The following is a 41,211-nucleotide window of genomic DNA, read 5'->3' as shown; positions in this document are numbered from 1 at the left end:
TACTGCAATGAGCGTTCACTGTATTTACCCATAGGAGGTCTAAAATATTTAGGCATATTTTTGTTGGTTAAAGCTTCAAAAGCTTCCTCTACATCAGATAATTCTTTATTAAATTTATCTTGATCTGTTATGGATGCCATAGAAGGGTGATGGTTGCTGTGATTGCAGACTAAATGCCCTTCATCTACCATCCTTTTGACAAGGTCTGGATTAGAATCAATATAAGGTTTTACAACAAAGAATGCTGCCTTTACATTGTGTTTTTTTAAAACATCTAAAATAGGAGCAGTATAGCCATTTTCATAACCTTCATCAAAGGTTAAATATAATTCTTTCTTTGATGTATCACCTAAATAATAAGTATCATACTTTGAAATAAAGTGTGCAGTTTCTGGTGGAGCCTGAGGCGGTTCACCATTTTTAATGTGCTTAAAATACCAGTTGTATTCTTTAGTACTTAATTCAGAGGTTGAGACAGGCGCAGTATTATTTGAATAATAAGGCCTGCTGCCACCTATAACAGTAGTCCATACATTGCTTATGATAAGCAAACAAACTAGGGTATTTCTTAAAATTTTCACCATAACTTAGGGTCACCTCTCTTTTGTACAATTTTAAAATATTAAGAAATAATCATAATTATTATGTGCAAGCTAGATAAATAAATAAGCGAAAAATAAGATTTATACTTATGTTTTTCACACTAATGAAAATACTAATAAAAATCCAAAGATTACATTGGACATAGACAAAAAAATGTATTATATTATTTTATAGCTAATTATATTGTGAAGAAAAAATAAAAAAATATATTGGAAAAGGGGAGTAAAGTTGGCAGAAGTTGGTGGAAAGAAAATGAAATTATATGGTTTTAATAATCTTACAAAATCCTTGAGTTTTAATATTTATGACATCTGTTATACTAAAACGGAAGAAGATAGGAAAAAATATATAGAATATATAGATGAGCAATATAATTCCGAAAGACTTACAAAAATTTTAACAGATGTTACCAATATAATAGGGGCTAATGTGCTGAATATAGCTAAGCAAGATTACGATCCCCAAGGTGCTAGCGTAACTTTATTGATTTCTGAAGAAGAAGTTCCTTTATATGTTCTTGATCCATCTTGCAATAGAGGAATTTTAACTCCAACTCGTGAAAATATAGTAGGGCATCTGGATAAAAGTCATGTTACGGTCCATACTTATCCAGAAAGTCATCCGCAAAATAATATAGCTACTTTTAGAGTGGACATAGATGTTGCAACTTGTGGAGAAATTTCTCCTATAAAGGCTTTAAATTATTTAATTGGAAGTTTCGACTCTGATATAATAACTATAGATTATAGGGTTAGAGGCTTTACAAGGGATGTAGATGGATATAAGCATTTTATAGATCATAAGATTAGTTCTATACAAGACTTCATAGATAATGAAACTTTAAAAAAGTATAATTTAATAGATATGAACATTATACAGAGCAATCTATTTCACACTAAGATGAAAGTAAAGGATTTAGACTTAAATAACTATTTATTTGAAATTAAAGAAGAGAATCTAACAAAAGAAGAAAAAGAAGATATCATTAAACAATTAGAACAAGAAATGACAGAGATATTTTATGGAATTAATATATAAGTGTAAAGCAAATTAAAGCCTGTAAGAACAAAATGTAGTTTTTTACAGGCTTTAATAATTATACTTTACAATAATATAAAAATAAGGTAGAATACTAATATTCTGTAGTGGTTTATATAATAGTCCATTTTAAGCAATTAGTGTAGCATATTCATTTGACGCATTTTAGTAAAAAGTATATAATCTTTAACAGAGAGATATATAATTAGTTAAAAATTATAAGGAGGAGAATTATATGGGTAAATATAAAGTAGGAGACGAATTAATCATAATAGAAAATGAAGACGACGATATAAGAAAACTTAAAGAAATGACAGAATTAAAGTTGAATAAGGATAATTATTCAAAATTAAGCTTAGGAGTAAAAGTGCTTGGAGTAGAGTACGACAAACCTAATGTAACATTAACTTATAGAAACATAAAAGGAGATACAAAGAAAGTTTTTGCGGTTTGTAGAGATATACAAAATTTTGACGAAGAAAAGGTTTTAGAAAAAGCTTTATTAAAGGCTTTCCAAGAAGAAATAATAAATTTGAATGTTACTAAAAATCAAGGTATAGAATTAAAATATTAATGTAATTTTTAAATGGCTATTAGCAAAATGCTGATAGCCATTTAAATTGGAATAAAACATGCTAGATTTTTAATGATTATTGAGAGAAGGGTTAATACCATTTTTAATATCAAATTTAACTTCTTTCACTATGTTTATAAGATTCTGGTAAGTTTTTAAAGTTCCATATGTTACAATAGGACGGCCGAACTTAACTAAATGGAGTCTTCGTGAGCTAAGCCCGCCTATTTTCATCCAAATATTCACTGCAGGCTGTGTGCTGACTAAGTATAAATCATTGCTGTTACCAATAATTTCACTATACATATCTCTAAGAGCAGGCACAACTAAATTTGCCTTATATTGAACGCTGATAGTATAAACCTTAGAACCAAACTCATCATCTCCAATGTATATAAGATGTCCTACATCTTTCTTTGTTATTTTATCGAAGGTAGGCAAGGAAAGCAATTCACTTTTATCAGGTATTCTATCTATAGGCAATTTATTTACATGAATATTAGCAGCAGTAGCACTAGAATGAGAGCCTCCCACATCATGATAAATCACCATCATAAAGATCACCTTCTTATAAAATTTTTACATATCCCTATTTGTATTTAGTCTTTCATTATTTTCTATGAAATATCCCAATTGAAAAAAGAAATCGCTAGCTCTAAAATCCTAGCCATTAAGATATGATTCAAACAAATAGATAATGACTATGGATCAGATACTAGCGATTAATGTTTTTAAAGGGTGATTATTGAGTTATTGAGCAAACACCATTTTGTCATAACGAGCTAAAATAGGTTTAGACCAGAGCCACTTATTTGTAGCGCTGTCATCAAAGTAGAATAATGCACCATTTGATGGGTCACTTCCATTAAGGGCTTCTAATGCAGCTTTTTTATCTTCTTCTCTTGCAGGTTTATTAATAGAGCCATTTTTAACTGGAGTGAATTGATAATAACCGTTAATTTTTTGATAAATTACTGACTTTATATCGTTAGGAAATTCTTTGCTCTGAACTCTGTTTACCACTACAGCAGCAACTGCAACTTTTGCTTTATAAGGTTGGTTCTCAGCTTCAGATCTTACCAATCTTGCTAAAAGATCTAAATCAGCAGAAGTATAAGGAATTACGCTCTTTTTAGCAGAAGTAGTTTGTGCAGTTGTTGTTTTGCCTCCAGGTATCATAAGCTTTTGTCCTGGATAAATAGTGCTTGTCCATTTATGATTTGCTCTTCTTAAAGAATAAAGAGATATTCCGTGTTTTTTTGCGATTGTACTTAAACAATCTCCAGACTTTACTGTATAGTAAGGCGCTGGAACATTCAATGTTTGTCCAGAATATATTGTGTCACTCTTTAAATTATTATCTTTCTTTAATTGATTAACAGATGTGTTAAATAGCAAACTAAGTTTAAATAAAGAGTCGTTAGGTATAACCTTGTAAGTAGCAGCTTGTACTGGATTAACTAATAATAAGGACATTGAAAACGTTAGCAAAAGCGTTTTTATCTTTTTTGATTTTAACATATTACATACCTCCTAGTGCCTCCGAGGTTAGTTGACGGGTTCGGGTTGAGGTCACCCTACTCAAAAATGAGATTCACCCCTAAAAAAGGTCCCCCGTACTCATAATAGAGATTCGGCATATTTTTATCAATTTCATGTTTTATTCTAACAAAAAGTTATACAGTGTATCTATATAAAATTGACGGAAATTGTACCAAATTAATCCGAAAATAAAGTTTTCATTATGAATAATTGAGAAATAAACAGCTTCATTAAAAAGTCTTTGCCATGCTCTGTCTACTTAGGGAAAAAGTTTTTATTGATTTATTCGAAGAAATAACTTATATTAATTATATCCTAACAAGTTAATTATTTTATTGCTGTTAAATTTATCCCTGTGTATTTCTAATTTAAGAATATGCATAGGGATTATTTTTTGTCGAAGACTATATTTATACAAGCGAGGAGGATAAATTATGAGAAAGATAATTGCTGTTGCTGTTAGCAGTACTGTTATTGCAGTTATTTGGACATTCGGAAGTTATTTACTAGGATTAAGCACTGTTGCAGGATTCCTAGCATGGTCTAGTTTTTTTGCAGCAGGTGGAGAAATAGAAGGAGTAAAGAAAGCACTCATAGCCAATTTATCTGGCATATTTTGGGGAATGTTATCTGGAAATCTATCTATCATGTTAAAACCATATATAGGAGAAATAAATGCATTTACTTTAGGAAATGGATTAGGTACAGCAGCTATATGCCTTCAATCAAAAATAGGATTAATATCTTTTATACTAGCAGGATTTATAGGATGGTCTGCACTAATTGCTTCAGGTATGAATTTTAAAATAACTGCTATTTCTATGATATGCGGTTCTTTTTTAGGTCTTGCTTCAGAAAAGCTTACTGATTTAATTTTAATTTTTATGAATAATAAAAATTCAGAAATTCATGAAAATTAAATAAAATAGCCTTAAATAACAATTCTACTTATATAAAGTTTAAAATAAAGTTATAAATAACTATTGAAAATTTTTTGGTAATAATATATAGTAAAAATGAAACCGATAACACAGGCGTTGTAAATTCAATACATATACAATTAGATAATGGCAATAAATTGAAATTATAAATAGTCTAGACAATATGGCTTAATATATAGAATATAGAAATTTCCTCGGAAATTTCGTTAAAATTATAAAGTTATTAATTTACATATATATGAAAGCGGTTACTTAACTGGTTAGGAGGAATTAAAGTGGCTGTTACTATAAGTGATATTGCTAGGGAAGCTGGGGTATCTCAAGCTACAGTATCTAGAGTGCTGAACAACTCAGGATATGTGAAAGAAGAAACTAGAAAAAAAGTTTTGAAGGTAATTGAACGCTTAGATTATACTCCAAGCGCTATAGCAAGAAGTTTATCAACTAATAGGACAAATACTATAGGGGTAGTAGTTCCTGATATAAACAATCCTTTCTTTGGAGAAGTTATAAAAGGAATAAGTGAGGTTGCAGATAAACATGAATTAAATATAATTCTATGTGATACAGACGAAAGCATACAAAAGGAATCAAAAGCCCTTAAGGCTCTAAAAGAGCAAAGGATTCAAGGAGTTATAATAACTCCAAGCTTAGCAGAAGGTAAAGCTAATAGTGAATATTTAAACGCGCTTAAAAACATAGGTATACCTGTAGTACTTGTAGATGGTCACGTTAGGTATTCTAATTTTAGTGGAGTATTTGCTGATAATATTAAAGGTGCTTTTGATGGTACAGAGGCACTTATAAAAAATGGACATAGAAAGATAGCAATAATAACTGGACACATGAACAGTAGACCATCACAAGATAGACTTTTAGGATATAAGAAAGCTTTAGCTGCAAATAATATACCTGTAGAAGATAAATACATTTTTATTGGGGATTATAAGCAAAGTGGAGGATATAATATCACAAAAAAGATATTGAAAATGAAAGACAGGCCAACGGCTATTTTTGTTAGCAGCAATATGATGACTTTAGGATGTGTTCAAGCTCTTATGGAGGAAAATGTTAGAATTCCTGAAGATATGGCTGTCATTGGATTCGATAATGTTGAAATATTAAATATTGCAGGGCTGAATATTAGCTATATTAATGGTCCTAATAAAGAAATGGGTAAAAGAGGCATGGAACTACTTTTAAGCATTTTAAACAATGAAGATAATGGTGAGACAAAAACCATAATTCTTTCAACAGAGCTTATATTGAATGGCTCAGAGAAAAAACCATCTTCCACTAATAAAAGTTAATGAAGTTGTAGAAAATAAATTTATTATAAATAAGGAGAAGATAAACATGACATTAGCAAAATATATTGATCACACATTATTAAAACCAGAGGCAACAGAAAGCCAAATCATAAAGGTTTGTGAAGAAGCTAAGGAATACAACTTTGCTTCAGTATGTGTAAATGCATATTATGCTAAGCTAGTAAGTGAGCAGTTAAGAGGGACAGATATAAAAACTTGTGTAGTTGTAGGATTTCCACTAGGAGCTACAACAAAGGAAGTAAAGGCTTTTGAGGCAAAGCAAGCTGTTGAAAATGGTGCACAAGAAGTAGATATGGTTATAAATGTTGGTGCATTAAAAGATAAAAAATATGATGTTGTCAAAGATGATATAAAGGCAGTAGTTGAAGCTGCAAAAGGAAAGGCTTTAGTAAAGGTTATTATTGAAACTTGTTTATTAACTAAAGAGGAAAAAGTAAAGGCTTGTGAATTATCAAAGGAAGCAGGAGCAGATTTTGTTAAAACATCAACTGGGTTCTCAACTGGTGGAGCAAATGCAGAAGATGTAAAACTAATGAGAGAAACAGTAGGCACTGATATGGGAGTTAAGGCATCAGGTGGAATAAGAACTACAGAAGATGCAGAAGCAGTTATAAAGGCTGGAGCAAGCAGAATTGGTGCCAGTGCATCTATTGCAATAGTTAAAGGTGAAAAGGCATAGAAAAAGGATATTAAAATAGCAAGTGAAAGGACTAAGTTATTAGTTAAAAAGCTTGATTAATTATAAATTAGGAGGTGTTGCATAAAATGATAGATAGAGTCATATGGATAGTGCTTGACAGCGTAGGCATGGGAGCATTACCCGATGCAGAAAAGTACGGTGATGTTGGAGCTAATACTATTGGAAATATTTCAAAGGCTTTAGGAGGATTAAATATTCCTAATATGGAGAGATTAGGCCTTGGAAACATAGATGGTATAGTTGGAGTTAACAAGACAGATAGACCAACTGGATGTTATGGACGTTTTGGAGAAATGTCTAATGGAAAAGATACTACTACCGGTCATTGGGAAATGGTAGGTATATATTCTGAGCAGGCATTCCCAACATATCCTAATGGATTTCCAAAAGAAATAATTGATACTTTTGAAAAGGCAGTTGGAAGAAAGGTAATAGGAAATAAGCCAGCTTCAGGAACAGTTATAATAGAGGAACTTGGAGAAGAACATATAAAAACAGGAGATCTTATTGTATATACTTCAGCTGATAGTGTATTCCAAATTGCTGCTCATGAAGATGTTGTTCCATTAAAAGAACTTTATAGCATATGTGAAAAGGCTAGAAATATTCTAGTGGGAGAACATGCTGTAGCACGTGTTATTGCAAGACCATTTATAGGAGAAAAGGGAAACTTCACAAGAACTCCAAATAGAAGAGATTTTTCTTTAGTTCCACCATATAATACAGTTCTAGATAATTTAAAGAGCAGCAATTTAAATGTTATGGCTGTAGGAAAGATAGAAGATATATTCTCTGGAAAAGGAATTACAGAAGCTGTTCATACCAAAGATAACATGGATGGAGTAGATAAAACATTAGATTATATGAAAGAAGATAAAAAAGGACTTATCTTTACTAACCTTGTAGATTTTGATATGAAATGGGGACATCGTAATGATGTTAAAGCATATGGAAAAGGTTTAGAAGATTTTGATGCAAGACTTCCAGAAATACTATCTGCAATGAAAGATACAGATATATTGTTTATCACTGCAGATCACGGCTGTGACCCTACAACCCCAGGAACAGATCATACAAGAGAGTATGTTCCATTCCTAGCTTATGGAAAGCCACTTAAAGAAAATGTAAACTTAGGAACAAGAAATAGTTTTGCAGATATGGGTCAGACTGTAGCAGAAATATTCAATGTTGAAAAGATAAGCTATGGAGAAAGCTTCCTTAAGGAAATCCTTAATGACTAGTATCTAATGAAGGGGGATTACAAAATGGAGTTACAAGATAAGATAAAAGAAGCAGCTGATTATATATTAAACAAGACTGAAACGAGACCAGAAATAGCTCTAATATTAGGTTCAGGACTTGGAGATTTGGCAGATGAAATAGAAAATGCGGAATACTTTGATTATAGTGATATTCCTCATTTTCCAGTTTCAACTGTTCAAGGACACGCAGGAAGGTTAGTTATAGGTACTTTAGAAGGTAAAAAAGTTGTAGCAATGCAGGGACGTTTCCATTACTATGAAGGATACAAAATGGAAGAGGTAACTTTCCCAGTAAGGGTTATGAAGCTTCTAGGAGTAGAAAAACTTATAGTTACAAATGCAGCAGGAGCTGTAAATACAAGCTATAATCCTGGAGATTTAATGCTTATAAAAGATCACTTGAATTTGATAGGGAATAACCCTTTAATAGGTAGAAATTTAGATGAGTTTGGTACCCGTTTTCCAGATATGTCAAATGCATATGACAAAGAGCTAAGAGATAGAGTAAAGGAAATAGCAAAATCTATAAATGTAGAACTTAAAGAAGGAGTTTATGCTGCTATGAGCGGTCCAACTTATGAAACACCTGCTGAGATTAGAATGGTGCGTGTTTTAGGAGGAGATGCAGTAGGTATGTCAACAGTACCTGAAGTAATAATAGCAGTTCATAGCGGAATAAAAGTAGTAGGAGTTTCATGTATGACAAATATGGCTGCAGGAATTTTAGAGCAACCTTTAAATCACAGAGAAGTTATGGAGACTTCAGCAAGAGTTAAAGAAAAATTTACCAAGCTCATGAAAAAAGTTATAAAAGAAATTTAAAATATAGGGGGTAAGCCGCTGTGAGAATGTATGACATAATTATGAAAAAAAGAAATGGTGGGGAGCTTACAACAGAAGAAATAAACTTCTTTATAGAAGGATATACAAAAGGTACAATACCAGACTATCAAGTGTCAGCTCTTATGATGGCTATATATTTTCAAAAGATGAATAAAAGAGAAACTGCTGACTTAACAAAAGCTATGGTAAACAGTGGTGAGACTGTAGACTTATCAACAATTAAAGGAATAAAGGTTGATAAACACAGTACAGGTGGAGTTGGTGATACAACAACTTTAATACTTGGACCTATGGTTGCAGCAGCTGGTGTTCCCGTAGCTAAGATGTCAGGAAGAGGACTTGGTCATACTGGCGGAACCATTGATAAACTTGAATCATTTGAAGGCTTTTCTGTAGAAATGCCAATTGAGAAGTTTGTAAAAAATGTAAATGAGAGGAATATTGCTATAGGAGGACAGACAGCAAACCTTGCTCCAGCTGATAAAAAGCTTTATGCTCTACGTGATGTTACAGCAACAGTAGATAATATGTCATTGATTGCTGGAAGTATTATGAGCAAGAAAATAGCCTCTGGTGCAGATGCTATTGTGCTTGATGTAAAGACTGGAAGCGGTGCCTTTATGAAAACTGAGGATGATTCTTTTGAACTTGCAAAAGAAATGGTTGATATAGGAACACATGTAGGTAGAAATACAATTGGTGTAGTAACTGATATGGATCAGCCGCTTGGGTTTGCTGTAGGTAATGCTTTAGAAGTCAAAGAAGCTATTGATACATTAAAAGGAGAAGGTCCAGAAGATCTTACTGAGCTTTGCCTAACTTTGGGATCTTATATGCTTGTTTTAGGCGAAAAAGCAAAAAATCCTGATGAGGCAAGAGAAATTCTTAAGGACATTATAAAATCAGGAAAAGGTCTTGCAAAATTAAAAGAATTAGTTGAAGCTCAAGGAGGAAATGCAGCAGCTGTGGATGATCCATCCTTATTACCAGGTGCAAGCATAATAAAGACAGTTGCTGCTCCTAAAGATGGATATGTAAAGAGCATAAAAGCAGATGATGTAGGAATAGCTGCTCTTGTGCTAGGTGCTGGCCGCGAAACTAAGGAAAGTAAAATAGATTTAGGTGTAGGAGTTGTCATCCATAAAAAGATTGGAGATTTTGTGAAGAAGGGTGAAGCTATAGCAACTATATATGCTAATGACGATAAAAAAAGAAAATTATCTGAAGAGATATTATTAAAAGCTTACACTATAGTAGATGAGAAGGTAGAACCTAAAAAATTAATAAAGGGCATTGTAACAAAGGACGGAATAACAAAATTTTAATGAAAAATAATTAAATTATAAGCAGTGGATTTTTATTTTTTAAATATATCCACTGCTTAAATTATTTTTGATATTTTATTCTAAATTTGTTATTATCTAAGGCTTATAAATTTAATGTTTGCAAGTTGTAAGAGCCTCATCTATAGCATTCTTGTCAAAACCAAGGACTACATTTCCGCAGATATCAAGGACTGGTACTCCAGACTGACCAGAGAGTTTAAACATTTCTTCTCTTCCTTTTAAATCACTGGCAACATTTATATCTTCAAAAGGTATATTTTTAGATTCTAGATAAGATTTTGCCTTCTTACACCATGGACATGTTGGAGTTGAATATATCTTTATCATAATTAATCCTCCTTTTTTGTAATAAATCTTTCAGCCATTAGAGCTGCAATTGTACCATCTGCTGTGGCTGTAGTTATTTGCCTAAACATCTTATCTCTTACATCTCCAGCAGCATATACACCTTTTATATTAGTTCTCATTTTTTCATCAGTTAATATATATCCCCACTCATTCAAAGATATAGCATCTTTAAACAAATCAGTTGCAGGTATCCTGCCTATAAACACAAAGACCCCATCTGTTTTTATTTCAGACATTTCCTTGGTTTGTATATTTTCTATAGATACAGATTCTAATTTATTTTCTCCTATAGCATGGCGAACTTCGCTGTTCCATATAATCTTTACTTTTGGATTGTTTAATACTGCATCTTGATTGGTTTTGTTTCCTTGAAAATAATCAAATTGATGAACCACTGTAATACTTTTAGCATATTTAGCTAAAAATATTATTCCTTCGAGAGCTGAATTTCCACCTCCAACAGCTACAACATCTTTTCCTTCATACATTGCTGCATCGCATAGTTCACAATAGTGAATTCCATTGCCGTGAAACTTTTCTTCTTCTGGAATAGGAAGTTTTCTAGGCTCAGAACCTGTGGCAATTATAACTGCTTTAGGCTTATATATCTTATTTTCGGTTTCTATTACTTTTTCATCATCAGAAAGCTTAACAGATATAATAGGATCAAATTCTTCTATTTTTCCTCCAAGCTTTACTGCATGGTCACGCATTTTTTCAGCTAGTTCTGCTCCTCCTATTGTGGTAAATCCTGGAAAATTTTCTATAGTATAAGTTCCAATAATTTGACCGCCGATAACTTCATTTTCTAATACTATGCTGTTTAACTTTGCTCTTGTTGCATATATGGAAGCAGTCAATCCAGCTGGACCAGAACCTATAATAACCAAGTCCAATTCTTCTATTTGTTTGCTCATATTTAACACCAACTTCCCTTTTCAGTCCTTAGGTTCAAACATGTAAACAAAATTTCAATTACTATTCAATTTTATAATAACTCAAATATAACTTAATAATACTCTGATATTAAAGTATTGAAAGGTAAAAATTGCAGAACAGGGACAGGATACAAATTTTTATAATTAAAAACTGTGTGTTGTCCTATTCTGCTTGTTCATAAAAAAATCAAATCAACAAATACTATAAAAAGTAAAAAACAAAAAATAAAATGGTAAACAAAACCAATGGCAAAAAATAATAAGGAAAAGAGGAATTTTGATGATAAAGATTGAAGATGTAAGAGCTGTTATAAATGAAATAGATTGTCCAGAAGATAAGCTGAAAGAAAAATTAATTGCAGCTTATGATGGTTACCAATATAATGGAGAGACAGAAGTAATAGTATCTAGAGATGAGTCCTTAGATAGTGATGAATTGCAGGCATATAGAACATATATAAATAAAGAAGGTTCCCCTGCTATTGTAGCTATGGTAAGACAAGGACTAGACCACTACGTTACAACAGTAGAAGAAGCTTACATTTTAAAATAAACCAGCAAAATATCTTGCTGGTTTTCTAATATTATTGTAAAGTAATATTAGTTAAGTTTATCACGAATATGAATAAACTAGTATAAGGGATTATTAAACTTTGTATATATAGTGCTTAAGCAATAATTAGAAAGGCGGATGATAATTTAATGTCCAACTTTAATAAAGAAGAAACTCAAGAGATAAAAAGGACAGAAACTGAAGCTTTTAAGATAAGTGAAGAACTAATGGAGACGCTGCATAATGAATCAACAGGGTGTTATCTTCCGTGGCAATTTGCAAATCATAAAGTCCATTCAGATACGTTAAAGACAACCTATGATGAAGTAATTTTATGGGGAAAACAAGAGGCAATGATAAGGCCTGGATGGCAAGCAAAGGGAAGAGATGTAGTTATACCTAATATATTTGCAAAGGTAAGTGGAGTTCATCGTGATATAAAATTATATAGAGAGCAAATATCTGCTTTAATAAACGAAGAAAATACATTATTTTTTAAAAAGTTTCCTTTGTATAAACAAAGACTTCCTAAAGACGTTAATAAGATTTATTCAAAGATGCTAAAAGAAAATGGAGAAATTGATAAAGAAAAGTTATTAACATCAGAGTATTGGAGATACAAAAGGCTTAATTCAGCTCTTCAAGAATCTATGGCAGATAAAATCATAGAGTTTTGCAAAATATCTTCTTTTTGGAAGTATAAAACTTATAAGGTGAACTTAAGACTCTCTTTAATTAATAGAATAATTGAGTTCTTTTTTAATTTAATAGACAATAAAGGATCAAGAGATGAAAAGTTGATGAAAATATCTATCTTTGCAGTACTGACCAATCTAGACGAGGAGCTTTTAAATCTTCTGCAAAATTTTGATTATCCATTAAAGGTCCCTAAAATTATCATTTATAATAGTAATAAAAGAAGAAATCTTACCTTTGCTGATGCCGTTACGCTTATGTTCATGAATTCCATGGGAGTAGATATTATAATATTTAATCCAGGCGGCACTAGTGACATTGAAAATTATGTTAAGGAAGATTTTTATGATATTCATAGATTAGAAGAAATTCATCCTAATTTGCCTTACAGAAGGAATATCATTTATAGATTAGGCTGGAAATAGATTACAAGAAGTACATTTTACACGAAAGATTAGTTATAGCAATATAGGACCAGTGACTTGCTGGTCTTTTAAATTTTACTGAGAATGGGTATATTAGAAATTGATTGTATTAGAAAAATAGTATTATAATAGATTAGTAACTTATAAATAAGAATAAAGTTAAATAAGAATAAAGTTTGCGTAAGAAAGGCTGTTGATATACATGATCAAAGAACCAAAGGATATAAAAGTAATTGTTGGAATGTCAGGTGGAGTAGATTCATCAGTAACTGCACTCTTACTTAAAGAGCAGGGTTACAATGTTATAGGAGTATTCATGAAGAATTGGGACGAAGAAGATGAAGATGGAAATTGCACAGCTACAGAGGACTATGAAGACGTGGTTATGGTATGTAACCAAATAGGAATTCCTTATTACAGTGTAAACTTTACAAAAGAATACTGGGACAGAGTTTTCACCTACTTTTTAGATGAATATAAGAGAGGAAGAACTCCAAACCCAGATGTAATGTGCAACAAGGAAATAAAGTTCAAGGCATTTTTAGATTATGCACTAAAAGCTGGAGCAGATTATATAGCCACAGGTCACTATGCACAAGTGGACTATAAAGATGGAGAATATAAATTGATAAAAGGAGTTGACAAAGGAAAGGACCAAACTTACTTTTTGTGTATGCTCGGACAAAAAGAGCTTTCTAAAACTATGTTTCCAATAGGTAACATAAACAAAAAGGAAGTAAGACAAATAGCTGAAAGAGCTGGACTTGAAACCGCTAAAAAGAAGGATAGTACAGGTATTTGCTTTATAGGAGAGAGAAATTTTAATGAATTTTTGAGTCATTATTTACCGGCTAAACAAGGTGAAATAAGAACTTTGGATGGAAAAGTTATAGGAAAACATGATGGACTTATGTACTATACTTTGGGACAGCGAAGAGGACTAGGAATTGGAGGTATAGGTACAGGAGAGCCTTGGTTTGTTGCGGATAAGGATTTGGAGAAAAATATTCTTTATGTAGTACAAGGCGAAAAACATCCAGCACTTTATTCTTACGGCTTGGAGGCTTCACAAGTTCATTGGGTAAGCGAAAAAGATAAACCTAGGACTTTCAAATGCAGTGCAAAGTTTAGATATAGACAAAAGGATCAAGGAGTAACAGTTATAGTAAATGATAAGGATAAATGTACAGTAGTTTTCGATGAACCTCAAAAAGCTGTAACTCCAGGGCAGGCTGTGGTCTTTTATGATGGAGAAGAATGCTTAGGTGGAGGTATTATTGATTATATATTTAAAGATGAAAACACGTTAAAAAATAAATTAAGTTAAATTAAGATTCATTAAAATTAGTGGACTTAAATTGTTCAAAAACCCCATGCATTTGCATGAGGTTTTTGAATAACTTAGGTTTTCTAATGGGGAGTGAAACAGAGAATCATGAAAAGTAAAATATTAATAATATTAGGTGCTTTATGTATGTTGATTGCTGTAGTTATTTTTGTTAGCAAAAATAACCATATCATAGGAAATAACAAAACAACCTATGGAAAAATATATTATGACAATAATAAGGTGAACTATGAGGGAGAAATGAAAAACGGAAAGCCTAATGGAAAAGGTAAGATATACTTAGAAAATGGGAAGCTCTACTATGATGGTGAAGTTAAGGATGGAAAGCCTAATGGAAAGGGTAAATCTTATTATGAAAATGGAAAATTAAATTATGATGGTGAATGGAAAGACGGATTATATCATGGAAAAGGTATCATATACTATGAGGACGGAAAGATAAATTATGAGGGCGAACTTGAAAACGGAAATGCAAATGGAAAAGGAAAGTATTATAATGCTAGTGGAGAGTTAGAGCTTGAAGGAACATTTAAACATAATGAACTTATAGAATAATAGAACAAGTTTAAAGTTTAATATAAGGATAAAAGCTGTATTTAGTGAAAAAATAAGTATATGTTACGGTATGAATAGACTTATAATAATTTTCAACAGGAGGATTAATACATGAAGACTATTTTTACTAAAGATGTAAATAGAGATGCAGTTTTAGAAACAAGTTTTATGATAATGAAAAAGGTTGGTACAGACGGAGATAATCTTATAGCATTTATAGGAGATAAGACTGGAGATTTAAAAGCATCCATATTAGATAGAGAAAGAATACTAGAAGTAGGAGATGTAATTTGGGTTAAAGGAGTATTTGAAAACCTACTGATAGTAAAAGAATTTAGAAAAGAAGAAAAATATGATATAGAAGATTATCTTCCATGTGTAAAAAGACCTATAGATGATATTATGAATGAATTAGAAACAATATCTAAGGAAGAATTTAAAAGTAAAGAAACAATAGCTTTAAATGATTACTTCTTTAAAAATAAGGATTTTGTTGAGGAGTTTAAAAAGGGCATAGGAGGCCTAAGGCAGCATCACAATTATAGAGGAGGACTTGCAGAACATACATTAAATGTAACTTATATGGCAAAAGTAATGGCATATAGATATGACTGCAGATATAAAGAAATCGCAATTCTTGCAGCAAAGCTTCATGATATTGGAAAGATAGAAGAGTACTATTCTGATGGTCCTTTTTCAGTAAAAATGCGCGGTGAGATGGAAGGTCATATAGTCATAGGAATGAGTATGATAGAAGAAGCCTTCAAAGCAGGAGGAGATATATACAGCGATGATTTCAAACATAGACTTAGAGGATGTATAGTTCAGCATCATGGAAAACCAGAGTTTGGTTCTCCAAAAGCACCTAACACAGAGGAAGCCTTTATAGTTCATTATGCTGACTATGTAGATGCAACCATGAATAAGGTAGCTTCAGTTAAAGAAATTACAGCACCAGATACTTGGTCTGAATATGATAGAAGAATTGGAACTAGATTGTATATATAGAAATTAAAAAGTATATATAGAAATTAAAAAGTATATATAGAAATTAAAAAAACCATCTATACTAATAAAAAAACTCTCCATGTTAGAATTAATATTTTTCAATAATGGAGAGTTTTATTTATAAATACTACCAGTATAAATATGATTTCTTCATTAAGTTCTATTCATTTCTTTCTTTAGCAGGGTCGCATTTAGGCTGAGTAACATCGGAAACTTGGGAAAGCTTAGTTAAATAGTAACACTCTTCTCTATACATATGATCTATTAAAAGAGGAGCAATAGTTCCAAGAACTTCTTTGCTTCTAATCAATGCTTCTAACTCTTTCAAAAAGCCATTAAATAAGGTCATTTCTTTTTCTACATCCATATTCAGCTTATTAAGAGCAGGAAAATCCATAACACCAGTTCTCATATATCCATATAGTTCAGCAGCACGTATATGCATACTGTCAAAAGTTTCAGCAAATCTATTACTTATTTCTTTTAGAGATTTTTCAATCTTATCTAAATTATCATTGATAGCTCCAGCATGGCCAGCTGCATCAGGAAGCCACAGAAGATGATGATAAATAGGGTTTACAGAATATATCTGTTCCTGTGTTATAAAGCTGAGAACACGTAAATATTCCTCAACTTCATTAACTATGATTTATAAAGGTAGGCGGAAGTTCTATTTTTATGTTTCCTGTTATAAGCTCTTTAATTATTTGAAGTTTAAAGGATCTGATATTCTGTGCAGCTTCAAGAGATTTTTCTGTAAGCTCTATTATAGATTGACTGGACAGATTTTTTCTAGCCTCATTAAGAAGATCATCAAATAAAACAATAAAGCCCTTAGCTGTTTCTATTTTTTCTTTTTCCTCTGGAGATAGAGCATTTAAAATAAAACGAGAATGGTCTCCAAGAACTTGAAGCCAAAACCTGTGTTCAAGGAGCAGGGCATTTTCGGGAATCAAAAACTTCAAATTTAATCCTCCTTTAATATAAATACAGTTTATTATATTAATAAATGGATAAAATATGATAAAGAATGTGGTTACTAAAAGGCACTGGAGGTGTATTATATTTTGAATTCAAATACTCTAATGAAATTAGTGGTCTTAATAATTCTTATAGCTTTATCGGCTTTTTTTTCAGCTTCAGAAACCGCTTTAACATCTTTGAGTAAGATAAGAATAAGACAAATGGTAGATGAAAATGTTAGTAGAGCAAAAATTATAGAAAAGCTAATAGAAGATCCAGGAAGAATGCTAAGTTCTATACTTGTAGGAAACAATGTAGTAAATATAGGTTCCTCTGCTTTAGCTACATCTATTGCTATAAGTCAATTTGGACAGAAAGGTGTAGGAATTGCTACAGGAATAATGACCATATTGGTATTGATCTTTGGAGAAATAACTCCTAAGTCTTTAGCAACAAGAAATCCAGAAAAAGTATCTTTAGGAGTAGCAAAGTATATACACTTTCTTACAATAATATTGAGTCCAATTGCCATAGTGTTCACTAACATAACAAATATGATTTTAAAATTATTCGGCATTAAAATTGATAAAGTGAAACATTTTATAACTGAAGAAGAGTTAAAAACTATGCTTGACGTAAGCCATGAAGAAGGAGTACTGGAAAGTGAAGAGAGGAATATGATCAATAATGTATTTGAATTTGGAGACTCTCAAGTGAAAGATGTGATGGTTCCTAGAACAGATATGGTTGCAATAGAAGTAACTTCAACTTATGATGAAATAATAAATACATTTAAAGAAGAACAATTTTCAAGAATACCAGTATACAAAGAAAGCATTGATGACATTATAGGCATATTACATGTAAAAAATTTAGCTTTTGTAGATAGAGATGGTTTTGACATATACAAAGTTATGAGGGAACCATATTTTACATATGAATTCAAAAAAACCGCAGAATTATTTGATGAAATGAGAAAGAACAGAGAATCTTTAACTATAGTGTTAGATGAATACGGCGGAACTGCAGGTATAGTTACTATGGAAGATTTAGTTGAAGAAATAGTAGGTGAGATTGAAGACGAATATGATGAAGATGATATTGGAATACAGGTAATAAAAGAAGATGAATACATAATTGATGGAAACATTAAAATAGATTTAGTAAATGAGATGATAGGAACACACATAGAATCAGAAGACTTTGATTCTATTGGCGGCTTTGTTATAGGAGAAATGGGAAGATTTCCAGAGAAAGGGGAAGTTCTAGAACGGGATAATATAAAATTTATAATAGAAGATATAGATAAAAATAGAATAAAAAAGATGAAAGTATTGACATGAAAAAGGAATTTCTATGAAAAGAGTTCCTTTTTTAATTGCAATGAAAAACTATTTAAGAAAGAATATAGCAACAAGCTGCTAAACTACATAATTATAAACTATGGAGAAGAACAATTATGAATATATATTAATTTAATCTTAGTTTATAATTATTAGGATTTTATGATATAATTAATCTAAAATAAAAAATATAGGAGTGTGTTTTCATTGGATTCAGACAGTACGTGGCAGTTAATTACATTGGTTATCCTTTTATGTTCATCTGCTTTCTTTTCGGCATCAGAAACTGCATTGATGTCATTGAGTAAAATAAGGATAAGACATATGGTAGATGAAAAAGTTAAAGGAGCTCAAGTAGTAAGCAAATTAGTAGAAAATCCAGGTAAACTACTAAGTGCTATTCTTATAGGAAATAACGTAGTAAATATTGGAGCATCAGCTCTAGCAACTTCAATTGCAATAAAGCATTTTGGAGAAAAAGGAGTAGGTATTGCTACAGCAATGATGACTATTCTAGTATTAATTTTTGGAGAAATAACTCCAAAGTCTATTGCGGCTAGAAATTCTGAAAATATTTCTCTAAAGGTTGCAGGATTAATCAATATAATTACAATCATATTAAATCCTATCACCATTATATTTAACTACTTGACCAATGGAATTGTTAAATTGCTTGGCGGCAAGGTAGAAATGGGCAAGCCATATATAACAGAAGAAGAACTAAAAACCATAGTTGATGTGAGTCATGAAGAAGGAGTACTAGAAGTTGAAGAAAAGCAAATGATATACAATGTCTTTGAGTTTGGAGACTCTCAAGTTAAAGATGTTATGGTTCCAAGGACCGATATGATAGCAATTGAGGTAAGCTCAACTTATGAAGAAATTATAGATGTATTCAAAAGAGAACAGTTTTCAAGATTACCTGTTTATAAAGAAACTACAGACAATATTATTGGTATTTTACACGTTAAAAGTTTAGCTTTCTTTGATATCTCGAAGGAAAAGTTTGATATAAATAAATATATGATAGAGCCTTACTTTACTTATGAATATAAGCCAACTACAGAGTTATTTGATGAAATGAGAAAAAATAGAGTTGCTATGACTGTGGTCTTAGATGAATATGGTGGTACTGCAGGAATTGTCACCATGGAAGACTTAGTTGAAGAAATAGTTGGAGATATAGAAGATGAGTACGATAAGGATGAGCATAACGAAATCGAAGTTATAAAAGAGGATGAGTATATAGTTGATGGAAGTACTAAAATAGAACTTGTTAATGAAATGATTGGAACAAGCATAGAATCAGAAGACTTTGACTCTATAGGAGGCTATGTAATAGGAGAAATAGGGGGATTCCCTAAAAAAGGTGAAACAATAGAGTGTGGCAATATCAAGTTTATAATAGAAGATATAGATAAGAATAGAATTAAAAAATTAAAAATTTTAACTTTAAATGGAGTGTAAAAAGGGCGAAAGCCCTTTTTATTTTAACTAAAATTTTGTCCTGCAAAATTCTTATAGATGGTAACCTATGTTACATATATTTTCCTATCATAGTAGTATTATGTACACATAGATAAATTGAGAATTTATCAGATTGGAGGACAAGAGATGGGAAATATATTAAACTTAAAAAGACAGCATGTTGAAATTAGAGAATTAGTTAATTCTATAAATAGCCTTATAAATCGCAATAATATTGAAAATGATGCTGGTGAAATAGCAAAAAACATAAATATTTTATCAGGAAAAGTAAGAATTCACTTAGATTCAGAGGACAAGTTTTTATATCCAGACCTATTGAAAGAAGGTAACGAAAGGGTAAAAAATATAGCAGCTGCTTATACTAATGAAATGGGAAATATAGCTTTGGTATTCAATGATTATAAGAATAAATTTAATACTAAAACCAAAATATTAAGTGATATAGATGGATTTAAGAAAGAAACTTATAAAGTACTTAAAGTGCTATCAAATAGACTCGAAAAGGAAGATAAAGAATTGTACCCACTAATATCAGATTAGAAATAAATTATGACAATTCTTAATATTGAACATTCCATATGAGATTTGCATTTAGGAAAGCTTCACTGCGCAAAGAAGCTCTAATGCTAGTTCGACGCTTTCTACAATGCAAATCTCATACTCAAGTTCAATATTAAAAACATTATTCATATTTATATAATTTTATCAAATGAAATATTTCTAGGTGGAGGCGCAGAGTTGTGCTCTTTTTTAAATAGGCGAATTTCCTCCACTTCTGCACTTCTCAACTGCTCAACTTATGTACTCATCCATTCGCACCATATGTGCTTCCACTTCTCCACTTAAGAAAAATGCGCAGCATTTTTCTTTAAGATATTGTAAAGCACGACAGCACATATCTCTACTGAAAATTCAATGTCTTTAAACACCTTTCCATCCTTATTTAAATAATCCATATGTTTTCTATTTATAAAATTAATTAAATCTTCGGTTGTATTTATGAAGGAGTCTTCAGCGAAAACTAAAAATGTGTAAGATAGCTCTTCTATATCAATTTTTCTTAAAACATAAGCTAATCTATTTTCATATATAAAATGGATAGGCGTAAAATTATATTTTTTGTTGTTATGAGGATAGCAAAAATAATCCGCAAGGTAATGAGCAACTATGCCTAGTTCCATGGAAAATTTTTTTAAATCCTTTTTTGTTTTGGGAAAAGGTTCTCTTTCTAATAAACTTATCCTATTACATATTGTATCAAAAGATTTATTTTTATAATGAGATATTTTAATAAGGCTTGGAGCAAAGTCAGGTTTAATGCACCCGTATACAAAACTCTTTAAATCTAATTCTATATTAAGGCTTTCTAAAAAGCTCTTATAGAGAGCTTTTGCTATAGAGAAATGGCTTAAAGGTAACAAGTAAATTCACTTACTTTCTTTTATATTCTTGTTATGTTATTATGTGTGTTCTTAATAGAATTTATAAGATTATAAATGAATATAAAAAAAATGTTAATAAAAAATATAATTGAATAAAGAGCTTTAATATAAATATTAAGTATAGAAAAGTATGAAAGTTATATTTAATAAAGGAATTTTATGGAGATGAAAAAGAGTGAAAAAAGGAAATTTAGCCAAGGCAATGGTAGCTTTTACTGCACTAATCTTCGTTTATTTTGAAGCAAAGAAAAAACTTAAAAATTATGATATAAATCAGGTTATATATCTGCTATCTAGTTTAAGCACAGGCAGGATAATAGTTTTATTTATTTTAGGATTAATGGCTGTTAGCACCATGACCTTGTATGATTACTTTTTAATTAAACACCTTAAATATAAGTTCTCTCTTTTTAAGGTTTGGAAGATATCCTGGATAGCTAATACTTTTAACAATTTTTTAAGCTTTGCAGGAATGACTGGAGCAGCAATAAGGACATTGCTTTATAAAAAGAATAATATATCTTCAAAAGAAGCTGTATACGCCAGCGTGATTCTAGCCCCTTCAACGGTAATAGGAATTTCTGCAGCTTCTTGGCTCATCATTTTCAATATATTAAAAGGAAGAGATATATTAATGAAATATAAGATTTTATGGCTTGGAGTAATATGGTTTGCAGTGTATCTTCCTTTATATTTTCTTTTATATAAATGGGAATGGTTAAATAAAAAAGTTATGGCTAGAATAAATGAATATAATAGGGACACAATGGAATTAAGAAACAAATTAATAGCATCATCTCTTATAGAATGGATATCTGTAGGATTATTATTCTTTTTTATATGCATAACCTTTACTAAAAAAATTACAATCTTTGAAGCTATAGGTATATTATCCGTATCAGCTATAGCTGGAATAATGAGCTTTATACCAGGAGGCATGGGATCCTATGACCTAATATGTATTTTAGGATTACAAACTATGGGAGCTCCTTGTGAAAGTGCTGCAGCTATATTAATAACATTTAGAATTTGCTATTACATAGTTCCTTGGCTTATAGGAGTGATTTTAGGAATAAGTGAAATTATTACAAAAGAACATTAAAGTTTTCTATATATCATAAAATATATTATTACATAATAAATTAGGAGGTATTTAAATGAAAAAGATTTTGATTGGCATAATAGTTGCAATCTTAATATTAATTGTACCTGTAATAAGTAGTTATAATAAAATGGTAGGCTTAGAACAGAAGGTAGAGACAGTAGAAGCAAACATAGATACAGAACTTCAAAGAAGAAATGACCTAATTCCTAATCTTGTTAACACAGTTAAAGGCTATGCCTCACAAGAAAGCGAAGTTATTGGGAATGTGGTGGAGGCAAGAGCAAAGCTTGGAGGAGCTCAAACTGTAGAAGATAGGGCTAATGCAGATGCTGAACTTTCATCAGCTTTATCTAGACTTCTTGTAGTTGTTGAAAGATATCCAGAACTAAAGTCAAACCAAAACTTCAGGGATTTAACTGTTGCTCTAGAGGGAACTGAAAATAGAATTAAAATAGCAAGACAGGATTACAATAAAGCAGTAAGCGAATACAATACGACTATAAGAAGATTTCCAAATAGTATAGCTGCTAGAATTTTTGGATTTGATGAAAAACAATACTACAAAGCAGCAGAAGGAGCAAAGGAAGTACCAAAGGTAGATTTTACTAAATAAAGATTAGTAAACCATATAGGAAAGTGATTACTAAAAAGGGGATGAATTTATGAAATTTTCTAAAAAATTAATAAGGTTTATGCTCCCCTTATCGATAATTATACTAAGTATCATTGTTCCTTTTAGTTGTGCTAAAGGGGAGGTCAAGTTTCCTACCCCTACAAATTTAAAATATATAAATGATTACGCTGATGTATTGGATATGGACACAAAGGAATATTTAGTGTCCGTAGGCAGTGAGCTTGAAAATAAGACAGGAGCTCAAGCTGTAATTGTAATTATAAACTCTTTAGAAGGAAATGATGAATCAAGTTATGGCAATGAATTATTTAGAGCTTGGGGAATTGGTCAAAAAGAAAAGAACAATGGACTTTTAGTTTTGCTTTCCATGGAGGAGAAGAGATGGAGAGTAGAGGTAGGACGAGGACTTGAGGGAGCAATTCCAGATATCCTTAGCAATAGGGTAATGGAAGATGCAGCAGTTCCAGAATTTAAAAATGGAAATTATGGAGAAGGATTAAGAAAAGCATATTCTATATTTGCAGATCTTATAGCAAAAGAATATGGAGTAACCTTAGAAAAAAATGAAAAAATAGAATATGATTACAATGTGCAGAAAGGAAAAGGAACTCCTATCCTTATATTTTTTATAATAGGGTTATTTTTAATAGATATGATATTAAATAGAGGAAGGGTATTTAGATTTTTATTAGACATTATATTTTGGAACTCCTTCTTTGGCGGAGGACGAGGCGGCAGAGGAGGCCGCGGAGGTCATGGAGGCTTCGGAGGAGGAAGTTTTGGTGGAAAAGGCGGCTTTGGCGGCTTCGGTGGTGGAGACAGCGGAGGCGGCGGCTCATCAGGAGGATGGTAATTAAAAAAGTTTAGAATGGAAAGTGGAGAAATAAAGAATATGCTGAATTAAGAAAAGCTTAATTCAGCATATTAGTAATTAAAAGTGTACTCTAACTAACCAGAATTTAATTTTTTTATCGCTCCAGCCCAGGTCCCAAGGCACTCTGTATCTATCTGTGTTGTGGCAGTTTACTAAGGAGTAGCCGTGGGAATCAGCTCCAGTTACAACAGATATGTGAGTTACTTTACCTTTTTTCTCATAGGCTATAAAATCACCAGGAAGAAGTTTATAAGAAGCTTTATATACTTGGTTGTAAGTTCCATAAGCAATTACAGAGGCCCTGCCGCTGTTTAACATGTAGTCTTTAAATCCTTGGGCATTGAGCCAAGCTTTTGTTCCATTACCTTTAGAATAGTTCCAAATCCTGTTCTTTCTAAAATTTGCACCTTCAAATAGGATTTGAGAAGCGAAATTTGCACAATCTCCCCCCTGTGGATTGAAGTTTTTATAGTTTGTATTATATTTAAAACCATACTTCTCTTCACTGGCAGTTCCACAGTATCTATCAGCATATTCCACAGCAGATATTCTTCTCTTATTTATTGCCGAAAGATCTCGGGCAGGTTGTGACAATATGTATTGTTTTATATCTGCAGCCTTTATGTTGTCTAAATTTAAAGAGTCTGCAAAAGGATCTGTATACCATTCACGGGTTATATACCAGTTATTATCTTTGTTTTCCAAGGTCAATGAGTGAGAGGTTCCAATTCTGAATTTGTTAATCTTATCTGTGTCTTCACCTATAGGATTTTCATTTTCATACACATACATATATTCTGTAGTACAAAATAGGTTAATAGAATAAACACCGTCTCCTCCTTTAATTTTTCGTACCCTTACTTTAGGATTTACTCCTATAAATTTTACTCCTTGTTTCTCAGACCAGTTATTAAGGTATTTTAGTTTTTTTATCTCATGTTCGTATGCCCAACTGCCATACTTTGTCTTTAAATTGTATATTTTCTCAATGGACTCTTTATCTCCGTTAAGTATTGCAGTGTTTCTTATTTCAAAGATTTCTTCAATTTTTTTAGTGACTTCATCATCATTGTTATCTGCATTAACTACAGGGGCGTTATGGAGAAATAAAAAATATACTCCAAAAGATAAAAAGGTAATAATTAAAAGAGTTAAAATAAGCTTTGATTTTTTAATTACAACAAACATAACAATTCCTACCTCACTAATTACTATATAAGAAATTATATGAAAAACGAGAAAAATATAGTATATCTACTTAAAATAATTTAAGTTCCATAAAACTAATACTTATAAAATGTTATAACAGAATTTTACATACAATAATATATATGATATAATTACTAATAATTATTAACTAAATAGAATAAATATAAGGAGGGATGCTATGTCTAAACAGCAGGTAAAAGACTTAGAAGCCATTGATAAAGAAATTGAAGTTTTGAGGGAAGTATTAAATAAAGCTGTTATAGACAGCGATGCCTCTCCAGAGTATGTATTGACGATAAGCCAAAGGTTAGACAAGCTTATAACTCAGTACTATAAAGGTCAAATTATATAAATATATTAAAATAATATTACTTGTTAGTTGTTTGATAATAATTGCTATTTAGTATCACCTATTAAAGACCTCCAGCATATATTAAACTAGTATGAATTGGAGGTGTAACTTTTGGTTATACATGTTGTAAGATCAGGCGATACAATATACAGTATTGGCAGAAGGTATGGGGTTTCCCCTAATAAAATAATCTCAGATAATGAAATAGAAAATCCTGAAAGGCTAGTAATTGGTCAAACCCTAGTAATACTGGGAGAGACTATAAGACATACTGTAGGAAGAGGGGAATCACTTTATACCATAGCTAGAAGATATGGAACTACTGTGCAAAGCATACTAGATGCTAATCCTGAAATAACAGATCCATCATCAATTTCTATAGGACAAGTAATAAACATTCCTCCTACAAGAAGGCTTGGAACCATTGAAGTGAATGGGTATGCTTTTCCAAGTATAGATATGGAAATTTTAAGAGAAACCCTTCCTTACTTGACTTACTTAAGTATATTCAGCCATGAGGTAAGACCAGATGGCAGTCTATCTTCAATAAATGACACTCCTTTAATAAGTGCAGCAAGAGCAGCAAATGTAGCGCCCCTTTTAGTTATTACCAATATAGAAGAAGGAGGTAGCTTTAGCAGCGATTTAGCAAGAACTATATTTAATAGTACCGAGCTTCAAGATACATTAATAAATAATGCTATAGAAATGCTAAGAAGCAAGAACTACTATGGGTTGGATATAGATTTTGAATATATTTATCCAGAAGATAGAGAAAAATATAATGACTTCTTAAGAAGGGTTACAAGCAGATTAAAACCTTTAGGTTATCAAGTGACCACAGCTTTAGCACCAAAGACATCAGCAAATCAGCCGGGCTTGCTTTATGAAGGACATGATTATCCAGTTCATGGAGCCTTAGCTGATCATGTTATACTTATGACTTATGAATGGGGATATACCTATGGTCCACCTCTTGCAGTGGCTCCTATAAATGAAGTTAGAAGAGTTCTTAACTATGCTGTAACAGCAATACCAAGGGATAAAATATTTATGGGAATACCTAATTATGGCTATGATTGGACTCTTCCGTACAGGAGAGGAACAGCAGCTAGAACCATATCTAATACAGGAGCCGTGGATTTAGCAGCAAGAACAGGAGCGGTAATACAATATGATGAGGATGCTCAAGCACCATTCTTTAACTATTATGACTCTGATGGAAGACGTCATGTAGTATGGTTTGAGGATGCAAGGAGTATAGAAGTTAAACTAAGACTTGCTCATCAGTTTAGAATTAGAGGAGTGAGCTATTGGACAATAGGAAGATGGTTCCCTCAAAACTGGCTTGTATTAAATGCACTTTTCAATGTTAGAAAAGTCATATAGAAAATGCAGTTTAAAAATTTACACGCTTCGCTGAGTGAATGAAAGTTTACAAGCGAAGCGTCTAATTTATATAAATTGAACAATAAATGATAAATTGTTGCAATTTTCATATTAATATATGGTAAAATATTAATAAGTTATTTACAATAGATGATAAAAACAACAAACAATGAAAGTAGGAGATGGATGTGAGGATTAGAGGAAAACAAATTATATTACCTTTGGTTATGCTGATTCTATTAGTAATTGGCACAAAAATAGATGCTAGAGCGGCAGATAACCTAGAGGTAGGAAAAGATAAGGTTTGGAAGATAACTTTCAACAAAAAAATACGATATGATGATGGAGCAATTGGTTCCATAAAAGTATTGGACACAAAAGGGAAAAAAGTAAGAGTAAGACTGGAGCTTGCAGATGATGAAAAGACTATTTTAGTAAAACCACCAATTAGAGGATATGCTGAAGGAGAAAAGTATACTTTAATGGTGGAAAGAAACATTTATTCAAAGTTTAATATAAGGTTAAAAGATAAAAAAGAAATCAGCTTTACAATAAAAAATGATGGACCTTTTAAGGACATGCAGATTTTAAATCCTGAAGATAATATAAATGCTGAAGAAAATAAAAAGTATGTATTTAATAGAGTAGACAAGTTACTAGGATTAGAAGATAAAGATATAAAACAAAGCGGATGGAATTATACTGTATATAAGCTTACTAATATAGATACTCCATATGTTATTATTTCTAACAAGGAAAATGCTGAAGAGATAAAGCTTCCAGTAAAATTTAAGGGCTGGTTTGGAGTTTATATAGGGTATTCAAGTGATACAGAAGGTTTTAAAGTAAAGCATAATGAAAAAGAAGAGACGGTTATACCATATGAAAAAGATGCAAATAACAGCACAAAATATATAAATGAAAGCTTTGCTTTTGCAGATAATTTTGATGGAGACAGCATAAGCATAGTTCCGATAAGCGGCAAGATGGCGGAAATAGCTTACATAAAGTTTGCAGCCCTAAAGGATGAACAGGTTAAGCTGTATAATAAAGAGGATGAATATACTTCATATTCGAGAGTAGTATATGACAATGATGGATACACAGATTTCTTCTGGGGAAAATATCCGGATGTGCCTAGCCTGCAGCAATTTCCTGTAAACTTGTATTCTAAGACAGGAGCTAAGGAGATAAATTGGACATTAGGTACTACAGGGCTCTTAACCTATAACAGCAAGTACGCTGGAATACCTTTTAAAGATTTCTACAAATATGAATCCGTTGTTAGAGATGGAGATATTTTGGCAAAAAAGCAGATTATAAATATGCTAATTTCAGGTCAATCTCCTTTAGAGATAGTAACTAAAAAAGCCAATGAAATGGGGATTAAGACTAATGCATCCTTAAGAATGGCAGCTTTTTATTCATCAGATTCTACAAAGTTCCTAAATGGAGCTTTATATGATAATTATGGCGACTGCCTTCAGAGCAATGGAATTTCATTAAGTTATTATTATCCTAAATTTAGAGAATACATATTAAATGTGCTAAAAGAGGTTTCTATGACGGAAAACTTAGATGGAATAACCTTAGACTTTTGCAGATATCCTAATGTTATGGGAAATGAAGCATCTCATGCAGAAAAGATATATATAATGACCTCATTTATTAGAGAAGTTAGAAGGGAAATTCCAGATAAGAAAATAACAGTAAGATTTCCATATTTAAATCCTGAATCCTATGGATTGGATATAGAAGCTTGGGTAAAAGAAGGATTAGTAAATAGAATCATACCATCTGTTATAAGCTATGAAGACTTTTTTAACTTTGACAGATATGTAGAGATGGTAAAGGGAACTAATGTAAAACTTTATCTAGGAGTTACAGCCAATCTTAAAGGACAAGATTTAACTCCTGAAACAGAAGAATTAATGAAGCAAGGAAAATATATTCCAAACAATGAATATGTATCAGCAGAAGAATACCTATTTAGAGCACATGAGGCATATGAAAAAGGAGTAAAGGGACTTTTCCTATTCAACACATTAAACGATATGGATCTTACGAAAGATGTATATCCTAAGTTTAAATTAATAGGAAACAAAGTTGAAGTAGACAAATGGTATGAATTTGAATATCCAGCCTACCTTGTAAATTATAAGGTGGAGTGGGAAGTATAAAAATAGTAGTAAGCAGTGAAAAGTGGCTGCGGTTTTAAATTAAAAAACCGCAGCCACTTTCCGCATAAAAAAGCTTATTATCAGTTGAATTTAATATTTGAAAAGTTCTATTATTCATTTATGGTGGCCCCTTCTTTTATGAGACCTTTTCTATAGGCTATTAAAAGCATTTCCAGTTCCTTAATTTGCTTTTTAATTTCCCTTCCTATATCTGTGTCTGCAACCCTTTTTCGCGAAAGAGCATGTTCAAGTATTACGGTAGAGGATAGAATATCCTTTTCTTCCTTAATGGCTTTTTCTATAGAGCAAAATGGCTCATGAGAGCTGAGCAAAAGACCATAAGAATTATAAATCAAAGTGTAGCCTGCAATGCCTGTCTCAGGCTGATATGCTCGGCAAAAGCCTCCATCTATAACTAAAAGTTTTCCGCTAGCTTTAATTGGATTCTCTCCAATTTTAGTTTTTACAGGAATATGTCCGTTTATTATATGAGAAGTATTTGGATCTAGGTTAAATTCCTTTAAAATATTAATAACCACATCTTCATTATCTCTATATTTATAGTAAGGATTTCTTTTTTCCACATGAGTTTTCTTATCATCTATAAAATATCTTTCAAAAGTAGTCATTTTGTGCTTTCCAAACTCAGGAGAATCTGGGCCGCACCATAAATACCACATCATATTCATGGCATATTCCTTTGCTTTAGAGCCATCCTTAAAGAAAAAGGCTTCTCTTGCAAGATGGTCAAACTTATCTAACAAAGCTTTACCCTTATATTTAACCCCAGAAATTGTTACTTCCTTGAAAGAACCATCCTCATTAAGAGGAATACACCCATGATATAAAAGATTAGAATTATAAATCAAATACATGCTTCCTTTAGTATATAAAAAACGAATATGGCGTTGAAGCTTTTCGCTGTGTATAAATGAATGTTTTAATTTTTTTATAAGCTCTTCCTCTTGAGAAGTTAGTTTATAAGGATCCTTAGGGTTGATTGTTGGAAAGTGCTTATCATTAAGAGCATAAGTTTTTCCATTCAAATTAATTGTGCCTTTTTCATAGTCTATCTTATCCAGCAAAAGGTAATCATTCATTAAAAATTCAGGATTCTTTTGAACAATCTGTCCTTCAAGCTTGAACTGCATAATAGCTATAGCCTTGTGCATTTTTGAGATTAAAGCAATCTCTCTTTCGCTTAATTCCTTATTAATAACTCTAGGTATAAAGCTTTTGCATGGATCGTCATCATAAAATTCTGTTGAAAAAGTAGCAAGAGGAAGCAGGTTTATTCCATAACCATCCTCTATGGTGTATAGGTTAGCATATCTTAAAGCTATTCTAAGCACATTGCATATACAAGCTTCAGAACCAGCAGCAGCTCCCATCCAGAGAATATCGTGATTTCCCCATTGTATATCCACAGAATGATGTTTCATCAAGGCTTCCATAATTATTTCAGGTCCTGGACCTCTGTCATAAATATCTCCTATAATGTGAAGCCTATCTACGGCAAGCCTTTGAATAACTTTTGAAATAGCTATAATAAATTCACCAGCTCTATCAATATCGATTATAGTAGAAATAATTCCATTATAATATTCATGCTTGTTTACAGTGCCATCATGTTCATGAAGCAGCTCCTCAATTACATAAGCAAAATCCTGTGGAAGTGCCTTTCTAACCTTTGAGTGGGTATACTTTGAAGAAACCACTCTACAAAGCTCTATAAGTCTATAAAGGTTTATCTTGTACCAGTCCTCTAAATCTTCCTCAGTGTTTTTAATCAGCTCGATTTTTTGCTCTGGATAATATATAAGTGTAGCCAAAGCAGCCTTTTCACTTTCTCTTAGAGAATTGCCAAAGACATCATCTATTTTTCGCTTTATAACTCCAGAAGCATTTTTAAGGACGTGAGTGAAAGATTCATGCTCTCCATGCACATCGCTTATAAAATGCTCTGTACTTTTAGGCAAGTTTAAAATAGCTTGCAAATTTACAATTTCAGTACTAGCTGAAGATATACTTGGATACTGATTTGCAAGCAGCTGCAAATACCTTAAATCATTTTTTATCATATCTAAATTGTTCTCATCACAGAAGGTCATTGTTATCCCCCTTTTTATTATATAAAAAGTTCATATACTAAGAAGAATGCTTTGCATTTTTCTTATATTATATCATATATTATTATGCACATTAAATAAAAATGCTACAATATTTATTAAAAAAGCATAAAAAAGTGTATAACAATAAATAAAAGTACTACCTATTAAAGTCATACTATATAAGCTTATTCTACCATGAAAAATATAATTCCACATCAAGTAAATTTTTTAAGATGATTTTTGAAATATTGAAGAATTTTCATTGTATGAGTACAATAGGAATATATAATACATTTTAAATTTTTACTAAGCATCCAGTAAATATTGACCATCATCTAAAGAATGAGGGGGAATGAATATTTTGAATGAAACAATACTAATAATTGAAGATGAAGAAAGAATGAGAAAACTTTTAAGAGATTATTTTAAAGGCAGCGGATTTAATATATTAGAAGGTGACAATGGAATAAAGGCTTTAGATTTATTTAAAAATAATAAGGTAGATTTGGTTATACTGGATATAATGATGCCTTACATGGACGGATGGACAGTTTGTAATAAGATAAGGCAAGTTTCTGATATACCTATAATAATGCTTACAGCAAAGAGTGAGGAGGAAGACAAACTTCTAGGGTATGAGCTTGGAGCTGATGATTATGTGACAAAGCCTTTTAGTCCTAAGGTTTTAGTTGCTAAAGCAAAGGCTCTTTTAAAAAGGAGCAGTGGGAAAAATAAGTTGGAAAATGAAATAAGAAACTTCAATGGCCTTGAAATTAACTCCCTTTCTCATGAAGTGAAAATAGATGGAGAGGAAATACAGCTTTCTCCTAAAGAATATGATTTATTATTATTTTTTGCTGACAATGAAGGAATATCCTTAAGCAGAGATATAATTTTGGATAAGGTATGGGGCTTTGATTATTATGGAGGCCTTAGAACTGTTGACACTCATGTAAAGAGACTGAGAGAAAAATTAAAGCACAAAGCTGACTATATAGTTACTGTAAGGGGAAGTGGGTATAAGTTCGAGGTGAAAGAATGAAAAAAAGCATCGTTTTAAAGCTATTTGTAATAACCGTAGTTTTTTTTACAGCCTTCATAACTATACAGATGTTATTTCAATCTATGTTCTTTCAAAACTTTTATACAGATAGAAAGACTAAGAATCTAAAGAATAATCTTGAAAACTTTGAAAAAAGCTACGTAGATAACATTGGAGATATGGAAAAAACTCTCAATAACATAAAGAATTTTGAAGAGGAGAATAATGCAAAAATAGTTATATTAGAAAGCAATGGGCTTTTAAGTTATATAACAGATTCGCAAGATAAGATGGAGGATTCAAACAGAATAAATATAATAAAAAAAGTGGTAGAGGAATGGACGTCTAATCCTAGGGCATTTATAGATATGCAGACGAAGGGGGAGACTGTGACTTATATATTCAATGATCACAATTATAATGTTAAGAACATAGTATCTATTGTTCCAGTATCCTTTAATAATATTCCCGTAAAGGTAATATTTGCAGTATCTTCTCTTCAGCCAGTGGATGAGGCTGTAAAAGTAATGAAGGAGCTTTACATATATGTATATATAGCTGCTGTAATTATTATATTAATACTTGCATTTATATATTCCAAGATGATTTCAAAGCCGCTGGTGAAACTTAACAAGGCAGCTTTGAAGATGGCAAAGTTGGATTTTACGGAAAAATGCGAAGTAACTACAGAGGATGAGATAGGAAACTTAGGAAAAACTTTGAACTTCCTATCTAAAAACTTAAATGATGCTCTATCTTCTTTGAAAGAATCCAATGAACAGCTTCTACGTGACATTGAAAAAGAAAAAGAGCTTGAAAAGATGAGAAAAGAATTTGTAGCAGCAGTATCCCATGAATTAAAAACTCCCATAAGTTTAATTGAAGGGTATGCTGAAGGCATAAAAGACAACATTGTACAGGGAGAAGACAGGGATTATTATTTAGATGTAATAATAGATGAAGCTGAAAAAATGGCAAACATGGTATCGGATATGTTGGAGCTTTCCAAACTTGAATCGGGGAACTTTAAAATAGAAATGAATGAATTTTATCTGGATATGACAATAAATGAAACCATAAAGAGATTAGAAAAAATCAGAGGACATAAGGATACAGACAGAAGTTTTACTATTGTAAGCTCCGTAGATAAAAATTTAGAAGTGCTAGGTGATGAGGACAGAATTGAAGAAGTAATAACTAACTTTCTTACAAATGCCATAAGGCACGTCAAAGATAAGGGTAATATATATGTAAGAACTCTAACTAAAGATAATAAAATTTTTGTTGAAATTGAAAATGAAGGCGAGCAAATAAAAGAAGAGGAAATGAAAAAAATATGGGACAGGTTCTATAAAATAGACAAATCCAGAAACAGAAGCCTAGGAGGCACAGGACTTGGTCTTAGCATAGTCAAACACATTCTACAGCTTCACAACAGCGATTTTGGAGCAGAGAACACAGAAAATGGAGTGAAGTTTTACTTTTCACTAAATAAGAAAAATGCGCAGCATTTTTCTTAAGTGGAGAAGTAAAGGCGCCTATAGGCGCCTCCACTTGGGGATATCTTACTTTAAAAAATTATATGATTGTGAATAATATTAAAGATTGTCACAATTTATTTCTATAATGTTTCTATGCAGAAAGTGTAAGTGTAAGTTTTTTAGTCTTTCCATCTCTAATTACTTGTACTTCTACTTTATCTCCAGAATTGTGATTTTGTTTTATAGTGTTTATTTCTTCAACGGTTTTAACTGTTTTGCCATCAAATTTTGTAATAACGTCTCCAGGTAGTAAACCAGCTTTTTCAGCAGAACTGAATTCTTGTACTTGGTTAATATAGACTCCTATAGGAAGATTATATTGTTTAGAAAGTTCTTTAGTTATATCAGTTGCACTAATACCAATCTTCAAAATAGGCTTTATAAGTTTTTCAAGTTGAGGCTTAACTGTATTTATAGGAATTGCGAAGCCAAGTCCTTCTATTTGATTTCCGCCGATTTTAGCTGTATTTATTCCAATTACTTGACCATAGCTATTAACCAAAGCACCACCACTATTACCAGGGTTTATAGCAGCATCTGTTTGAATATACTTCTGAGTTTTGCCATCAACAGTTACCTCTCTATTAACTGCACTTATAACTCCAGCAGTTACTGTTCCTAAAAATTGTTTTCCAAGAGGATTACCGATTGCTACAGCAGTTTCTCCAACTTGAACGCTGTCAGAATCTCCGAATTCAGCTACTGCAGGAACATTTACATCTTCAGTTAACTTTATAACAGCAAGATCTAAAGAAGAATCATAGTTAATAACTTTAGCAGGTATTTCTTTTCCCTGTTTTCCATCATTAAAGATAACATTTATCTGTTTTGCTCCATTTATTACATGATAATTGGTTAAAATATATCCATCCTCATTAAATATAATTCCAGATCCCATTCCTTCTTGAGTTTCAGGAAGCCCAAACATATCTGAAGTAGTTATGCTCTTAGTAGAAACCCCTACAACAGCAGGTCCTACTTGTTTTGCAATGTTTGTTACAGAAAGAGGTACTGAACTAGAACTTGTCTTAACTGTATTGCTATTTGTTTTTCCAGAATTAGATTGAACAGTGCTTGATGAAGATATACCCTTGCTATTAAGGTACTTTATAGTAGCAAATGAAGATGCTACACCACCTAAAGAAGTACACAAAACCCCAACTATCAAATAAGAAAGAAATTTCTTTCCCATGCCTTTTTTTGGCTTACTCTTTTTGCTATTATCATAGCTATAAGAAATATTCTCACTTTCCTTCCAAGATTCTACGTCTACAAAATCATCTTTATTAAAATCATCACCAAAATTACTCATAAACATTCCCTCCTGATATATATAAACAAACTTTATAATTTCCTTTGATTTATTTATATATTATCTCTGTTTTGTTACAGTTTAATGACAAAGCCATAAAAAAACTGCAAAATGCAGTTTTTTAGGGTTTCCACTCTTCGCTTAGTAAAGCATTTATTTCTCCTCCAATTAAAATTATAACCGACGTCAAAAATAGCCATACCATAAGCGCAATCACTGCTCCTATGCTGCCGTATAGTCTGGAGTAGTTGGCAAAGTTATCTACATAAAAAGTAAATCCCATGGAGGATAGTACCCATCCTATGGTGGCAAAGACTGATCCAGGAAGTACATCCCAGAAGGTAAGCCTTTTGCATGGAGTAAACTTGTAGAGCAGCGCAAAAATAAAAGTCATAATTATTAGAGTTAAAAAGTATCTCAAAAAGTCCCATATAAAATGAAACTTTACAGAAAGAGAAAGCCAAGCACTTATTTTATATCCTATTATATTTCCAAGCACAAGAATAAAAAGAGAGAATATTATCAAAAAAGTAAGTGCAAAGGTGCATAAAATAGCTATGAGATAAAGCTTCCAAAAAGGTCTGCACTCCTCCTCTTCATAAGCCTTGTTAAGAGCTTTGATAACAGCATTAAAACCATAAGAAGCAACCCATATTGTAACTATAAAGCTAAAGGATAATAGATTTCCTTTCTTAAAATCAAATATTTCAATTACAGTAGTATAAATTAAACTATAAGCATTATAAGGAAGAATATTTTTTAAACTTATAAGAACATCTTGGCTTCTCACAGAACTGTATCCTGCTATGGTAAATAAAAAAATTAAAAATGGAAAAAAGGATAATAAAAGACTATATGCAAGTTGAGAAGCTAAGGCAAAAATATCATCTTTTATAAGCTTATGTATGAGTTTAAAAAAAACATTTCTATTTTTTCCTTTATACAAAGCCACAACCCCTTCTTTAATTCTTTAATATAAATAACTATGATTCAAATGAATCCTAATTATAAAGTATTTTTTGTAATTACTAATATTAATATTCTTTAGAAGAGAATTTAAAACTTCAGCAGGATAAAAATAGATAGTAAGTAGAAAATCATTGTAAAATTGCAATAGGAAAATAATAGAGTATAGCAGAATAAGTTTAAAATGAAGTCATATATTATATGAGGAAAGTTTTAAGAAGGAGCATAAGAATATTTTAAAAGGTATGAAAATATATTATAAGAAATGGATAATACATGGTATATATCCAATAAATAGGGTATTTTTAGGAAAGCAAGGCCATAATGAAAAAAATATACCATATTCTATTGAATTTTATGGTAAAATAGTTTAAAATCAATTCGATAAGGCAAAATTTATGAAAAAAAATATTAAATTTATTCGAACTTTTTATTAAATTCATTCGTAAATATAGTTGTAGATGGATATAATCCCATATTAATCAAATAAAAATGGAAAAATACTCAATTAGATAGTAACAATTACCATAAATAATTTATTCATTAATAGTTGATAAATGGGACAAAAACCTATATAATAAAAAATATATTAAGTATGGCAATAAATCCTACATATACACCTTGATGAATATATTAGTAAAATAATGATATTTTACTAATATAAAAAAGGAAATGTAACATCTTTGTAGAATATTAATTTAATAAGGTAAATTCTAAAAGACTGTAATATCAAGGAAATATAATTTACTTATACTTTTATATTTCCCGATTTTACATATATTATTCAACACAAAGTTAATAATTTTATAAAAAATAAACTATCAAAATGGGAGGGAACACAAGTGATTAAAAGAAAGATGAGTTTACTTCTTGCAGCAGTAGTAGTTGCTACAGGAGTAGGAACAATCACACCAGCATTTGCTGAAACAGCTGCACAAAATTTACCAAATGTTTATCGTGCAGTACCATCAATATCAATGGCTGAAGAAGGAGATGACTTTACATTTGCTCTTACAGCTAAAGATTACCAAGGACAAGTTCAATACAGAATTTGGGTTCAAAACCTTGAAACAAAAGAATGGTCTGAATTAACAAATGGATATTCAGAAGCTGTTGAAGCTGGTCAACCATTCATGCCACAAGCTGCTGCTAAATTAAAAGCTGGAAAATATAAAGCTTCTATCTGGGTAAAGAGAGCAGGAGAAAAGGGCGTTAATGAAAACAAAAATGGAGATTATGACAGCTACTTTACAAAGAATTTCTCAATCCAAAAAGATGGATATTTTGATAATAGAGTAGATTTAACTAATGTAGAAATAAAAGATAGCTACACAGTTAACGAATTTGCAAGCATTGTTGGACAAGACAACTATAAAATTCATGTTTTAAATTCAAAGGGTGAATGGACATACGATCCAGATGGATATGAAACTGCTGAAGGTTCTGCAGATGACATTAAATTCGTAGAACCAGGTGTTTATTTAGTAGACGTTTGGGGAATGAATGATACTCCAACAGATGCTGTTAAGAAACAAGGATATGATGGATTCAAATTAAAGGTTGTTACAGTAACTGAAGCACCAGTTGAAGAAATCCCAACATTTGAAGTAATAACAGCAGATACTAATGCAATTCCAATGCAAACATTAGTACAAATTAAGTTAGATACTGAAACTCCAGAAAAATATGAAGTTAAAGTTGCTGGAACAGCATTAGAACTTAGAACAAACAAAGATGGAGAAAAAGTATTCATCGGAGTTGTTAATAAGACTTTAACTAAAGACCAAGTTGTAGAAAATACAGAAGTTACTAAAGCTGGAGATGAAGATAAAGAAATACCAGCACACCAAATTGTAACAGTAGATACTAATGCAATTCCAATGCAAACATTAGTACAAATTAAGTTAGATACTGCAACTCCAGAAAATTATACAGTAGAAGTTGCTGGAACAGCATTAGAACTTAGAACAAACAAAGATGGAGAAAAAGTATTCATCGGAGTTGTTAACAAGACTTTAACACAAGAACAAGTTGAATCACAATTAGTAGTAAAATAATTGAAATCATAAAGATTTAAATATAAAAGATTTTAGGAGGGAATTATAGATGGCTAATAAAAAAGTAGTTAGCGTTTTATCAACAGCTGCTATAGGAACATTGATCGCTTCAGCAGTAGGAACAACTGCATTAGCAAAGGTTGATGGATTAGTAGTTAAGAATGCAGAAGGAACTTATTTAAATTATGATTTAACAGAATTACAAGAATCAGCAGTAGAAAATTACCTAGGAAACGAAGAAGGTGCAGCTTTATATAAGAGCTTTGACGCAGCTAGAGCTACTTTAGTTTCTTATCACGATGACAAAACTGGATTCATCGATGCTAATGCTATAGCAGAAGCAGCTAAAGATGCAATCTTAGGCGGAGAAGAATTCGATGTAAATAAGTTTACAGAAGCTTCTAAAGAAACAGCTCTTCCAGGAACAGTTTACAAAGCAGTAGTTAAGGATGGAGTAGTTGTTAAAGGTGAAGAAGTTAAACCTAACGGTGATACTGATGAAGATGAAGGATTTAAAGGTTGTTTCAGTTGAATCTATAAATGCTGCTCAAATTAAAGTTACATTTAACAGAGCATTAACTGAAGATGAAAGAGACGAAGCAGAAGATTTAGACAACTATACATTAAATAATTCTAAGGGCGATGAAGTAGAAGATGTATTTGCAGACGTTGATATAGAAGAAGATTCAAAGGAAGCTATATTAACTGTAGACTATAACAGAATTGGCGATGATGATGATGATTATCAAAACCAAGCTTCTTACGAATTAGTTCTTGATGAAAATATTACTGGAACAGAAGTAAGCAAAGAATTTAAAGTTTCTGACTTTGAAATTCCAGAAGTTACATCTGCAGAAGTTGTTGGTATTAGAACAATAAAAGTAAAATTAAGCGAGCCAATAGTTGCTACCAAAGATGATAAAGAATTAATATGCTAAAATGGAAGATGCTTTTGAAATTAATGATGGAGAATACTCAATAGAAAAGGTTAACTTCTATCAACAATGGAACAGAATTAAATATTGTTCTTTATAGTGACTTAAAAGATGGAGAAGAATTAACAGTTGATGTTAAATCAGAAGCAGAAGATTATGCTGGATATTCATTAAAGAAAGCTCAATTTGAAACAAAAGTAAACTTTGATAAATCAGATTTAGTAATTGAAGGTTATAAGAAAGCTAAAGATAGAGAAATAACTTTAGTATTTAATAAAGATGTTAAATTTGCTGACTATGAAGACTACACTAAGATAGTTGCTGAAAGTGCAAAAGATGATTCAGATTATGAAGGATTTAAAAATGTACCAGATAAGTGATGATGTAATTGAAAGCTTCTATCATACTACAAGCAAGAATACAGTTGAAGCTGTAGAAATTGATGGAAATGAAGTTACTTTATACTTCGGAGATGATTATCAACTTCCAGAAACAGCATATGTATTTGTAGATGCTGATGTTTTAGAAGATTTATGGGAAAAGGAAAACGATGATTTAAATATCAAAGTTAACGTAGTAAAAGATAATCAAAGACCAGAAATCAAAAAGATTGAACAAGATGAAGATTCAAATTATAAGATAATCATAACATTTAATGAAGATATAGAAAAGAAATCTTCAGAAGATAAAGGAAACTATACTGTTAAAGATAAAGATGGAAAAGAACTTAGAATTTCTAAAGCTGAAAAGACAGATGATGATGAAGTTACTTTAACTCTATCAAAAGAATTAGAAGATGGAGACAAGTATGAAGTAACTGTAGAAGATGTTGAAGATAAAGCTGGAAATAAAATAAGCAAAGTAACTAAGACTTTCACAGCTAAAGAAACACAAGCAGTTAAAGCAGATGATATAACAGTTAGATACTATGATGCAGGAAAGAGCAATCAAAAGATAGTTGTTGACTTTGATACTAAGATGCTAGCTGATGGAAGCAGATATGCAATCAACAACCTTGAAAACTATGATTTAACAATAGTTAAGGGTTGGAAAGACTTATGAGATTAACTTATCAGATTATGATGGAGCTAGCGTAAAAGCAGTAGATAATGCTACTAAAGCTGAATTAAGACTTCCAGGAAATAAGGAGGATCTTGATGATCGATTTAATTTTACAGGTGCAACTCTTACATTAGATATAAATAAAGTTGAAGATGCTAATGGAAATAGAACTGGATTACTAAGAGATATTAAAAGTTAATGGATCTGCTGCTTCAATTGGATTAGATGAAGATAATGATGAGCCAGTAGCTGTAGATAGAGAAACTATTAAGATAGTATTTGATGATGAAGTTAAGTTTGACGGAGATGATGTAAAACTTAAGGAACAAGGAACTGGAAAGGAGATAACACCAGCTTCTACAAAGGTTGAAAAAGCTAATGGAAAGACAACTGTAACTTATACATTAAAAGAAGATGATCAATTATCATATGACGGAAAACATGATGGAAAGAAGGTTGCAGTTGTAGTTGAGGGTAGTAAATCAGAAAACAAATATGGTGATACATTAGCTAAGGCTCCTTATATAGTTAAGGATGAAATAGCTCCAGAATTAGCTAAAATTGATGATAATAATGATGTTGTAAAGAATACTAAGATAGATGATAGAGATGACTATGATGATGCAGTAGTATTAACTAGCTTCAGTGTTACTGATCCAGACAATAATCCTGTGACAAAGGATGGTACCGTAACAGCTACTGTTGAATTAACATTTGAAGAAGCAATAAGATATGACTAACATATATAATAACTTTAATCTATTCAAGGTTGATGATAAGGATGTAAGAATAATTGGCGTTACCCCAAAGGGCTCTGATTCTGATAAAGTTGAATTAAAACTTAGTGCAAAAGAAAGCGATTATGATGAAGCACTTGATTTCTTAGGATTAGGAATTACTACTGAAACAAATAAAGTATATGATTGGGCATTTGATAAGGATTATAACCGAGATGCTAACGGTGCAGTAGTTGATACTGATGTAGAATATGTACCTTTAGCTATAAGAGGAATTAAAGCTATAGAAGATCAAATTGAAGAATTAGCTAGCGAATATGTTACTGTAAATAATACAGATAGTGATACAAAGACAATAACAGCAACTGTTAAAGATGGAAAAAAAGGTGCATATCTAAAGGATGTTCTTCCAATTGAT

Annotated in this window: 41 protein-coding genes and 1 riboswitch; of the genes, 29 read left to right on the top strand and 12 right to left on the bottom strand. The window is 31.4% G+C overall.

Annotated elements, in window-relative coordinates; genetic code table 11:
* Nucleotides 1-584: polysaccharide deacetylase family protein (locus ACFWTK_RS12625; RefSeq protein WP_415876321.1), on the bottom strand; the 584-nt coding region annotated here is incomplete at its 3' end.
* Nucleotides 585-855: 271 nt separating this feature from the next.
* Between ACFWTK_RS12625 and speD the strand changes: the two genes are divergently transcribed.
* Together speD and ACFWTK_RS12615 are read left to right on the top strand one after the other, a co-directional pair.
* Nucleotides 856-1,641: an adenosylmethionine decarboxylase gene (gene speD / locus ACFWTK_RS12620; protein WP_415876325.1), complete on the top strand. Its 786-nt coding sequence runs from the start codon at nt 856-858 to the stop codon at nt 1,639-1,641.
* 235 nt (nt 1,642-1,876) lie between these two features.
* The gene (locus ACFWTK_RS12615; protein ID WP_415876320.1) at nt 1,877-2,215 is read left to right on the top strand and encodes a hypothetical protein; all 339 of its coding nucleotides are present in this window, start codon (nt 1,877-1,879) and stop codon (nt 2,213-2,215) included.
* Between the two features lie 69 nt (nt 2,216-2,284).
* Here the strand turns inward: ACFWTK_RS12615 and ACFWTK_RS12610 are convergent, their stop codons facing one another.
* Together ACFWTK_RS12610 and ACFWTK_RS12605 are read right to left on the bottom strand one after the other, a co-directional pair.
* Entirely contained in the window at nt 2,285-2,770 is a 486-nt protein-coding gene (locus tag ACFWTK_RS12610) for a DUF3189 family protein (protein ID WP_415876319.1), read from the bottom strand.
* A gap of 195 nt (nt 2,771-2,965) precedes the next feature.
* Nucleotides 2,966-3,736 (bottom strand): cell wall hydrolase, encoded by a 771-nt coding sequence (locus tag ACFWTK_RS12605; RefSeq protein WP_415876318.1) that lies wholly within the window; start codon nt 3,734-3,736, stop codon nt 2,966-2,968.
* A gap of 1 nt (nt 3,737) precedes the next feature.
* A riboswitch (cyclic di-AMP (ydaO/yuaA leader) is annotated at nt 3,738-3,864 on the bottom strand.
* A gap of 327 nt (nt 3,865-4,191) precedes the next feature.
* Between ACFWTK_RS12605 and ACFWTK_RS12600 the strand changes: the two genes are divergently transcribed.
* The 6 genes from ACFWTK_RS12600 (at nt 4,192) to ACFWTK_RS12575 (ending at nt 10,159) form a co-directional block, all read left to right on the top strand.
* Nucleotides 4,192-4,677: a DUF1097 domain-containing protein gene (locus ACFWTK_RS12600; RefSeq protein WP_415876317.1), complete on the top strand. Its 486-nt coding sequence runs from the start codon at nt 4,192-4,194 to the stop codon at nt 4,675-4,677.
* Between the two features lie 296 nt (nt 4,678-4,973).
* Complete coding sequence (locus ACFWTK_RS12595; RefSeq protein WP_415876316.1) at nt 4,974-6,008, top strand: LacI family DNA-binding transcriptional regulator; 1,035 nt, start codon at nt 4,974-4,976, stop codon at nt 6,006-6,008.
* A gap of 46 nt (nt 6,009-6,054) precedes the next feature.
* On the top strand, nt 6,055-6,708 hold the full coding sequence (gene deoC / locus ACFWTK_RS12590; protein ID WP_415876324.1) for a deoxyribose-phosphate aldolase: 654 nt from the start codon (nt 6,055-6,057) through the stop codon (nt 6,706-6,708).
* Nucleotides 6,709-6,794: 86 nt separating this feature from the next.
* Complete coding sequence (locus ACFWTK_RS12585; RefSeq protein ID WP_415876315.1) at nt 6,795-7,970, top strand: phosphopentomutase; 1,176 nt, start codon at nt 6,795-6,797, stop codon at nt 7,968-7,970.
* Nucleotides 7,971-7,994: 24 nt separating this feature from the next.
* On the top strand, nt 7,995-8,813 hold the full coding sequence (locus ACFWTK_RS12580; RefSeq protein WP_415876314.1) for a purine-nucleoside phosphorylase: 819 nt from the start codon (nt 7,995-7,997) through the stop codon (nt 8,811-8,813).
* A gap of 20 nt (nt 8,814-8,833) precedes the next feature.
* Entirely contained in the window at nt 8,834-10,159 is a 1,326-nt protein-coding gene (locus tag ACFWTK_RS12575; protein ID WP_415876313.1) for a pyrimidine-nucleoside phosphorylase, read from the top strand.
* A gap of 111 nt (nt 10,160-10,270) precedes the next feature.
* On the opposite strand, the gene ACFWTK_RS12570 is transcribed toward ACFWTK_RS12575, so the two are convergent.
* Nucleotides 10,271-10,507: a glutaredoxin family protein gene (locus ACFWTK_RS12570; protein ID WP_415876312.1), complete on the bottom strand. Its 237-nt coding sequence runs from the start codon at nt 10,505-10,507 to the stop codon at nt 10,271-10,273.
* 2 nt (nt 10,508-10,509) lie between these two features.
* Nucleotides 10,510-11,445, bottom strand: coding sequence for a thioredoxin-disulfide reductase (gene trxB, locus ACFWTK_RS12565; RefSeq protein WP_415876311.1), 936 nt, complete (start codon nt 11,443-11,445; stop codon nt 10,510-10,512).
* A 301-nt stretch (nt 11,446-11,746) separates the two neighbouring features.
* Here trxB and ACFWTK_RS12560 point away from each other — a divergent pair, with 301 nt between their 5' ends.
* The 5 genes from ACFWTK_RS12560 to ACFWTK_RS12540 all read left to right on the top strand — a co-directional run bounded on the left by ACFWTK_RS12560 (nt 11,747) and on the right by ACFWTK_RS12540 (nt 16,051).
* Nucleotides 11,747-12,019: a hypothetical protein gene (locus ACFWTK_RS12560; RefSeq protein WP_415876310.1), complete on the top strand. Its 273-nt coding sequence runs from the start codon at nt 11,747-11,749 to the stop codon at nt 12,017-12,019.
* A 149-nt stretch (nt 12,020-12,168) separates the two neighbouring features.
* Nucleotides 12,169-13,140: a YceG family protein gene (locus tag ACFWTK_RS12555; protein ID WP_415876309.1), complete on the top strand. Its 972-nt coding sequence runs from the start codon at nt 12,169-12,171 to the stop codon at nt 13,138-13,140.
* A 202-nt stretch (nt 13,141-13,342) separates the two neighbouring features.
* Nucleotides 13,343-14,467, top strand: a complete 1,125-nt coding sequence (gene mnmA / locus ACFWTK_RS12550; protein WP_415876308.1) for a tRNA 2-thiouridine(34) synthase MnmA — start codon at nt 13,343-13,345, stop codon at nt 14,465-14,467.
* Nucleotides 14,468-14,575: 108 nt separating this feature from the next.
* Nucleotides 14,576-15,043 carry a hypothetical protein gene (locus ACFWTK_RS12545; protein WP_106023917.1) on the top strand — a complete coding sequence of 156 codons (468 nt, stop codon included), beginning with the start codon at nt 14,576-14,578 and terminating at the stop codon, nt 15,041-15,043.
* A gap of 111 nt (nt 15,044-15,154) precedes the next feature.
* The gene (locus tag ACFWTK_RS12540) at nt 15,155-16,051 is read left to right on the top strand and encodes an HD domain-containing protein (RefSeq protein WP_415876307.1); all 897 of its coding nucleotides are present in this window, start codon (nt 15,155-15,157) and stop codon (nt 16,049-16,051) included.
* 160 nt (nt 16,052-16,211) lie between these two features.
* Here ACFWTK_RS12540 and ACFWTK_RS12535 read toward each other — a convergent pair whose 3' ends face one another.
* Nucleotides 16,212-16,571, bottom strand: a complete 360-nt coding sequence (locus ACFWTK_RS12535) for a DUF2935 domain-containing protein (protein ID WP_415876323.1) — start codon at nt 16,569-16,571, stop codon at nt 16,212-16,214.
* 118 nt (nt 16,572-16,689) lie between these two features.
* Entirely contained in the window at nt 16,690-17,016 is a 327-nt protein-coding gene (locus ACFWTK_RS12530; RefSeq protein WP_415876306.1) for a DUF2935 domain-containing protein, read from the bottom strand.
* 120 nt (nt 17,017-17,136) lie between these two features.
* Between ACFWTK_RS12530 and ACFWTK_RS12525 the strand changes: the two genes are divergently transcribed.
* The 3 genes from ACFWTK_RS12525 to ACFWTK_RS12515 all read left to right on the top strand — a co-directional run bounded on the left by ACFWTK_RS12525 (nt 17,137) and on the right by ACFWTK_RS12515 (nt 20,385).
* Nucleotides 17,137-18,357, top strand: a complete 1,221-nt coding sequence (locus ACFWTK_RS12525) for an HlyC/CorC family transporter (protein ID WP_415876322.1) — start codon at nt 17,137-17,139, stop codon at nt 18,355-18,357.
* A gap of 207 nt (nt 18,358-18,564) precedes the next feature.
* Nucleotides 18,565-19,824: an HlyC/CorC family transporter gene (locus ACFWTK_RS12520; protein ID WP_415876305.1), complete on the top strand. Its 1,260-nt coding sequence runs from the start codon at nt 18,565-18,567 to the stop codon at nt 19,822-19,824.
* 147 nt (nt 19,825-19,971) lie between these two features.
* Nucleotides 19,972-20,385 (top strand): hemerythrin domain-containing protein, encoded by a 414-nt coding sequence (locus ACFWTK_RS12515; RefSeq protein WP_415876304.1) that lies wholly within the window; start codon nt 19,972-19,974, stop codon nt 20,383-20,385.
* Nucleotides 20,386-20,687: 302 nt separating this feature from the next.
* On the opposite strand, the gene ACFWTK_RS12510 is transcribed toward ACFWTK_RS12515, so the two are convergent.
* Nucleotides 20,688-21,266, bottom strand: coding sequence for a zinc dependent phospholipase C family protein (locus ACFWTK_RS12510; protein WP_415876303.1), 579 nt, complete (start codon nt 21,264-21,266; stop codon nt 20,688-20,690).
* 196 nt (nt 21,267-21,462) lie between these two features.
* Here ACFWTK_RS12510 and ACFWTK_RS12505 point away from each other — a divergent pair, with 196 nt between their 5' ends.
* From ACFWTK_RS12505 to ACFWTK_RS12495, 3 genes are read left to right on the top strand one after another with little or no spacing between them, the layout of a single operon-like run.
* Nucleotides 21,463-22,389 (top strand): flippase-like domain-containing protein, encoded by a 927-nt coding sequence (locus tag ACFWTK_RS12505; protein ID WP_415876302.1) that lies wholly within the window; start codon nt 21,463-21,465, stop codon nt 22,387-22,389.
* A gap of 55 nt (nt 22,390-22,444) precedes the next feature.
* Nucleotides 22,445-23,005 (top strand): LemA family protein, encoded by a 561-nt coding sequence (locus ACFWTK_RS12500; RefSeq protein ID WP_415876301.1) that lies wholly within the window; start codon nt 22,445-22,447, stop codon nt 23,003-23,005.
* A gap of 49 nt (nt 23,006-23,054) precedes the next feature.
* A complete protein-coding gene (locus ACFWTK_RS12495; RefSeq protein ID WP_415876300.1) occupies nt 23,055-23,879 on the top strand; it encodes a TPM domain-containing protein in 825 nt (274 codons plus the stop codon).
* 78 nt (nt 23,880-23,957) lie between these two features.
* Here ACFWTK_RS12495 and ACFWTK_RS12490 read toward each other — a convergent pair whose 3' ends face one another.
* Nucleotides 23,958-25,088, bottom strand: a complete 1,131-nt coding sequence (locus ACFWTK_RS12490; protein WP_415876299.1) for an amidase domain-containing protein — start codon at nt 25,086-25,088, stop codon at nt 23,958-23,960.
* Between the two features lie 199 nt (nt 25,089-25,287).
* On the opposite strand from ACFWTK_RS12490, the gene ACFWTK_RS12485 reads away from it, so the two are divergent.
* The 3 genes from ACFWTK_RS12485 (at nt 25,288) to ACFWTK_RS12475 (ending at nt 29,030) form a co-directional block, all read left to right on the top strand.
* Nucleotides 25,288-25,461 carry a Spo0E family sporulation regulatory protein-aspartic acid phosphatase gene (locus ACFWTK_RS12485; protein WP_415876298.1) on the top strand — a complete coding sequence of 58 codons (174 nt, stop codon included), beginning with the start codon at nt 25,288-25,290 and terminating at the stop codon, nt 25,459-25,461.
* Nucleotides 25,462-25,572: 111 nt separating this feature from the next.
* Nucleotides 25,573-26,850 (top strand): LysM peptidoglycan-binding domain-containing protein, encoded by a 1,278-nt coding sequence (locus tag ACFWTK_RS12480; RefSeq protein ID WP_415876297.1) that lies wholly within the window; start codon nt 25,573-25,575, stop codon nt 26,848-26,850.
* Between the two features lie 188 nt (nt 26,851-27,038).
* Nucleotides 27,039-29,030 carry a hypothetical protein gene (locus tag ACFWTK_RS12475; RefSeq protein WP_415876296.1) on the top strand — a complete coding sequence of 664 codons (1,992 nt, stop codon included), beginning with the start codon at nt 27,039-27,041 and terminating at the stop codon, nt 29,028-29,030.
* Between the two features lie 110 nt (nt 29,031-29,140).
* Here the strand turns inward: ACFWTK_RS12475 and ACFWTK_RS12470 are convergent, their stop codons facing one another.
* Complete coding sequence (locus ACFWTK_RS12470; RefSeq protein ID WP_415876295.1) at nt 29,141-31,141, bottom strand: fructose-1,6-bisphosphatase; 2,001 nt, start codon at nt 31,139-31,141, stop codon at nt 29,141-29,143.
* A 361-nt stretch (nt 31,142-31,502) separates the two neighbouring features.
* Here ACFWTK_RS12470 and ACFWTK_RS12465 point away from each other — a divergent pair, with 361 nt between their 5' ends.
* Nucleotides 31,503-32,183, top strand: coding sequence for a response regulator transcription factor (locus ACFWTK_RS12465; RefSeq protein ID WP_415876294.1), 681 nt, complete (start codon nt 31,503-31,505; stop codon nt 32,181-32,183).
* A complete protein-coding gene (locus tag ACFWTK_RS12460) occupies nt 32,180-33,703 on the top strand; it encodes an ATP-binding protein (RefSeq protein ID WP_415876293.1) in 1,524 nt (507 codons plus the stop codon). Before ACFWTK_RS12465 ends, ACFWTK_RS12460 begins: the two co-directional genes overlap by 4 nt.
* Before the next feature lie 112 nt (nt 33,704-33,815).
* Here ACFWTK_RS12460 and ACFWTK_RS12455 read toward each other — a convergent pair whose 3' ends face one another.
* Together ACFWTK_RS12455 and ACFWTK_RS12450 are read right to left on the bottom strand one after the other, a co-directional pair.
* Entirely contained in the window at nt 33,816-35,036 is a 1,221-nt protein-coding gene (locus tag ACFWTK_RS12455) for a S1C family serine protease (protein WP_415876292.1), read from the bottom strand.
* Between the two features lie 121 nt (nt 35,037-35,157).
* A complete protein-coding gene (locus ACFWTK_RS12450) occupies nt 35,158-35,982 on the bottom strand; it encodes a YihY/virulence factor BrkB family protein (RefSeq protein WP_415876291.1) in 825 nt (274 codons plus the stop codon).
* Between the two features lie 862 nt (nt 35,983-36,844).
* Between ACFWTK_RS12450 and ACFWTK_RS12445 the strand changes: the two genes are divergently transcribed.
* From ACFWTK_RS12445 to ACFWTK_RS12425, 5 genes are all read left to right on the top strand, one after another.
* On the top strand, nt 36,845-38,059 hold the full coding sequence (locus ACFWTK_RS12445) for a hypothetical protein (RefSeq protein WP_415876290.1): 1,215 nt from the start codon (nt 36,845-36,847) through the stop codon (nt 38,057-38,059).
* Between the two features lie 49 nt (nt 38,060-38,108).
* On the top strand, nt 38,109-38,591 hold the full coding sequence (locus ACFWTK_RS12440; RefSeq protein WP_415876289.1) for a hypothetical protein: 483 nt from the start codon (nt 38,109-38,111) through the stop codon (nt 38,589-38,591).
* A complete protein-coding gene (locus ACFWTK_RS12435; RefSeq protein ID WP_415876288.1) occupies nt 38,557-38,997 on the top strand; it encodes a hypothetical protein in 441 nt (146 codons plus the stop codon). Before ACFWTK_RS12440 ends, ACFWTK_RS12435 begins: the two co-directional genes overlap by 35 nt.
* Nucleotides 38,998-39,357: 360 nt before the next feature.
* The gene (locus tag ACFWTK_RS12430; RefSeq protein WP_415876287.1) at nt 39,358-40,056 is read left to right on the top strand and encodes an Ig-like domain-containing protein; all 699 of its coding nucleotides are present in this window, start codon (nt 39,358-39,360) and stop codon (nt 40,054-40,056) included.
* 732 nt (nt 40,057-40,788) lie between these two features.
* Nucleotides 40,789-41,211: hypothetical protein (locus ACFWTK_RS12425; protein ID WP_415876286.1), on the top strand; the 423-nt coding region annotated here is incomplete at its 3' end.

The organism is Clostridium sp., assembly GCF_047777555.1.
Classification (GTDB): Bacteria; Bacillota; Clostridia; order Clostridiales; family Clostridiaceae; genus Clostridium_H.
This window is presented reverse-complemented; position numbering and strand designations above follow the sequence as displayed.

Bases quoted from the DNA above. Each gene is read 5' to 3' on its own strand.
- speD (WP_415876325.1), top strand. From the start codon at position 856: ATGAAATTATATGGTTTTAATAATCTTACAAAATCCTTGAGTTTTAAT.
- ACFWTK_RS12615 (WP_415876320.1), top strand. From the start codon at position 1,877: ATGGGTAAATATAAAGTAGGAGACGAATTAATCATAATAGAAAATGAA.
- ACFWTK_RS12610 (WP_415876319.1), bottom strand. From the start codon at position 2,770: ATGATGGTGATTTATCATGATGTGGGAGGCTCTCATTCTAGTGCTACT.
- ACFWTK_RS12605 (WP_415876318.1), bottom strand. From the start codon at position 3,736: ATGTTAAAATCAAAAAAGATAAAAACGCTTTTGCTAACGTTTTCAATG.
- ACFWTK_RS12600 (WP_415876317.1), top strand. From the start codon at position 4,192: ATGAGAAAGATAATTGCTGTTGCTGTTAGCAGTACTGTTATTGCAGTT.
- deoC (WP_415876324.1), top strand. From the start codon at position 6,055: ATGACATTAGCAAAATATATTGATCACACATTATTAAAACCAGAGGCA.
- ACFWTK_RS12585 (WP_415876315.1), top strand. From the start codon at position 6,795: ATGATAGATAGAGTCATATGGATAGTGCTTGACAGCGTAGGCATGGGA.
- ACFWTK_RS12580 (WP_415876314.1), top strand. From the start codon at position 7,995: ATGGAGTTACAAGATAAGATAAAAGAAGCAGCTGATTATATATTAAAC.
- ACFWTK_RS12570 (WP_415876312.1), bottom strand. From the start codon at position 10,507: ATGATAAAGATATATTCAACTCCAACATGTCCATGGTGTAAGAAGGCA.
- trxB (WP_415876311.1), bottom strand. From the start codon at position 11,445: ATGAGCAAACAAATAGAAGAATTGGACTTGGTTATTATAGGTTCTGGT.
- ACFWTK_RS12560 (WP_415876310.1), top strand. From the start codon at position 11,747: ATGATAAAGATTGAAGATGTAAGAGCTGTTATAAATGAAATAGATTGT.
- ACFWTK_RS12555 (WP_415876309.1), top strand. From the start codon at position 12,169: ATGTCCAACTTTAATAAAGAAGAAACTCAAGAGATAAAAAGGACAGAA.
- mnmA (WP_415876308.1), top strand. From the start codon at position 13,343: ATGATCAAAGAACCAAAGGATATAAAAGTAATTGTTGGAATGTCAGGT.
- ACFWTK_RS12545 (WP_106023917.1), top strand. From the start codon at position 14,576: ATGAAAAGTAAAATATTAATAATATTAGGTGCTTTATGTATGTTGATT.
- ACFWTK_RS12540 (WP_415876307.1), top strand. From the start codon at position 15,155: ATGAAGACTATTTTTACTAAAGATGTAAATAGAGATGCAGTTTTAGAA.
- ACFWTK_RS12525 (WP_415876322.1), top strand. From the start codon at position 17,137: ATGAAATTAGTGGTCTTAATAATTCTTATAGCTTTATCGGCTTTTTTT.
- ACFWTK_RS12515 (WP_415876304.1), top strand. From the start codon at position 19,972: ATGGGAAATATATTAAACTTAAAAAGACAGCATGTTGAAATTAGAGAA.
- ACFWTK_RS12500 (WP_415876301.1), top strand. From the start codon at position 22,445: ATGAAAAAGATTTTGATTGGCATAATAGTTGCAATCTTAATATTAATT.
- ACFWTK_RS12495 (WP_415876300.1), top strand. From the start codon at position 23,055: ATGAAATTTTCTAAAAAATTAATAAGGTTTATGCTCCCCTTATCGATA.
- ACFWTK_RS12490 (WP_415876299.1), bottom strand. From the start codon at position 25,088: ATGTTTGTTGTAATTAAAAAATCAAAGCTTATTTTAACTCTTTTAATT.
- ACFWTK_RS12485 (WP_415876298.1), top strand. From the start codon at position 25,288: ATGTCTAAACAGCAGGTAAAAGACTTAGAAGCCATTGATAAAGAAATT.
- ACFWTK_RS12470 (WP_415876295.1), bottom strand. From the start codon at position 31,141: ATGACCTTCTGTGATGAGAACAATTTAGATATGATAAAAAATGATTTA.
- ACFWTK_RS12460 (WP_415876293.1), top strand. From the start codon at position 32,180: ATGAAAAAAAGCATCGTTTTAAAGCTATTTGTAATAACCGTAGTTTTT.
- ACFWTK_RS12455 (WP_415876292.1), bottom strand. From the start codon at position 35,036: ATGAGTAATTTTGGTGATGATTTTAATAAAGATGATTTTGTAGACGTA.
- ACFWTK_RS12440 (WP_415876289.1), top strand. From the start codon at position 38,109: ATGGCTAATAAAAAAGTAGTTAGCGTTTTATCAACAGCTGCTATAGGA.
- ACFWTK_RS12435 (WP_415876288.1), top strand. From the start codon at position 38,557: ATGAAGATGAAGGATTTAAAGGTTGTTTCAGTTGAATCTATAAATGCT.
- ACFWTK_RS12430 (WP_415876287.1), top strand. From the start codon at position 39,358: ATGTACCAGATAAGTGATGATGTAATTGAAAGCTTCTATCATACTACA.